Annotated in this window: 45 protein-coding genes, 1 pseudogene and 1 riboswitch; of the genes and pseudogenes, 25 read left to right on the plus strand and 21 right to left on the minus strand. The window is 74.3% G+C overall.

Annotated features, from left to right (window positions below; all coding sequences use genetic code 11):
- Nucleotides 1-135 precede the first annotated feature (135 nt).
- Nucleotides 136-1083 (minus strand): XdhC family protein, encoded by a 948-nt coding sequence (locus ACIQUQ_RS27315; protein WP_403980842.1) that lies wholly within the window; start codon nt 1081-1083, stop codon nt 136-138.
- 291 nt (nt 1084-1374) lie between these two features.
- Between ACIQUQ_RS27315 and ACIQUQ_RS27320 the strand changes: the two genes are divergently transcribed.
- Complete coding sequence (locus ACIQUQ_RS27320; RefSeq protein WP_403980845.1) at nt 1375-2274, plus strand: potassium channel family protein; 900 nt, start codon at nt 1375-1377, stop codon at nt 2272-2274.
- A 65-nt stretch (nt 2275-2339) separates the two neighbouring features.
- Nucleotides 2340-2594, plus strand: coding sequence for a hypothetical protein (locus tag ACIQUQ_RS27325; protein WP_403980847.1), 255 nt, complete (start codon nt 2340-2342; stop codon nt 2592-2594).
- Nucleotides 2595-2616: 22 nt separating this feature from the next.
- On the opposite strand, the gene ACIQUQ_RS27330 is transcribed toward ACIQUQ_RS27325, so the two are convergent.
- On the minus strand, nt 2617-3279 hold the full coding sequence (locus ACIQUQ_RS27330; RefSeq protein WP_403981103.1) for an NADPH-dependent FMN reductase: 663 nt from the start codon (nt 3277-3279) through the stop codon (nt 2617-2619).
- 458 nt (nt 3280-3737) lie between these two features.
- Nucleotides 3738-3934, plus strand: a riboswitch (cyclic di-AMP (ydaO/yuaA leader).
- Nucleotides 3935-3938: 4 nt separating this feature from the next.
- Between ACIQUQ_RS27330 and ACIQUQ_RS27335 the strand changes: the two genes are divergently transcribed.
- The gene (locus tag ACIQUQ_RS27335) at nt 3939-4718 is read left to right on the plus strand and encodes a transglycosylase SLT domain-containing protein (protein ID WP_403980850.1); all 780 of its coding nucleotides are present in this window, start codon (nt 3939-3941) and stop codon (nt 4716-4718) included.
- 270 nt (nt 4719-4988) lie between these two features.
- A complete protein-coding gene (locus tag ACIQUQ_RS27340; RefSeq protein ID WP_403980852.1) occupies nt 4989-6209 on the plus strand; it encodes a cytochrome P450 in 1221 nt (406 codons plus the stop codon).
- 54 nt (nt 6210-6263) lie between these two features.
- Here ACIQUQ_RS27340 and ACIQUQ_RS27345 read toward each other — a convergent pair whose 3' ends face one another.
- Together ACIQUQ_RS27345 and ACIQUQ_RS27350 are read right to left on the minus strand one after the other, a co-directional pair.
- Nucleotides 6264-6509, minus strand: coding sequence for a hypothetical protein (locus ACIQUQ_RS27345; RefSeq protein WP_403980854.1), 246 nt, complete (start codon nt 6507-6509; stop codon nt 6264-6266).
- Nucleotides 6510-6608: 99 nt separating this feature from the next.
- The gene (locus tag ACIQUQ_RS27350; protein WP_403980856.1) at nt 6609-8198 is read right to left on the minus strand and encodes an FAD-binding oxidoreductase; all 1590 of its coding nucleotides are present in this window, start codon (nt 8196-8198) and stop codon (nt 6609-6611) included.
- Between the two features lie 363 nt (nt 8199-8561).
- Between ACIQUQ_RS27350 and ACIQUQ_RS27355 the strand changes: the two genes are divergently transcribed.
- Nucleotides 8562-9959 (plus strand): APC family permease, encoded by a 1398-nt coding sequence (locus tag ACIQUQ_RS27355; RefSeq protein ID WP_403980858.1) that lies wholly within the window; start codon nt 8562-8564, stop codon nt 9957-9959.
- A 128-nt stretch (nt 9960-10087) separates the two neighbouring features.
- Nucleotides 10088-10705, plus strand: a complete 618-nt coding sequence (locus ACIQUQ_RS27360; RefSeq protein WP_403980860.1) for a class I SAM-dependent methyltransferase — start codon at nt 10088-10090, stop codon at nt 10703-10705.
- Between the two features lie 42 nt (nt 10706-10747).
- Here the strand turns inward: ACIQUQ_RS27360 and ACIQUQ_RS27365 are convergent, their stop codons facing one another.
- Both ACIQUQ_RS27365 and ACIQUQ_RS27370 read right to left on the minus strand, forming a co-directional pair.
- Nucleotides 10748-11635 carry a squalene/phytoene synthase family protein gene (locus ACIQUQ_RS27365; protein ID WP_403980862.1) on the minus strand — a complete coding sequence of 296 codons (888 nt, stop codon included), beginning with the start codon at nt 11633-11635 and terminating at the stop codon, nt 10748-10750.
- A gap of 172 nt (nt 11636-11807) precedes the next feature.
- Entirely contained in the window at nt 11808-13994 is a 2187-nt protein-coding gene (locus tag ACIQUQ_RS27370) for a M4 family metallopeptidase (RefSeq protein ID WP_403980864.1), read from the minus strand.
- A gap of 133 nt (nt 13995-14127) precedes the next feature.
- Between ACIQUQ_RS27370 and ACIQUQ_RS27375 the strand changes: the two genes are divergently transcribed.
- Nucleotides 14128-15105: a LysR family transcriptional regulator gene (locus ACIQUQ_RS27375; RefSeq protein ID WP_403980867.1), complete on the plus strand. Its 978-nt coding sequence runs from the start codon at nt 14128-14130 to the stop codon at nt 15103-15105.
- 51 nt (nt 15106-15156) lie between these two features.
- Here ACIQUQ_RS27375 and ACIQUQ_RS27380 read toward each other — a convergent pair whose 3' ends face one another.
- Entirely contained in the window at nt 15157-15459 is a 303-nt protein-coding gene (locus ACIQUQ_RS27380; RefSeq protein ID WP_403980870.1) for a hypothetical protein, read from the minus strand.
- 435 nt (nt 15460-15894) lie between these two features.
- The gene (locus ACIQUQ_RS27385; protein ID WP_403980873.1) at nt 15895-16569 is read right to left on the minus strand and encodes an HAD family hydrolase; all 675 of its coding nucleotides are present in this window, start codon (nt 16567-16569) and stop codon (nt 15895-15897) included.
- Nucleotides 16570-16636: 67 nt separating this feature from the next.
- Between ACIQUQ_RS27385 and ACIQUQ_RS27390 the strand changes: the two genes are divergently transcribed.
- The gene (locus tag ACIQUQ_RS27390) at nt 16637-17896 is read left to right on the plus strand and encodes an MFS transporter (RefSeq protein ID WP_403980875.1); all 1260 of its coding nucleotides are present in this window, start codon (nt 16637-16639) and stop codon (nt 17894-17896) included.
- Nucleotides 17897-17914: 18 nt separating this feature from the next.
- Here the strand turns inward: ACIQUQ_RS27390 and ACIQUQ_RS27395 are convergent, their stop codons facing one another.
- The 3 genes from ACIQUQ_RS27395 to ACIQUQ_RS27405 form a co-directional block, all read right to left on the minus strand.
- Entirely contained in the window at nt 17915-18445 is a 531-nt protein-coding gene (locus tag ACIQUQ_RS27395; protein WP_403981105.1) for a DinB family protein, read from the minus strand.
- Between the two features lie 219 nt (nt 18446-18664).
- Nucleotides 18665-19495, minus strand: a complete 831-nt coding sequence (locus tag ACIQUQ_RS27400; RefSeq protein ID WP_403980878.1) for a hypothetical protein — start codon at nt 19493-19495, stop codon at nt 18665-18667.
- A gap of 104 nt (nt 19496-19599) precedes the next feature.
- A complete protein-coding gene (locus ACIQUQ_RS27405) occupies nt 19600-23643 on the minus strand; it encodes an NB-ARC domain-containing protein (RefSeq protein WP_403980880.1) in 4044 nt (1347 codons plus the stop codon).
- Between the two features lie 572 nt (nt 23644-24215).
- Here ACIQUQ_RS27405 and ACIQUQ_RS27410 point away from each other — a divergent pair.
- Together ACIQUQ_RS27410 and ACIQUQ_RS27415 are read left to right on the plus strand one after the other, a co-directional pair.
- On the plus strand, nt 24216-25775 hold the full coding sequence (locus ACIQUQ_RS27410; RefSeq protein ID WP_403980882.1) for an alpha/beta hydrolase: 1560 nt from the start codon (nt 24216-24218) through the stop codon (nt 25773-25775).
- An 83-nt stretch (nt 25776-25858) separates the two neighbouring features.
- The gene (locus tag ACIQUQ_RS27415; protein WP_403980884.1) at nt 25859-26407 is read left to right on the plus strand and encodes an HXXEE domain-containing protein; all 549 of its coding nucleotides are present in this window, start codon (nt 25859-25861) and stop codon (nt 26405-26407) included.
- 55 nt (nt 26408-26462) lie between these two features.
- Here the strand turns inward: ACIQUQ_RS27415 and ACIQUQ_RS27420 are convergent, their stop codons facing one another.
- Nucleotides 26463-27059: a cupin domain-containing protein gene (locus ACIQUQ_RS27420; RefSeq protein ID WP_403980887.1), complete on the minus strand. Its 597-nt coding sequence runs from the start codon at nt 27057-27059 to the stop codon at nt 26463-26465.
- Between the two features lie 89 nt (nt 27060-27148).
- Here ACIQUQ_RS27420 and ACIQUQ_RS27425 point away from each other — a divergent pair, with 89 nt between their 5' ends.
- Entirely contained in the window at nt 27149-27667 is a 519-nt protein-coding gene (locus tag ACIQUQ_RS27425) for a MarR family winged helix-turn-helix transcriptional regulator (RefSeq protein WP_403980889.1), read from the plus strand.
- 215 nt (nt 27668-27882) lie between these two features.
- Nucleotides 27883-31173, plus strand: a complete 3291-nt coding sequence (locus ACIQUQ_RS27430; RefSeq protein ID WP_403980892.1) for a TIM-barrel domain-containing protein — start codon at nt 27883-27885, stop codon at nt 31171-31173.
- 83 nt (nt 31174-31256) lie between these two features.
- On the opposite strand, the gene ACIQUQ_RS27435 is transcribed toward ACIQUQ_RS27430, so the two are convergent.
- From ACIQUQ_RS27435 to ACIQUQ_RS27450, 4 genes are all read right to left on the minus strand, one after another.
- Nucleotides 31257-31451, minus strand: coding sequence for a ferredoxin (locus tag ACIQUQ_RS27435; RefSeq protein WP_399955429.1), 195 nt, complete (start codon nt 31449-31451; stop codon nt 31257-31259).
- Between the two features lie 6 nt (nt 31452-31457).
- The gene (locus tag ACIQUQ_RS27440) at nt 31458-32675 is read right to left on the minus strand and encodes a cytochrome P450 (protein WP_403980896.1); all 1218 of its coding nucleotides are present in this window, start codon (nt 32673-32675) and stop codon (nt 31458-31460) included.
- Between the two features lie 151 nt (nt 32676-32826).
- Nucleotides 32827-35130, minus strand: coding sequence for an ABC transporter permease (locus ACIQUQ_RS27445; RefSeq protein WP_403980897.1), 2304 nt, complete (start codon nt 35128-35130; stop codon nt 32827-32829).
- Nucleotides 35127-35888: an ABC transporter ATP-binding protein gene (locus ACIQUQ_RS27450; RefSeq protein ID WP_403980898.1), complete on the minus strand. Its 762-nt coding sequence runs from the start codon at nt 35886-35888 to the stop codon at nt 35127-35129. Before ACIQUQ_RS27450 ends, ACIQUQ_RS27445 begins: the two co-directional genes overlap by 4 nt.
- Before the next feature lie 134 nt (nt 35889-36022).
- Between ACIQUQ_RS27450 and ACIQUQ_RS27455 the strand changes: the two genes are divergently transcribed.
- The 10 genes and pseudogenes from ACIQUQ_RS27455 (at nt 36023) to ACIQUQ_RS27500 (ending at nt 47213) form a co-directional block, all read left to right on the plus strand.
- Nucleotides 36023-36943: a sensor histidine kinase gene (locus tag ACIQUQ_RS27455; RefSeq protein WP_403980900.1), complete on the plus strand. Its 921-nt coding sequence runs from the start codon at nt 36023-36025 to the stop codon at nt 36941-36943.
- Between the two features lie 116 nt (nt 36944-37059).
- Complete coding sequence (locus ACIQUQ_RS27460) at nt 37060-37713, plus strand: response regulator (RefSeq protein ID WP_403981108.1); 654 nt, start codon at nt 37060-37062, stop codon at nt 37711-37713.
- Between the two features lie 248 nt (nt 37714-37961).
- Nucleotides 37962-40112, plus strand: a complete 2151-nt coding sequence (gene helR, locus ACIQUQ_RS27465) for an RNA polymerase recycling motor ATPase HelR (RefSeq protein WP_403980903.1) — start codon at nt 37962-37964, stop codon at nt 40110-40112.
- A 133-nt stretch (nt 40113-40245) separates the two neighbouring features.
- Nucleotides 40246-40878 (plus strand): hypothetical protein, encoded by a 633-nt coding sequence (locus tag ACIQUQ_RS27470; RefSeq protein WP_403980905.1) that lies wholly within the window; start codon nt 40246-40248, stop codon nt 40876-40878.
- 113 nt (nt 40879-40991) lie between these two features.
- Complete coding sequence (locus ACIQUQ_RS27475) at nt 40992-41243, plus strand: ferredoxin (protein ID WP_403981110.1); 252 nt, start codon at nt 40992-40994, stop codon at nt 41241-41243.
- On the plus strand, nt 41233-42624 hold the full coding sequence (locus ACIQUQ_RS27480) for an NAD(P)/FAD-dependent oxidoreductase (RefSeq protein ID WP_403980907.1): 1392 nt from the start codon (nt 41233-41235) through the stop codon (nt 42622-42624). The genes ACIQUQ_RS27475 and ACIQUQ_RS27480 overlap by 11 nt, the downstream gene beginning before the upstream one ends.
- Nucleotides 42625-42648: 24 nt before the next feature.
- Nucleotides 42649-43884, plus strand: a complete 1236-nt coding sequence (locus tag ACIQUQ_RS27485; RefSeq protein ID WP_403980909.1) for a cytochrome P450 — start codon at nt 42649-42651, stop codon at nt 43882-43884.
- A gap of 441 nt (nt 43885-44325) precedes the next feature.
- Nucleotides 44326-44904, plus strand: a complete 579-nt coding sequence (locus ACIQUQ_RS27490) for an RNA polymerase sigma factor (RefSeq protein ID WP_403980911.1) — start codon at nt 44326-44328, stop codon at nt 44902-44904.
- Nucleotides 44905-45776: 872 nt separating this feature from the next.
- Nucleotides 45777-46559: pseudogene (locus ACIQUQ_RS27495) on the plus strand (IclR family transcriptional regulator C-terminal domain-containing protein); the annotation flags it as partial.
- Nucleotides 46560-46679: 120 nt separating this feature from the next.
- A complete protein-coding gene (locus tag ACIQUQ_RS27500; RefSeq protein ID WP_403980913.1) occupies nt 46680-47213 on the plus strand; it encodes a hypothetical protein in 534 nt (177 codons plus the stop codon).
- A gap of 14 nt (nt 47214-47227) precedes the next feature.
- Here ACIQUQ_RS27500 and ACIQUQ_RS27505 read toward each other — a convergent pair whose 3' ends face one another.
- A complete protein-coding gene (locus tag ACIQUQ_RS27505; RefSeq protein WP_403980915.1) occupies nt 47228-48175 on the minus strand; it encodes a nucleoside hydrolase in 948 nt (315 codons plus the stop codon).
- 131 nt (nt 48176-48306) lie between these two features.
- Complete coding sequence (locus tag ACIQUQ_RS27510; protein WP_403980917.1) at nt 48307-49719, minus strand: MFS transporter; 1413 nt, start codon at nt 49717-49719, stop codon at nt 48307-48309.
- A 105-nt stretch (nt 49720-49824) separates the two neighbouring features.
- Here ACIQUQ_RS27510 and ACIQUQ_RS27515 point away from each other — a divergent pair, with 105 nt between their 5' ends.
- A complete protein-coding gene (locus ACIQUQ_RS27515) occupies nt 49825-50760 on the plus strand; it encodes a LysR family transcriptional regulator (protein WP_403980919.1) in 936 nt (311 codons plus the stop codon).
- 118 nt (nt 50761-50878) lie between these two features.
- Here the strand turns inward: ACIQUQ_RS27515 and ACIQUQ_RS27520 are convergent, their stop codons facing one another.
- Nucleotides 50879-51871: an ion transporter gene (locus ACIQUQ_RS27520; protein ID WP_403980921.1), complete on the minus strand. Its 993-nt coding sequence runs from the start codon at nt 51869-51871 to the stop codon at nt 50879-50881.
- Nucleotides 51872-52085: 214 nt separating this feature from the next.
- Nucleotides 52086-53132, minus strand: coding sequence for a M4 family metallopeptidase (locus tag ACIQUQ_RS27525; protein ID WP_403980924.1), 1047 nt, complete (start codon nt 53130-53132; stop codon nt 52086-52088).
- 189 nt (nt 53133-53321) lie between these two features.
- Here ACIQUQ_RS27525 and ACIQUQ_RS27530 point away from each other — a divergent pair, with 189 nt between their 5' ends.
- Entirely contained in the window at nt 53322-54401 is a 1080-nt protein-coding gene (locus ACIQUQ_RS27530; protein ID WP_403980926.1) for a dihydrodipicolinate reductase, read from the plus strand.
- The gene (locus ACIQUQ_RS27535) at nt 54398-54877 is read left to right on the plus strand and encodes a carboxymuconolactone decarboxylase family protein (protein ID WP_403980928.1); all 480 of its coding nucleotides are present in this window, start codon (nt 54398-54400) and stop codon (nt 54875-54877) included. The genes ACIQUQ_RS27530 and ACIQUQ_RS27535 overlap by 4 nt, the downstream gene beginning before the upstream one ends.
- A 95-nt stretch (nt 54878-54972) precedes the next feature.
- Here ACIQUQ_RS27535 and ACIQUQ_RS27540 read toward each other — a convergent pair whose 3' ends face one another.
- Nucleotides 54973-56625, minus strand: coding sequence for a GMC oxidoreductase (locus ACIQUQ_RS27540; protein WP_403980930.1), 1653 nt, complete (start codon nt 56623-56625; stop codon nt 54973-54975).
- Nucleotides 56626-57125 lie beyond the last annotated feature (500 nt).

Consider the following 57125-nt stretch of genomic DNA (forward strand, 5'->3'; position numbering starts at 1 on the left):
GCCCGCCGGGGGTCCTCCACCTCTTGAAAACCCGGCGCGTGGTGGTATACTCGTAACTTGTCCCCCAGGGGCGGCCCGCGGGGGGGGGCCCGGGGGGGGGGGGGCGGGCCCCCGGCCGCCCCCCACCCACGGGGCCTACCGCGCCGACGGCGCCGTCAGGGTGCTGAGGATCTCCGCGCAGATCGCCAGGGCCGTCTCGGCGGGCGTACGGGCGCCCAGGTCGAGGCCGATCGGGCCGTGGACGCGGGAGAGTTCGGCTTCGCCGGTGCCGCCGGCCAGCAGCTCCTCGCGGCGCCGGGCCTGCGTACGGCGGGAGCCGAGGGCCCCCACGTACGGGATGCCGGTCCGCAGCGCGTGCGCGAGCGTCGGCACGTCGAAGGACGGGTCGTGGCTCAGCATCGCCAGGCAGGCGGAGCCGCGCCGGTCCGTCAGCAGCTTCTCCGCCTCGGGGCCGCTCTCCGTGGTGGTCCACTCCCAGCCCAGCAGCCCGGCCTGACGGCCGATCAGCTCCGCGAGCTCGCCGCCACCGCCGATCACCAGGTACGGATCGGCCGGGAAGACCTCGATCAGTACCAGGCCCTCGTCGTCGTACCGGGCCTCGTGCCCGGCGCGGTGCCGGGCCAGCAGCTCCCGCGCGTCCCGACCGGCCTCCGTGCCGTCCTCGTCGCCCGCGCGCACGACGGTGCTCGCCACCCGCGTGCCGTCCTCCGCCAGCCGGGTCACCAGCGCCGCGCTCTCGCCCAGCGCCAGGGACTCCCACCACTCGTCCGGCACCGACGCCAGCGGCTGGACCAGGATCTCCGCCTGGCCGCCGCAGGTCAGCCCCGCACCCGTGGCCTCGGAGCCGTGCACCGACACCCGGCACACCCGGGCCCCGCCCTGCTCGATCGCGGCGGCCTCCGCGACGAGCTGCTCGTCGAACACCCCGCGGTACAGGCTCCCCGCACACGCTCCGCGCGGATCGACGAGCAGTGCACCCGCGGGGTCCCGGGGCCCGAAGCCCTGCTCGGCCACCGGCCGGGCCAGGAACGCCCCCCGGCCCTCGGCCACCCACTGCCGCGCCGTCTCCACCAGCTCGCGCATCACACGCCGCCCTTCTCGACTCCGCCCGGTCTTCCCAGGTCAGCCCCCAACGTATGCCCGCTCCGGGCCGCCGGACCCCGTCCGCGCCGAGTTTCGGGCGGTCCACCAACCCACCCGCTTGGACGATCACCCCAACCCCGCCGGGGCCCGTCCTCGTGAATGCCGCCGTGCCCCGCGCGGCGCCGCCGCCGCGCGGGCCCCCGTACGACGACGATGCCCGGAGGCGGGGCGCCGCGGAGCCCGGAACACCGGGGCCGGGCGGCCGGCGCGGGCTACGGAAGGACACACCGGATGGACTGGGTCGTCACGGCCGTGGGCGCGGTGCTCGTGGCGGCCATCCTGCGCGACGTCTTCCACACCCTCTGGCACCCCACCCGGCACGGCGGGCTCAGCAGGCTGGTGATGACCGCGTTCTGGCGGTTCAACCGGACCCTCAACCTCCGCCGCAGGACGGCCGCGGGACTGGCCGGCCCGCTCGGCATGGTCACCGTCGTCGCGCTCTGGGCCGCGGTCGTCGGGGTGGGCTGGGCGCTGATCTACTGGCCGCACATGCCGGACGCGTTCTCGTACAGCTCCGGCCTCGAACCGGCCGAGCACGCCGGACCGCTGGACGCGCTGTACGTCTCCCTGGTCACCGTCGCCACCCTCGGCCTGGGCGACATCGCTCCCATCGACGGCTGGCTGCGGGTCCTGGCGCCCGTCGAGGCCTTGGTCGGCTTCGCGCTGCTCACCGCGACCGTCTCCTGGGTGCTCGGCATCTACCCGGCCCTGGCCAGGCGGCGCGCGCTGGCGCTGCGCCTGTCGCACCTGGCGCGCACCCGGCCCACGGGCGAGGGGTTCGACTCCCCGTCCGGCGCGGCGCTGCTGGACGGCCTCGCCGCCGGGTTCTGTGTGACCAGCGTGGACTTCCTCCAGTACGCGGAGTCGTACTACTTCTCCGACGGCGCCCCGCACACCACGCTGGCCCGCCAGGTCCCGTACGCCGCCCGGCTGGCCGCGGCCGCCGGACGCGCCCGGGACCCGGACGTGCGGATGGCCGGCGGAGCGCTGAGGGCGGCCCTGGACGACCTCGCGGCCGTGCTGGACGAGCAGTTCCTCAGGACCGGGCGGCCGCCCGACCGGGTCTTCGAGGCCTTCGCCGAGGACCACGGCCGCCGCGGGGGCCGGCAGGCCGCTCCGGAGACGCTGTAGGCAACGGTTCCATACCGGTGGGCGGGGGCGCCGTTTCCCCTTCGGCCAGGCCCGGTTGAGAGGACGTGAAGACGACATCGACGCCCGGGCCGCTCGCCGCGCTCCAGGGTGCCTACTGGCTCGACTCCCCGTCCGCGCACGAGGGCGAGGACTGCGGGCGGTGCGCCGCACTGCGCACGGACGCCCCGGCGCCCGTGCCGCCCGCCGCCGAACCGCCCTGTCCGCGCGCCCCGTTGGTGCTGCGCGCGGCGATGACGGTGCTGGCCGCCGCCTCGATCGTCACCGCGTTGCTGCTGACCGGCCTCGACGTGGTGCCCTGAGGGGGCGGCGGGGCCGCGCCGGTCAGTCCTCGGAGCGTTCGGTGACGGGGGCGTCGGTGCGGTCGCCGAGGAACTCGTACCAGCGGCGCTGGAGGCACACGTACCGGGTGTCCGCCTCCACGAGCCGGAGGAAGGCGCCGACGGCGTCGGCCAGCCGGCCCTGGAGGCCGCCGTCGGCGAGGTCGCCGCTGCCGGTGAAGCCCTCGTGCGCCTTGGCCAGGCTGAACATGTCCGGGTAGACGCGGCAGCCCAGGTGCTCCAGGGGGACGCGCAGGGCCCAGAGGCCGCGGTTGCCGCCGACCATGGAGGGCGAGGCGGAGACGAGCAGCGCGTGCTTGTCCTTGAAGGGCTGCGGCCGGACCCGGGACACCCAGTCGACGGCGTTCTTGAGCACCCCGGGCACGGAGGCGTTGTACTCGGGGGAGGAGATCACGAAGCCGTCGCAGGAGGCGATCCGCTCCCGCAGGGCCAGCGCGCCCTCCGGCAGCCCCGTCTCGGCTTCGGCGTCGCCGTCGTAGACCGGCATCGGGAAGTCGGCCATCCGGGCCAGGTCGACGGCCGCGCCCGCCTCGGCGGCCAGCCGGGCCACCAGGGCGGCCAGCCGCGTGTTCAGCGACCCGGCGCGCAGCGACGCGCCGAAGACCAGCAGACGCACCGGCTGGCGCACCTCGTCGGGGACCGGCATGCGGGCCGCTTCGGGGACCGCCGCGGGTCCGGGGTCAACAGTCATGGTCCGCTGCCTCCAGTGCGGGGGGGTGTGACCACGAGCCCAGCACAGCGGGGGAGCGGCGGACGGGTGCCGGGGCCGTGCCGTGGGCGAACTCACCCGGGCGGCCGCGGCCCCCCTCGAACCACCCTCACCAGAACGGACTAAAACGGACATAGATGAGCGCTTCCGGCGCATCCCGTTTTTCCGTGCCGCGCCGGTATTTCGCACTCCTTGTGATGCCCGGTGATATGTGTCACGCGCGGCTTTCGTGCGACGGGTCGCGAGGGCCCCGAAAGCGTTGCCGCGACTGGAGGGTTGGGGTGTGCCGAAAAATCGATCTTGTCCTTTTCCGGCCCGAATTCCCCCGTTCGCTTTCCTTTAGCGAATTCGGGACTTGTTCCGTCCCGCGGCTCTCGCCTACGGTCACGCTCATTCCGGGTGGAACGCCGAATCCTGCCGCCGCCCGGACCGCACCGTCCCCATTCAATTCACGTACGGCAGGAGCGGGGGAACCAGGTAAGCCGCCGTTCCGCGATCTTTCGCGGAACGGCTAGGGGTGAAGTCACCGCGTGTGGCCGGACAACTCCAGTCCGAACCCGACAGCTCACCTCGCAGGCGACGGAGAGGAATGCGCCATGCCCGGAAAAGGCAAGCACCGCCGCCCCAAGAACACCCGTCTGACCCGCGGCTTCGTCGCCGTCGGCACGGGTGGTGCCGCCCTGGCCCTGCCCGTGCTGGGCGCCACCACGGCCAGTGCCGCGGCGCCCGCCGCGGCCGGGACCGTCGCCCCGCAGGCCGTCGCCGCCGCCCCGGCCGCGGCGCAGAAGGCCCCCGTGACCTATTCCGTCAAGGCCGGCGATTCCCTCGTGAAGATCGCCGAAAAGCATTCCCTCGCCGGCGGCTGGAAGAAGCTCTACCAGGACAACAAGACGATCATCGGTGACGACCCGTCACTCATTCGTCCGGGCCTGAAGCTTTCCGTCGGGGCGGCCGCCAAGAAGGCCGCGCCGGCCAGGAAGGCCGCGCCCGCGCGGGCCGACCGTTCCACCCGCACCACCACCCTCAAGGCCGCTGCCCCCAAGGCGAAGAGCTACGCCGACAACCTCGACGGGTGGATCCGCGAATCCCTGGACGTCATGGCCAAGCACGGGATCCCCGGTACCTACAACGGCATCTACCGCAACGTCATGCGGGAGTCCTCGGGCAACCCGCTGGCCATCAACAACTGGGACTCCAACGCCGCCGCGGGCATCCCCTCCAAGGGCCTCCTCCAGGTGATCGACCCGACGTTCCGCGCCTACCACGTGCCCGGCACCTCGACGGACTCGTACGACCCGGTCGCGAACATCACCGCCGCGTGCAACTACGCCGCCGCGCGCTACGGCTCCATCGACAACGTCTTCGGCGCCTACTGATCCCTCGCGGGTGTGCGACACCGGGACCGGCGGCCACGGCCGCCGGTCCCGGCCGCGTTCGCGGGTGCGATTCCGTGCGTGCGATTCCGCGGGCGCCTCCGGCCGTGCGCCCTGCCGGCTCCGCGTGTACCTGACAGACGGCGGCCGGGAGCGTTGAGCGCGGGCCCCGGGCTGCCGAAGCTGGCCGGAAGTGGCCCCCGGCCCCGGCGTCGCACCCCCGCTCCGCCGTGGCCCGGGGCGTGATGTCGCGCCGACCGGATGAGGAACCACGTGATCGACCTCGATGGACAAGTCGCCCTGACCACGGAGCTCTTCGGTGACCCCGAGGCCCTGTTCGGCACGCTCGGCGGGCGGGGCCCGGTCCACCGCGTCGCCCTGCCGGACGGCATGCCCGCCTGGCTGGTGACCGGCCACCGGGAGGTGCGGGAAGCCCTCTCGGACCCCCGCCTCGTCCGCGGCGCGCACGCCGCCGCGCCCGAACTCAGGCAGTACCTCGGCATGTACAGCGACGAGTTCGTGCTCACCAAGCACATGATGCTGAGCGACCCGCCGGACCACACCCGCATGCGCAAGGTGGTCGCCAAGGCCTTCACCCCGCGCCGGGTCGAATTGCTGCGCCCCCGCGTCCAGGAGATCACCGACGGGCTGCTCGACGCCGTCCTGCCGGCCGGCCGGGCCGACCTCGTGGAGGACCTGGCACTCCCCCTGCCGATCGCGGTGATCTGCGAGATGCTCGGCGTCCCGTTCGGCGACCGCGACGAGTTCGGCCGCTACGCCGAGGTCATCACCGGCATGAACGCCTCCTCGGGGCCCGGTGAACTCGCCGCCGCCGGACAGTGGTTCAACACGTACCTCAGCGAGCTGATCGCCAGCCGCCGCACCGAGCCCGGCGACGACATGATCTCCGGCATGCTCGAGGCCCAGCGGCACGGCGACACGCTCTCCGACCTGGAGATGCGCTCCAACGTGTTCATCCTGCTGGTCGGCGGCTTCGAGACCTCCGTGAACCTCATCGCCAACGGCGTCCTCGCCCTGCTCCGCCACCCCGAGGCCCTGGAGCGGCTCCGCGCGGACGAGGGCCTGCTGCCCGGCGCCGTCGAGGAGCTGATGCGCTTCGACAGCCCGGTCTCCACGGTCACCTACCGCTTCGCGGCCGAACCGCTCACCATCGGCGGGGCCGAGATCCGGCCCGGCGACCACGTCGCGGTCTCCATCGCCGCCGCCAACCACGACCCGGCCAGGTTCACCGACCCCGGCCGGTTGGACATCACCCGCCGGACCAACGGCCACCTCGCCTTCAGCCACGGCATCCACTTCTGCCTCGGCGCCCCGCTGGCCCGGCTGGAAGGCGAGATCGCGCTCCGCGAGGTGCTGCGCCGGCTGCCCGGCCTCGGCCTCGCGGAACCGGCCGAATCCCTCACCTGGAAGCAGAACTTCATCGTGCACCGCCTGGACCGGCTCCCGGTCACCTTCACCCCCGGGCCCGCGTAGGCCCGGGCCCGCACCGCCGCGGGCCACGGGGCCGCTCCCGGAGCCGCGCCCCGCTCAGAACCCCGGGAGCGGCTCCGGGTCCGGCTCCGCGGGGGCGTCGGTGCCCGGCAGCGGCAACTGGTGCAGCAGCCGGTCCGGTTCCACCGCGCGCAGCGAGGCGCTGCAGCTCACCAGCGCGCCCGTGGCGTCGCGCTGCATCCCGGGGTGGTCGTGACGGGCGGCCTTCCACTGCCCGACGCCGACCGGCATCGCGGCGACGTTCCGCCCGCAGGCGGGGCACTGGACACGCGGCATCTTCATCCCCTCAGGATGGCCCATCCCGCCGACAACACGGGCGGCCGCCCTCCCGGCCCGTCCCCGGCCCGTCCCCGCCCCTCCGGCCGGGGACGGGCCGGTACGTCAGACCGCGTGCGGGAACCGGAACATCCGGTCCGGGTCGTAGCGCCGCCTGACCTCCTCCAGGCGGGGCAGCGCCGGCCCGTAGTAGGCCGCGCGCCAGTCCGGCAGCCACGGGTCGGCGTAGTTCTGGTACGCCCGCCCGCTCGCCCAGGGCCGCAGCCGCGACCACAGGTCCCGCAGCCACCCCTCGTGCCGGGCCGCCTCGGCGGGCGTGGCGGTGCCGGGCCACAGGGCCAGGTACTGGGCCAGCAGCTCCTCGCCCCGGTGCACGAAGGCGGTGTCGCCGACGGCCACCCGGTTCAGCGCCCCGCCGCACACCCCGTCCAACTGGACGACGCCCCGCCCGCCGGGCGGCACCGCCGCCGGGTAGCCGGCGACCGCGTCGAGCAGCACGTCCACCGCGGCCTCCGACAGCCCGCCCGCGCGCCAGAAGTCCGAGCGCGCCGCGTACGTCTCGCGTTCCAGGCTCCCGCGCGGGTCCTGCCCCGGCAGCCCGCCGGGCAGGTGGCACTGCGGCACCGTGCGCTCCCCGCACCCCGCCATGACCCGCATCGTCTCCCCGTACCCCCGGACCACGAGGTGGCGGTCCAGCGGCTCGGCCCCGGCGAGCGCCTCCAGCCGGTCCAGCAGGCGCTCCGTCCCGCCCGCGCCGTCCAGGCACACCACGCGCACGGCCGGCCCCGGCGTACTCCCGTCAGGCCCGGCTCCGTACAGCTCCACCTGGCTCCAGTACGGGTCCGGCAGCTCCGCCAGCCACCGCCGCCAGCCCAGGACCAGCGCCTTCGCGTCCCGCCACGCCCAGTTCAGCTCCGCGAAGGCGCAGTCGGCGACGGCGTGGGTGCGGAAGCGGAACTCGGTGACCACGCCGAAGTTCCCGCCGCCCCCGCCGCGCAGGGCCCAGAACAGGTCCGGCTCGTGACCGGCGTCCACGTCCCGCACCACCCCGTCGGGGGTCACGATCCGCGCCCCGGTGAGCCGGTCGCAGGTCGCCCCGTACGCCCGGCCGGACACGCCCAGCCCGCCGCCGAGGGTGAGTCCGGCGATCCCGACGGACGGGCACAGCCCGGTGGGGAGCCCCGCCCCGACCGCCCCCAGGCCCGCGTGTACGTCGGCCAGCCGGGCCCCGGCGCCGATCCGCGCACTGCCGGCCCCCGGTGTGACCTGCGCCAGCGCCCCCACGTCGACCACCAGGCCGGGTCCGGTCGACCAGCCGGGGTAGCTGTGCCCGCCGCTCCGGGGCACCACGGGCAGGCCCTGGTGGCGCACGAACTCCAGGCACGCCGCCACATCGGCCTCGTGCGCCGGGTACGCCACGGCGGCCGGGGCGGTCCCGTCGTGGCGCGGCTGGTACAGGCGCTTCGCGGCGGGGAAGTCCGGGTCCCCGGGCAGGACCAGCCGCCCGTCGAGCCCCCGGGCAAGCGCGGCGAGGCCGGCGTCCCGGCGCGCGGCGCCCCCGGCACTCCGGCGGCCGCCGGGCCCGTGGGGCGGGCCGTCGGGCTTCCGGCGCCCGGCGGCGGCCTCCGCCCGGCCCGGCACGGCGAAGGAGGCGAACAGGGACGCGGCCAGCAGCCGCCGCCGGTGAAGGGTCATACCGCCCACTACGCCGCGTACCGCCCCCCGCGCCCGCCGCGGCGCGCCGCCGCCCCGCGGATCTCCGCCCGGGCGGCCCCGGAAGCCCGGGGGCCTACCGCCGGTAAAGGCCGGGGAAATTCCTGACTACCCTCCTGCGCTTCCCGCACCCGGAGTTTTCGTTGCCTTGACACGTCCTTGACGCGGATCCATGCGCCCGCCCCCGGCTCGCACGACGGAATCCGCAGCCTTCCCGCCATTGACCGGCGCCCACCCGGAGGCTTCCATTCCTCCCCGGGAGCACCGGCACCCCCCATCACCAGCCGCCCCGGAGGCGATACCGCTCCCGCCCCAGAGACACCGCAAGCCGATCGGAACCGCCTGATGACCGACACCCTCAGCGCCCCGCACGCGCTGGCCCCCGCCACCGGCCCCACCCCGCAGAAGCTCAAGCGTTCCATCGGCGTCGTGGGCGGCACGCTGCTCACGCTCTCGTGCGTGACGCCCGCCTCGACCCTCTTCGTCGTCGTCCCGGACCTGTTCTCCGGCCTGGGCACCTTCACCGCCCTCACCATCGCCATCGGCTCGCTGCTCTGTATCGGCGTGGCCTTCTGCTACTCCGAGCTGGGCACGCTCATCCCCAGCGCGGGCGGCGAGTACGCCATGGTGTCGACCCTCGCCGGCCGCCTCGCGGGCTGGCTGGTCTTCGTGCTCTCCCTGCTCGTGGTGATGATCGTGCCACCCGTGATCGCCATGGGCACCGCCGACTACCTCGCCCCGGTCGTGCACGTCCCGGCCCCGCTCGCCGGCGCCGGCGTCATGCTGCTCGCCACCCTCGCGGGCCTCCTCGACCTGCGCGCCAACGCCTGGATCACCGGCGTCTTCCTGGTGCTGGAGGTGGTGGCCGCCGCCGTGGTCGCCGTACTCGGCTTCGCGCACTCCGAGCGCGGCATGGACGCCCTCGCCCACGGCCAGGTGGCCACCGGGGGCGGCGGCCACTCCGCCGTCACCGCGGGCCTCGTGATCTCCGGCCTGGCCATCGCCCTCTTCATCACCCAGGGCTTCTCCACCGCCGTCTACCTCTCCGAGGAACTGGAGAACCCCCGCCGCAACGTGGCACGCACCGTGCTCGCCACCCTCGCCATCTCCACCGCCGTGATCCTGGTCCCGGTCGTCGCGATCACCGTCGGCGCCCCCGACCTGGAGACCCTGACCAGCGGCGACATCAGCGGCATGGTGACCGCCTGGTCCAACTCCGCGGTCGGCACCTTCGTCAGCCTGTGCGTGGCCCTGGCCATCGTCAACGCGGGCATCGTGATGGTCATCCAGAACTCCCGCGTGCTCTTCGCCTCCGCCCGTGACAAGGCCTGGCCCGACCCCGTCAACAACGCCCTCTCCCGCCTCGGCCGGTTCGGCTCCCCGTGGGTCGCCACCCTCGTCGTCGGCGTCCCCGGCGCGGCCCTCTGCTTCGTCAACCTCGACACCCTCTACGGCGTGACCGGCGTCTCCGTCACCGGCATGTACCTCCTCGTCGCGGTCGCCGCCCTGTTCAGCCGCCGCGGCGCGCACGGCGGGACCCGCGCCTGGCGGATGCCGCTCTGGCCCGCCGTGCCCGTGGTGCTCATCGCCGTGCTCGGCTACGTCCTGGTCCAGCAGGACACCGAGTACCTGCTCTGGACGGGCGGCATCACCGCCGCGGCCACCCTCTACTGGGCGCTCTACCTCCGCCCGCGCCAGGACTCGCGCTGGCTGGTCAGCCTCCCGGAGGACGCCGGTCACTGACCGGGGAGGGAGCGTCCGCACGACGGGGCCGGGGGCGGCAGGGACGACGCCCCCGGCCCCCGCGCGTGCCCCATTCCCCGGTGCCATGCTGGGAGGAGGCAGAGGCCCGGGGGGACCGGGAGGCCGCGATGGGCTGGTACGGCGACCACGTGGTGCCGCGGATCATCGACGTCGCCTGCGGCGCGAAGACCGCACCACCGCTGCGCCGCCGGGTCTGCGCGGGCCTGGCCGGCGAAGTGGTGGAGATCGGCTTCGGCACGGGCCACAACGTCCCCTTCTACCCGCCCGAGGTCACCTCGGTCGACGCCGTGGAGCCCTCCGACACCGGCTGGCGTCTGGCCGCCGACCGGATCAGGGCCTCGTCCGTGCCGGTCCGCCGGGGCGGCCGCGACGCGCAGGTGCTGCCGTACGAGGACGACCGCTTCGACGCCGCCCTGTCCACCTGGACCCTGTGCACCGTCCCGGACCCCGGGGCGGCACTGGCCGAACTGCGCCGGGTGCTGCGGCCGGGCGCGAGCCTCCACTTCGTCGAGCACGGCCTGGCCCCCGACGAGGACGTGCGCCGCTGGCAGCGCCGCCTCGAACCGGTCAACAAGCGGCTCCTGGGCGGCTGCCACCTCACCCGCCGGACCGTGCCGCTCCTCACCGCCGCCGGCTTCACCATCCGCGAGGTGGACTTCTTCTACGAGGAGGCCGCCCCGAGGTTCCTGGCCGCGGACGCCCTGGGTGTCGCGCTGTCCCCCTGACGGCGTCGTCCCCGCGCGGGCCCGCCCCGGCCCCGGCCGGGTTCAGGACGTACGCCGCGCCCGCAGCAGGATGCGCAGCGGGGCCACCACCCCGTACCCCACGTCGCGGCGCAGCGCGCCCGGCCCCGCCTGCTCCACGGCCGTGAGCTGGTGGGCCATCAGTTCCCGCATCGCGCGCCCCACGCGGCGCAGCCCCGGTACCGCCAGGTCCACGACGTCCGCCGAGGCGGCCAGCGCGGTCCTGGCCCGCGCGCACTCGTCCGCCAGCAGCGCCCGTACGGCGGGACCGTCCGCGCCCCGGGCCAGCGCGGCCCGGTCCAGGCCGTGCGCCGCGACCCGGTCCGCCGGCAGGCAGAGCCGGCCCTCCTTCAGGTCGCCGGCCAGGTCGGCCAGGAAGTCCACCCGCTGGGCGGCGTCCACGAACCGGCGCCAGGCGGCTGCCTGTTCCGCGTCCGGTCCGCCCAGGTACTGCACGCCGGTGAACACGACGATCCCCGGGAAGCCGTAGTCGTCCAGGTACGCCTGGAAGTCCGCTTCGCCGGCGAATCCGGTGAACCCCGCCTCGGCGCTCGCGGCCCCCGCGAGGAACCGTTCCACCCACTCCGCCGGCAGTCCCCGTTCGGCGACCGCGTGTGCGTAGGCCCGCAGTACCGGGTCCGCCGAGCGGCCCGAGTCCAGTACCTCGCGCGTGCGCCCGGTCAGGTCCTTGAGGGCCTCGGCGGAACCGCTCTCGGCGGTGTCGTCGACCAGGTTCATGAAGGCCAGCCCGGCCGTCAGGTACGGCACCAGCGCGGGCTCCGCGAGCAGCCGCAGGGCCAGGTACGGGGCCTGCTCGCGCCGCACCACCCGGCGCGCGGCGGCGGTGTAGTCGGCCCGCACCGCCGGGCCGGCGAGCCCGGCGTCGTCCATGGTGCCGCGCCAGCTGCGCACGATCCTCGTCCTCTCCGACGGCGTATTGGGCCCCTCACCGTAATCGACGCCCCGCCCGTCCGACCGGGCGGCCCCGCCCGTGCGGCAGGGCGACCGTGCCGCGCACGGCGGGGCGCCCCCGGCCGGATCCCGGCCGGGAGCGCCCCTCCCCCTTGCAAGCGCCGTCCGGTCGTTACGGCGCGCTCAGACCCAGCGTGTACGAGCCGGAACCGCTGTACGCGTGGACCACGTACCGGTAGTAGCCCGCCGTGCCGGTGTAGGTGATGTCCTCGTCGGCGCCCTCACTGCCGGAGACCGCCACGTCGGCCCAGCCCGACCCGTTCCACTTCTGGAGGTAGAGGTCGAAGTCCGTGCCGGCCGGCCCGCGCAGGCAGCCCACGTGGCTGCCCGAGGTGGCCGAGTAGTAGTAGGAGCCGTTGGGCTGGGCCTGGGCCTGGCCCGGGCTCAGCGTGCCCTGGTAGGTGTACTCGGTGTCCTCGCAGCCCCCCGGCTGCGGGGTGCTGCCGACGGTCAGGGTGTAGGTCACGGTGTGCTCGGTGGAGCCGGTGCCCTTGACCGTGACCGGGTACGTGCCGTTGGCGGTCCCTGCGGCGACCGCCACCGTCATGGTGGAGGAGTTGCCCGAGGTCACGGACGACGGGCTGAAGGACACGGTCACGCCGGACGGCGCGCCGCTCGCGGAGAGCTGCACGGTCTGCGCGCTGCCCCCGGTCGTGGTGGTGGAGACCGTGGAGGTCGCCGAGGCACCGGGCTGGACCGAGCCGCTCGCCGGGTTCAGGGCCAGCGAGAAGTCCGGGTTCTGGGTGCCGCCGCAGTCCGTCTCACCCGACTGGGCCGGCACCCGGATCGCGTCCCAGGCGGCCTTGACCGCCAGGCACTCGGTGCTGCCGTAGGTGTTCTTGGCGCTGGCGAGGGTCGCCTTGCGGGCGGCCAGGTGGTTCCAGGACGAGGTCTTGCTCAGCAGGGCGCCCATGAAGATCTTGCCGGCCTTCTGGATGCCGATGCCCGTCACGGAGGAGGGGCCGCCGGAACATATGGGGCTGGCGGGCTTGCCGCCGCCCGGGTTGGAGCCCTCGGCCAGCAGGTAGAACCAGTGGTTCTGCGGGCCGGCCGCCGCGTGCACCTCGGTGTTCGAGGTCAGCTGGTTGTAGCAGTTGGGGTCGTTGTTGTGCAGCGACGGGTTGTACATGTACCGGATCGGCTTGTTGTCGCCGAGGAAGTTGAGCTTCTCGCCGACCGTGTAGTCCGGAGTGTCGTTCGGGTTGTTGGCGAAGTGCTCGGTCAGCGCGCCGAAGATGTCGCCGGTGGACTCGTTGAGGCCGCCGTTCTCGTTGCTGTTGCCGGCGCTGCCCGGGGTCTTGTCGAAGATCTCGTGGCCGTACTCGTGGGCGACCACGTCGATGCCGGTGAGCTGGTTGGTGCCGTTCTGGTTGCGGCCGTACGTGGTCTTGCTGCCGTCGTAGTAGGCGTTGACCTCGGTCAGGCCGGCGCGGGCCGGGACCATGCCGCCCTGGCCGTTGATGCCGTTGTAGCCGAACCACTGCTTGAGCATGTCGGACTCGCGCTGGGCCGCGTACATGATGTCGACGCAGGCGGTCACCAGGTCGTTCGCGCCGCCGTTGCCCCAGGGGGAGGAGCCGGTGTACGCGCTGCCGTTCTGACCGCCGCACCGGAAGCCCGAGCGGTTGGGGTCGGTCATCGAGGAGGCGGCGGTGTCGATGGTGACGTTGCCGTTGTGGTACCCGCGGCCGTCGGCGTGCGAGACCTTCTCGGTGGCGCGGGCGACGGCGCCGGTGCGCGCGTCGACGTACGTGTCGAGCACGCTCGGGGCGTTCTTCGCGGTCCGGCCGGAGACCCGGGTGTGCCAGGTCAGCAGCGCCTTGCCGTCCTTGAGGAGGACGGTCAGCTCGGGCTTGGTGGCCGATTCGGCCCGGGCCAGCTGCTTGCGGGCGGTGGCGGTGGCCGCCGCGGCGGACACGGTGGCCCTGGTGCCCGTCCTGATGACGGGCGCCGGGGCGGCGGCGACGTTCCGTACCTTGCCGGTGCTGTCGGTGAGGACCACGGCGTCGCCGCCGACCACCGGCAGGCCGCGGTAGGTCCGCTGGTACCCGGCGAAGTACAGGCCGTTGGCCCAGGGGGTCACGGAGGTGCGGACGAGTTCCTCGTCGGCACCGTGGCGCAGGGCGTCCAGGCCGCTGTCCGCGGCGCGGTCGGCGGCGGCGAGGGCGAGCGACTTGCCGTGCTGGGGAGGCACGGGCTGCTGCCTGGGCGTGGCTGACGCCGTGCCGGTGAGGGCGCCCGCGAGGCTCGCGGAAAGCGCCATCGCGGCGACGGCCGCCGTCAGTCTGGTGCGGTGCAACGTCCACTCCGTTCGTGGGGGGAGTCTGCGGTCGCCGCCGAGTATGGGCGTGGACATGACCGGATAGGGACATCCCGCACGGCATAACACCGGAGTTATGGTGTGCCGCCCGCGTGCTGCGTACGCTGCTGAAATGCAGCTGGAATTGAGGCATCTTCAGGCCGTCTGCCGGATAGCGGAAGCGGGCAGTCTGGGTGCGGCCGCCCGGCTCGGGGTCTCCCAGCCCGCGCTCTCGGCCCAGTTGCGCCGGATCGAGCGGGTGGCCGGCGGCGACCTGTTCGTGCGCGGCCGGCACGGCGTGGAACCCACCGCACTGGGCCAGTTCGTCCTGGACAAGGCCCGCCGGGTGCTCAACGAGATGGACGAACTCGCCGCGGGTGCCCGTGCCGCCGCCCCCGGCACCCCGCTGCGCCTGGGGTGCATCCTGCTCGTCCTGCTCGACGGGCTGCTGGAGGAGATCGACCTGGCCCTGGCGGGCCAGGAGATCACCGTCGACCTGGAGGACTCGGTGACCGCCCTCGCCCGGCTGCTGGGCGCCGGGCGGTACGACGCGATCCTGTACGGCGAGGTCAACGACCACGAAGTGCCGCTGCCGGAGGGCGTACTGGCCAGGACGCTGGTCTCCCGCGAGCCGTTCTGCGTACGGATGTCCGCCGGACACCGCCTCGCCGCCCGGGACAGCGTCGAACTCGCCGACCTGGCGGGGGAGTCGTGGATGACGCTGGTCGAGGACGACGACGGCGGACCGGAGGCGCTGGTCGCCGCGTGCGCGAAGGCTGGCTTCACGCCGTCGCTGCGGTACCGGATCACCGACCGCAAGATGCACTACGACCTGATCGCGGCGGGCCGGGCGGTCTCCCTGAGCCAGCCGTCCGCCCCCACGGCCGAGGGCACGGTGATGCTCCCGCTCGTCGGGGCTCCGGTCACCGGCCGCATCCGGCTGGCCTGGAACCGCTCGGCCGTCTCCGCGGCCCAGGCCGACCTGCTCTACCGCGCGGCGGCCCGCGCGTACCTCGCCAACGTCGACAACAACGCCTTCCACCGCGCCTGGTGGGACGCCCACCCCGAGGCCCACCCCCCGCTGGACCGCGACGAGCCCGTCGCGCCCTAGTGCTCCGGTGCGGACGTCGTCGTGCCGCGTCGCGTCCGGCTCGCGCGGTGGCTACCGGGCGGTGTCCTGCCCGATCGCGCGGAGGACATCGGCGAGCCAGACCAGGTGGTGGCCCACGACCCGGTCCGGATCGGCGAGCAGGTCCTCAAGGTGCTGCCACGACTCGGAGAGCAGGCCGATCGTGATCGTTCCCGGTTCGTCGAGGACGTCGTAGGCTTCGTCGCCCGGGACGGACCAGAAGTAGTCGTGTTGGAGTGCAACCGTGCTGCCGGCTGACGCTTCGATGTGCTGCAGTGCCAGGTCGAAGGCCTGCCGAAGCCGGTCGAGCGGGATCTGCAGGGGCTCGCTGTCCATGCGTTCACTTCGTGAGTCGGGGCCGTCGGGCTGGAGCAGGGTGTTCGGCACCGCCCTGCACCCGGCCGGAGCGGGAGCCGTCGGGGGTCGTGCGGACCCTTGAACACCGTGTGCCGGCCGGGGCACAGCGTAGACCCTGCCGGCACTTCCTGGAGGGGCTGCTGGTCCTCGTGGGCGGCGGGGTCCTGACGGCGCTGCTGCCCCACACCCGCCTTGCGAGCTTGCGCCACGGGGCCCCGGATGCCACCGGGGCGGTGCCGCCGGCGCCTGGGCGCGCGCCGGAGGTGCCGGCCCGGGCGGGGCCCGTACCGTCCGTGGCGCAGGCCGGCGTGCCGCCCGTACCGGTGCATGCCGGGCCGACGCCAGACGCCAGGCGCCCGGCCCCGGGCTCGGCGGGGTGTGCGGGCCGGGCTCGGCGGGGCGGGCGCCCCGGGCTCAGCGGGGCGTGCCGCCGGCGATGAACGCGGCGATGGCGGGCGCGGCCTCACCCAGCGTGCGGTAGTGCCGGTGGGCGCCGCCCTCCGGCGGCTCGGGGGTGTTGACAGCCCACACCGTCATCCCGGCCCGCAGGCCCGCCGTGATGCCGGACGGCGCGTCCTCGACCACCAGACAGTGCGCGGGCTCGGTGCCCAGAAGTGACGCCGCCCGCAGGTAGGGCACGGGGGAGGGCTTGCCCTCCTCGACCGCGGCGGCGTCCACCACCAGCCCGGGGGCGGGCAGCCCGGTACGCGCGAACCGCCCGCGCACCCGGTGCTCGTAGTTGGAGGTCACCAGCGCCCACGACCCGGCGGGCAGGGCACGCAGCAGGCCGGCGGCACCCTCGTACGCCCCGTACTCCCCGGTGCGCACGTCCTCGTCCTCCAGGGCGTGCAGCTCGGCCAGGCACGCCCCCGGGTCCAGGTCCGGCGCGACCTCCGCGAAGGTCTCCAGGGGCCGCGTCCGCAGCGCGGTCCGGTACACGGCGTCGGGGTCCAGGCCGTGGCCGGCGGCCCAGGTGTGCCAGACCCGCCGCTGGTTGTCCAGGGCGTCGACGAGCGTGCCGTCCACGTCGAAGAGGACGTACCGGGCGGGGGCGGCGGGCGGAGCGAGGGGGTGGTCTTCGTCGGACATGACGATGATCATGCCATCGGCCGGTGCGGCCGCGGCAGGCTCCGTGGCCCTTGTTAGCCTGCCGTCCATGATCAAGGGCAGCGCGGCGGGCTGGACGGGCCGGATCGGCCGGATGGCGGGGGACAGCGGGCCGGAGCGCGTGCTGGTCGCGGCCAGCTTCGTCAACCGGGTCGGTAACGGCCTCTTCAACGCGGCGTCGGCCCTCTACTTCACCCTGGTCGTGGGCCTGCCCGCGGTGCAGGTCGGCGCCGCACTGACCATCGCCGGCCTGATCGGTCTGGGCGCGGGGATACCCGGCGGGCACCTCGCCGACCGGCGCGGCGCGCGGATGGTCATGATGTCCGCCCTCGCGGTCCAGGCGGTGGCGATGGCGGCCCTCGTCCTTGTCGAGAGCTGGGTCGCGTTCACGGTGATCGCGACGGTCGACCAGATCGCCGCGGCGGTCGGCGGTGCGGCCTGGGGCGCCCTGGTGGTCCGGGTCGGGGGCGACCGTCCGGCCGCGTTCCGCGCGAAACTCCGCACCTTCGTCAACCTGGGCGTGATCCTCGGCACCGTGGGAGCCGGGCTCGCCCTGGCGGCGGACACCCGCGGCGCCTACGTCGCGCTGGTCCTGGGCAACGCGGCGAGCTTCGCCCTGTGTGCGGCGCTGCTGCTCCTGCTGCCCCGCCATCCGGTGCGGGCGGCGCCGCCGCAGCAGCAGCGCTGGATCGCCTTCAGGGACCGTCCGTTCCTCACGTTCACGGCCCTGTACGGGGCCATGGGACTCCAGTACCCGGTGGTCTCCCTGCTGTTGCCGATCTGGATCTCCGAGCACACCGAGGCGCCGCGCTGGACCGTGGCCGCGCTGTTCGCCGTCAACTCCGCCTTCTGCGTGCTGATGCAGACCCGGATCGGCTCGCGCATCGAAAGCCCGCACGACGGCGGCCGGGCGTTCCGCACCGCGGGGCTGCTCTTCCTCGTCAGCTGCCCGATGATGGCGCTGGCTGCGCACACCCCGGTCTGGGCGGCCGCGGGACTGGTCCTTGTGGCGGTCTTCGTCCACAGCCTGGGCGAGGTCTGGGAGTCCTCGGCGGGCTTCGCCCTGGGCTTCGGGCTGGCCCCCGACCACGCCCAGGGTCAGTACCAGGGCGTCCTCGGCCTCGGCTTCGGCGCGGGCCAGGCCCTGGCTCCCGCGATCCTCACCACGGTGGTCCTGGGCCTCGGCACGGCGGGCTGGCTGCTGCTGGCGGCGTTCTTCGCGGCGCTGGGGGCTGCCGGCCCGGCCCTGGCGCGCTGGGGCGTACGGAGCCGGCCGCAGCCGCGCGTCGCCGCGGAGGTGACGGGCTGACCCGTTCCAGGTCCGCCGCTACTGCCCCACCCGTCCGTCGATCAGTTCCCGCAGGAAGTCGGCGTGGCCGTTGTGCCGGGCGTACTCCTCGATCATGTGCACCAGCACCTCCCGCAGGCTGACCGGCTCGTCGCCGCCCCTGGCCGGCAGTGCCAGGTCCGGGGCCTCCTCGACGAGCCGCTCCGCGAAGGCGACCTCGGCCCGCCAGGTCTCCCAGGCCTCCGCCACGGCCGCGGGGTCGGCGGTCACGCCCTCGAACTCCGAGCCCAGCTCGCCGGTCGGCCGGAAGTGCCGCCCGGCGACCTCCTCGCCGGCCATCACCTGCCGGAACCAGTACTGCTCCACCCCGGCCAGGTGCCGCACCAGCCCCAGCAGCGACAGGTTCGAGGGCGGCACCGAACGCCGGGCGAGCCCCTCCGCGTCCAGGCCCGCGCACTTCAGCTCCAGGGTCAGCCGCTGGTCGCGCAGGTACGTGACCAGCACCTGCCGCTCGGTGGCCCCGGGGCCGGCGCCGTCGGTACGCGGGTCGTCCTCGGGCCGGACGAACATGTTGGACCAGGCGAAGCCCCCTTCCCCGGACGGAGGTACGGGGTCTGCGGGGCGTGCCGAAGCTTGGGACATGCCCGGGAGCCTCACCCCGCGCGGGGCTCCGGCGCAACCGGATTTCGGGGGACGGGTGCCCGCCGGCTGCGGGCCTGGGACTGCGGACTGCGGACTGCGGACTGTGCGGGCGCCGGACGGGTGCCCGCACAGTCCGCCGCGGGAGGTTCAGTCGGCGCAGACCGCCAGGGCGGTGACCTGCTGGGTCTCGGCCGTCAGGTTCCTGCTGTGGACGCGCCAGCCGTTGCCCTCGAACGACGAGTGGATGAGCACGGTGGAGGTGCTGTTCCCGCCGCCGCCCTTCACCCGGGAGCCGGCCTGGCACTGGACGACGGAGGTTCCGGTGCCTCCCCACTTCGTGACGTTGCCGGCCCGCCCGACGACCACGTGGTGGGGCGCGGCGGAACAGACGGTGAAGGGCTCGACATACTGCGTGGCCCCGGTGTGGTTGTAGTACCACGCCTCCCAGGTGTTGAGGTTGGGCATCGAGGTCTTCAGCATCACCCCCGGCCCCGAGCCGCGGCCGCCGCCGCCCGTGGGCACCTCGCCCGCGGGGCACGGCTGCCGGATGATCTTCGTGTCGAGCTTGGCCAGGTCGACGCGGGCGCCGAAGACCTGGTGGTGCGGGGCCGACGAGCAGACGACCGTCGCCGCGATCTCCCCGGTGTCCAGGGCCGATTCGTTCCGCCCGGTGATGACCCAGTTCCGCCCCTCCGCGTAGGAGCTGGTGACGGTGAACTGGAACCGGTCGGGGTAGCCGACCAGGCCGCCGCTGGCCGGCACTTGGCCGGCCGGACAGGAGACCGTCGCCCTGCGCAGCTCACTGGGGTACTCGATCGGGATCGGCACGCGTGCGCCGGTGACGTACGTGAGCGTCTCCGCGACCGCCGCGGGGGCGACGCGCGCCGGAGCCGGAGCGGGCTGCGGCGTCGCGGCGGCCGTCCCGCCGACGGCGAGCAGTGCGACGGCGGCCAGAAGGAGCGGACGGGGGAGTCTCATGGCGACCTCTGTCTGTGTGTGGGGGGAGAGATCCCTGGATATCCCGTGGCTCCCGGCCCCCGGGGCGCCGACCCTCGTCCGTCCGTCGCAGAATCGCTCCGCCCTCACCCGACAGGCCCACACGGGCCCGCGCCGACCACCGCCCCGGCATCCGGCGGCTCGAAGGCGTAGACGTGCGGGCCCCATTGGCCGACCGCGACGACGGTCCGGCTGTCCGGTGTCCAGTCGCAGCCGGGGAGCGGCCCCTCCGTGCGCAGCAGGGCCACCGCCCGGCCGGACACCGCGTCCCAGATCCGCAGCGCGCCGTCGTCGGCGGTGCTCGCGAGCCAGGCCCCGTCGGGGGACGCGGCCAGCGAAAGCACCGTCCCGGTGTGGCCGCACAGCAGAACGCCCGCACCGTCGCGCCACAGCCGTACGTCAGGCCCGTCGCCGCACGCGAGCCACGACCCGTCGGGCGCGAGGGCCAGCGGCCCCGGCCGGTGGTCGAAGCCGCGGTACTCCGCGCACCGGCCGGTCTCCCGGTCCCGCACCCGCACCACGCCGTCGGCGTCGGCCGTGGCGTACCGGCCGCCGTCCCGCGCGAAGGCGGCGGCGAACGCCGGCGCAGGGCGCCGGGGTTCGTGGGTGCGCACGACGGCACTGCGGTCGCGGGAGCCACCCGTGACGCCGTCGGGCGGCCCGGGCCGGTAGTCACGCAGGCCGGTGCCGGTCCGGAGGTCGAAGAGCCGTACGGTGCCCCGGTCGTCCGCCGCCGCGAGCCAGTGGCCGTCTCCCGACAGGGCACAGGCCGACACGGGGCGCGGCTGTTCCAGGAGGGATCCCGCCACCGACACGATGCCGTACGAGTCCAGCGAGACCGGGGCCCCGCCGGGTGTGACCGCCAGCCAGCGCTCGCTGCTGTCGTGCCTGGGGTGGTACTCGGAGCCGCCTCTGACCAGGTGCCAGATGCGCACCGTGCCGCGGTGCCGGTCGGCTGTGAGGAAGCGCGCCCCGTCGGCCTCCACGGCCACGAGCGCCAGCGGCTCCGACCGCCCGGCGCCGGGGTGCCGGCCGGCGGCGGCCCGCCCCGTTCCCTGCTGCCGGGGCGCGCCCGGGCCCTCGACCCGTCGCTCCGGGTATGGCACCCGGCCGTCGGTCCGTCGCTCCGGGTGCGCCGCCCGGCCGTCGGTCTGTCGCTCCGGGTGCGCCGCCCGGCCGTCGGTCCGACGCTCCGGGTGTGCCGCCGGCCCCTCGGCCCGCGGCGCACCGGCCCCGCCGGTGACCGGCGCGTCCCAGATCCGCACCGCCCCGTCGCTGCCCGCGCTGGCGAGCCACTCGCCGTCCGGCGCCACGGCCAGGGCGTCCACCTGCCCGGCGTGGGCGCGCAGTTCGGTGCGGACGCCTCCGTTCCGCGTACGGCCGGCTGCTGCTGCGCCGTCCCGCGTGCCGTCCGCCGCTCCCACGCCGTCGTGCCGCGTCCAGAAGCGGACCGTGCCGTCCTGGCCACCGGAGGCCAGCCAGCGGCCGTGCGGCCCGGCGGCCAGGGCGAGGACGGGCCCCTCGTGGCCACCCGGGTGCCGCTCACGCCCGGCGTGGTCGCAGCCGTCGAGCGCCGTGCTTCCGCTCTCCGCTCCCACGAGCAGCATCGGCGGCGCGCCGGCCGCCGGGCCGGATGCCGCCGGGACCCGCGCCACCCGTTCCGTCCGCTCGCCGCCGGGCACGACCGCCACCCTGGTCCAGGTGGTGGTGCCGCCCCCGGACCGAGGCCCCACCTCGCTCAGCGTCCCGCCGTCCCACCGCCGTGTCCTGCCCCCCAGGTGCGTGGTGGCCAGCAGGCTCCCGTCGGGGGCGGCGGCGAACCCGGCCACGTCCTCCTCCGCCTCCAGACGGCCCGTGTTCCTGCAGGTGGCCGGGTCCCACAGCGTCACCACCCGCTGGGCGGCGTCGAGCACGGCCAGCCACACGACGCCGTTGCTCCGCGGCACCGCCGCGAGGGTCCGTACCGGACCGCCGCCCGGCACCGGCCGCACGCCCCGCACCAGTGGCCCGCCCCGCTCCACGTACCAGAGCAGCACCGCCCCGTGCGCGTCGCCGGCCGCCAGCCAGGTGCCGTCCGGGGCCACCGCGAGCGCGGTGAGCGGGTGCTCGTGGTCGCGCCGGTCCAGCTCGCGGCCGCTGCGCGCGTCCCAGCGGCGTACGGTGCCGTCGAGGCCCACCGACGCCAGCCACTCCCCGTCGGGGGACGCGGCCAGGCCCGTCACACCGCCGTCGTGGCCCAGCAGCGTGCGCCGCAGGGCGGGTTCGGGGAGGTCCGGCGGGTCCCACCGGTTGCCGAGCCGCGGCCGGGGCACCAGGGGTTCGCGGGCCGCGACCTGCGGACCCCAGTGCGGGAGCGGCGCGAGCCGGCTGTGCAGCACCTGGACCAGCGCCCCGGCCGGCTCCGTCGGTGTCAGCAGGTGGGCGACCCGGGTGATGTCACGGGCCAGCGCGGCGGCGGACGCGGTGGGGATCCGGTCCAGGTCGGCCCAGGGCGCGGTGGGCCCCCGGCGGAGGAGCCGGGACTCGACCCACCGCAGGTCCCCGGCGAGCGCCTCCGCGCCGGCGGTCCGGCCGGCCCCCAGCAGGTGCTCGACCAGGTGGTCGTGCAGGTAGCCGTCGGGCAGGTCCCAGGGGGCGGGGCGCGGCCGGTCCCGAGCGGGGCCGGCCGGTTCCCGGGCGGGCGCGGTCCCTGCCGCCTCACGGGAGACCGCGGCTCCGGGCGCGCCGGCGAGCACGCCGTCCGCGTCCGACCCCGCCAGACCGTCCCGAGCCGTGTCGACCAGCAGCCCGTGCAGCGCGCGGAGTTCGGACGCCCCCAGCTCGCTCCGCAGGTAGTCCCGCAGCACGTCGTGGAGGGAGATCCGGCCCCCGCGCTCCGGGTTGAGGGCCACCAGCGACAGGGCGTCCAGCTGCGCGCACAGCGCCCGTACGGCCTCCTCGTCCAGCCCGCCGGTGGCTGCCCAGAGCCGGGCGACCAGTGGCACGGGTACGGCCTCGTCCTCGGCGAACACGGCCAGCTCGGCCAGTCGCCGGGCGCCGCCCGCGGACAGCAGGGTCGTAGCGGCCTCCACGGTGGCCCGTACCGCCTGGGCCCGGCGGGCCGGGTCGTCGAGGTCGAGCGGCGTGTCGCGCGGGGCGGGGGGACCGTCCACCGCGGCCGGCCCACGGTCGCGCAGGGCCCGCAGCACGGCCCGGGCCACATCGGCCGGTTCGCCCCCGGTCGCGATCCGGCGGGCGACCAGCCGGTTGGTCAGCCGCAGCAGCAGCGCCCAGCGGCCGGTGGCGTGCAGCAGGCCCGTCACGGTGTCCGGGGGCAGCGGCGGCAGTCCGTGGGTCAGCACCGCACGGGCCTGCGCGGGGGACATCTCGTCCACCCGCACGCGCTGCGTACCCGGCGGCAGCACGGCCGGCACGCGGGTGGTGACCAGACGGACGCACGGGGCGCCGCCGAGCAGGAACGGTTCGAGCTGCTCCGGCTCCCACACGTCGTCCAGGACCAGCAGGGTGCGCGGCCGCTGGTCGAGCAGCCGGCCCAGGTGGGCGCCGGCCAGCGCCGGGTCGTCGAAGGCGGTCGTGTCGCCGGTGATGAAGCGGGTGACCTCGGCGACCTTCGCCGCCACGGCCGCCCGCCCGCGCACGTCCCGGCCGATGGTCACCGTGTAGACCCGGCCCCGGAAGTGCCGGCGCACCCGGCCGCTGGCGCGGACCACGGTGGCCAGGGTGGTCTTGCCGAAGCCGCCCGCGCCGTCGAGGGAGGTGGTGATGCCGACCGTGCGGCGGCCGGCCCGCCCCCGGCCGCGCGCGCCCCGGCGGGGCGGGCGGCAGACCGCCGCGACCGCCCGGGCGCCCTCCCTGCGGTCCACCACCCATTCGGGTACGGACGGGGGCGCGGGCGGGGGCGGGTCGCCGGCGGGTGCCGCGCCGCCGTCCCCGCGTACGGCCGTCACGACCGCGACGACGACGGCGAGCAGGGCCAGCGCGCCCACCGAGGTCCAGGAGTGCCGGCGCAGCAGGTCCAGGGGGCCGGGCCAACGGTCCGCGGACGTCGCGGCGTTGGCGGCCAGGGAGGCGAGCACGGCCAGCACCGCGCCCAGGACCGCCAGCGTCGTGGTCTTTCCGGCGCCCCGCATCGCACACCCCCGGGCCGTGTCCTGGTGCCTTGCGGTGGATCACGATAGCGGCGCCGGGAGCGGGGTGCGGGCGTGCCGCCTCGGCTGCACAGACGTGCGACGCGCCCCAGTACGTGGGCGAGTTCGGCGGGGTCGGCGAGCTCGGCGGGGTCGCGCCGCCCCATGCGGGGCGCGGCGAGGGACCGTATGTGGAACTCGCTCATGTCGCTCATGCGGCCGACGGCATGCCCGGTGGGCCCCGAAGCCTCCCAATGCGGCCTGCGTGGAGTGGTGTTGCTCGTCACGCGCGCAGGGGCGGCGCCGGCACACGAAAAGACCCCGTCCCCGGATGACGGGGGGCGGGGCCTTTCCGCACTTCGCTGACCAGCCGGATCAACGAGGCGGGGGCGGTGGGGTCACGGGTGGGTGCGCGGTTCCTGTCCACACGTCAGGATTCGGCTGGATCGGGGCGGTTGGCCGAAACCTCGCTCCACCGTGAGGAGTACACGGCCCGACCCCTCGGGATGATTCGCGCTGCCCGGTTCATGACACAGGGTGGTCTCGTCCACACATCTCCGAAAGGAACGGCTTTCGTGCGCATGCGACGATTCGCACCGCTGCTCGCCGCGGGCCTCTTCGCCACGACGATCCCCGCGCTCGCCCCCGCGCAGGCCTCGGCCGCCACCACGCCCGAGTACCTCCGGCAGAAGCCCGCCTGGCACCGCTGCGACTCCTCACAGCCCGCCGCCTTCCAGTGCGCGACCGTCAAGGTGCCGCTCGACTACCGGCACCCCGAGGGCCGCAAGATCGACCTGGCCATCTCGCGGCTGAAGACCTCCACCCCCGCCAAGCGCCACGGCGTGCTGCTGCTCAACCCCGGCGGCCCCGGCGGCCCGGGCCTCGACCTGCCGCTGATGATGCGGGCCGAGCTGCCGAAGAAGGTCGCCGAGAAGTACGACCTCATCGGCTTCGACCCCCGCGGCGTCGGCCTCAGCACCCCGGTCACCTGCGGCCTGACCGACGCCGAGCAGAACTGGCTGCGCCCGTACAAGCGCGAGACCTTCGCCGCCGACGTCGCCCGGTCCAAGTCGGTGGCGGCCAAGTGCCGTGCCAGGGCGGGCGACCTGCTGCCCCACATCACCACCCGCAACACCGCCCGCGACATGGACACGATCCGCGTGCTGCTGGGCGAGAAGAAGATCAGTTACGTCGGCTACTCGTACGGCACCTACTTGGGCGCCGTGTACAGCCAGATGTTCCCGTCCCGCACCGACCGCTTCGTCCTGGACAGCGGCGTGGACCCGGCGCGCGCCTGGCGCGGCATGATCCAGGTCTGGGCCTCGGGCGCGGAGCCGGCGTTCACCCGCTGGACCAAGTGGACGGCGCAGCGCAGCAGCCAGTACAAGCTGGGCGGCACGCCGGCCGCCGTCCGCAAGACCTTCTACGGGCTGGTCGCACGCGCCGACCGCACCCCGATCGAGATCGACGGCACGAAGCTGACGGGCGACGACATCCGCTCGGCCCGCGCGGTGTTCTTCAGCGTCAGGGAGGCGGCCGAGTTCGTCTCCGCCCTGAAGCAGGCCGCCGACGGCTCCCGGCAGGTCCGGCTGCCCGCGGGCGTCCTCCCGGAGCAGCAGTCCGCGGCCGACCGCCCCGCCGCGGGCGTGCCGGACGACAACGGCACCGCGGCCTTCTGGAGCGTGCTGTGCGGCGACACGGCCGCCTGGCCGCGCGACCCGGAGCAGTACCGCCGGGACGCCGTCCGCGACAAGGCGCGCTACCCGCTGTACGGCGACTTCGCCTCCAACATCATGCCGTGCGCCTTCTGGAAGAAGCCCGTGGAGGCCGCCACGCCCATGACGGTCAAGGCCCCGGTCCTCACCGTGCAGAACGAGTGGGACTCGCAGACCCCGCTGGCCAGCGGCAAGGGCCTGCACCGCGCCCTCAGGGGATCCCGCATGATCCTCGCCGAGGGGGGCGTCGGACACGGCGTCTACCTCGTCGACCGCGCCTCCTGCGCCAACGCCCCGGTCACCTCCTACCTGGTGACCGGCAAGCTCCCGGCGCGCGACCTCACCTGCCGCACGGCCGGTGACGGCGGCGCCCGCGTGGACGCGCCGCTGCCGAAGCCGCAGCCGTTCCCCGCGTTCTAGACGGTCGCGGTCCACAGCGTTCATCCCGGCCGGGCACGCCCACGCGTGCCCGGCCGCTCCAACCCACGGGCGGTCGTACGGACATGAACACCGACGAGACCCCGGGCACGGTCGGCCCGGCCGTCACCTTCGGCCTGCTGGCGGCCTGGGCCGTGCACGACCTGGAGGAACTGCTCACCGTGCCGGGCTGGTCCCGCGACCGGCTGCCCGAGCTGGAGCGGCGCTTCCCGCGCGTGCCGGAGCGGGTCTGGCGGCAGCCGGCGCCCGCCGACGGCCGGGAGTTCGCGGCCGCGGTCGCCGGCATGGCCCTGGTGGTCACGGCCGCCGCCGCGGCGGGGCACCGGACCGGCGGCCGGTCCGCCTTCTACCAGGGAGCGGTCAACGGCTTCGGCCTGCACGGGCTGGTGCACCTGGCCCAGGCCGCGGTCGTCCGCGGTTACACCCCGGGCGTGGTGACCTCCCCGCTGCTGGTGGTGCCGTTCGGCCTCTGGGCCCGCGGCCGCCTCCGCGAGGCCGGCGTACTGCGCCCCACGCGTCCCCGCGACGCGGTGCAGGGCCTGGCCCTCGCCGCCGCGGCCACCACCGCGAGCCACACGGTGGCCCGGCTCCTGCTCCGGCGCCGGGGCCGCTGAGCCGGGACGCCGCCGCGCTGGCCCGCGTACGACGCCCCGCGCGCCCGGTGCCGGTTCAGCCGGCCGGGGTGTCCCGGGCCGGGGCGTCCCCGGCCGCGGCCCCGGCGTCGCCCGGGGCCGCCTTCCCGGACCCGTCCCGCACCTCGCACCCGGCCTCCTTCCGGGCCGCCGCGCGGGCGGCCTGCCAGGCGGTGGAGTCGAGGAAGTGGTTGTCGAAGCGGTCCTGCGCGGCCAGTACGTCCTCGACCGACGCCTCGCCGCGGCCCACCCGCTCCAGCAGCCGGAAGTACTCGAAGCGCTCCACGCCCGGCGCGATGACGATCAGCAGGTCCACCGGTGAGCCGGGTGCCGCGGCGAACGCGTGCGGCAGGTGGGGCGGCACCACCACCAGGTCGCCCGGGCCGGCCGTCACCACCCGCTCGCCCGTCAGCACCTGGGCCCGCCCCGAGATGACGAAGAACAGCTCGGAGGAGCCCCCGTGGTAGTGCGGGGTCGCTCCGTCGGCACCTCGTTCCAGGGTCACCCGCATGGTGCTCAGCGCGCCCTCGGTGGCGTCCGCGTCGGCCAGCAGGCGGCCCTGCCCGCCGAGCATCCGCACCACCTCCGCCTCGGCGTCGCGTACGACTACGGCATCAGGTCCGGGCAGCGTCATCGCCGTCCCCTTTCCCTCTTCGGATCCAGGGTGATTCGTCCTCTGATAGTAAGTCATCTAACTATCAGCTTCCGAATAGACTGGCTCACATGACGCAAAAGGACCAGGTCGACACGATGGTCGGCCAGTGGGAGCGCGAATGCCCGGGGCTCGGGCTCGACCTGGAGGCCATGGGGATCGCGGCCCGGCTCGGCCGCTTCGTGCTGCTCGCGGAACGGCGGGTCGAGGCGACCTTCGCCGCGCACGGCCTGCGCAGGGGCGAGTTCGACGTGCTGGCGACCCTGCGCCGGTCCGGTGCCCCGTACGAGCTGATCCCGTCCGCCCTCGCCGACGCCCTGCTGATGACCCGGGCCGGCATCACCAGCCGCATCGACCGGCTGGAATCGGCCGGTCTGGTCCGGCGCCGCATCGACCCCGAGGACCGCCGGAGCGTCAGGGTGGCCCTGACCGAGGCCGGGCGGGAGCTGACGGAGGCCGTCGTCGCGGCCCACTCCGCCAACGAGGGCGCGCTGCTGGCGCCCCTGGCCGGCGAGGAGCGTGTGGTGCTCGACCTCCTGCTGCGCAAGCTGCTGGCCGGAGTGGAGGAAGGGTCCGCCGTCGAGTCCTGAGCTGCCACCAGTGGCTTCGGGCCCGCTCGGCGTGCTTGAAGTTGCGCGTTTCAAAGGCGCTTCGAACAACTTCTTACACAGTGCGGCCCTCGCGCGCTATGTTGCCAGGCGCATGCCAATCGCACAGCCGTGGTGCGGAAGGGCTCGCTCCGCCGTGCCCACGACCGCCGCGCCGCGCCTTCCCCCGGCCCCGGACCGCATGAGGAGCTGCCCCCATGGGACTCGGTCAACGCCTGGCACGAAGGGGCCGTCCGCGCCCCGGCACCCCCACCCCGCGCACCCGCTTCACCCTCCGGACCCGCTCCACCAGGACCCCGTCCGCCACCAGGACCCCGTCCGCCACCAGGACCCCGTCCACCCCCCGCCCCGGCCGCCTGCGCCGCGTCCTCGGCACCGCGCTCGCCGCGGCCCTCGCCGCGACGGCCCTGGTCACCGTGGGCCCCGCGGCCCCGGCGGCCGCCGCCTCGGCGGGAAACGCCACCGGCATCACCCAGTCCGGCAACACCTTCACCGTGACCACCTCCAGTGCCGCCAAGGCCCGCGTGGTCGTCGCCCGCGCCGACATCTTCCGCATCTGGCTCTCGCCCGACGGCGCCTTCACCAACGACCCCGCGGGCACCGACCTCGCGGTCACCACCGACTTCGGTTCCGTGGTCACCAGCTCCGCGGACGCCGGCGGCTACTACCGCATCAACACCCCGTCCCTCACCATCCGCGTCAACAAGTCGCCGCTCCGCTTCTCCGTCTACCGCGCCGACAACACCACCCCCGTCTGGCAGGAGACCCAGGCCACCACCTGGTCCGGCGGCAAGACCACCCAGTACCTCGCCCAGGGCCCGGACGAGCAGTTCTACGGAACCGGCCTGCGCCTGGGTGAATGGGCGCTGCGCGGCAAGACCGTCCCGGTGGCCGTCGACAACCGCTGGCGCGAGAACAACAACGCCAGCCCCGCGCCCTTCTACATGTCCACCAACGGCTACGGCGTGATGCGCAACACCTGGGCACCCGGCTCGTACGCCTTCACCGCGCCCGGTGCCTTCACCCACGACGAGACCCGGTTCGACGCCTGGTACTTCACCGGCGACTCCCTCAAGGGCGTCCTCGACGCCTACACCGACGTCAGCGGCAAGCCCTTCATGGCGCCGGTCTGGGGCTTCGAACTCGGCAACGCCGACTGCTTCAACGCCTCCAACCCCGACTACCAGGGCGACCACAACCGGCTCCGCCACCAGACCACCCCCGACGTGGTCGGCTACGCCGCCGACGCCCGCGCCGCGGACATGCCGTCCGGCTGGTTCCTGCCCAACGACGGCTACGGCTGCGGCTACACCCAGCCGCTCAAGTCCACCGTCGACGCCCTCAAGGCCAAGGGCTTCCAGACCGGCCTGTGGACCTCCACCGGACTCTCCGGCATCGCCGACGAGGTCGGCACCGCCGGCACCCGGGGCGTCAAGACCGACGTCGCGTGGATCGGCAGCGGCTACAAGTACGCCTTCGACGGCGTGAAGCAGGCCGTGGACGGCATCGAGAAGAACTCCGACGCCCGCCGCTTCGTCTGGACCGTCGACGGCTGGGCCGGCACCCAGCGCAACGCCGTCGTCTGGACCGGCGACACGTACGGCACCTGGGACGACATGCGCTGGCACGTCCCCGCCATCACCGGCGCCGGCCTCTCCGCGCTCAACTACGCGGCCGGCGACGTCGACGGCATCTTCGGCGGCAGCCCCAAGACGTACGTCCGCGACCTCCAGTGGAAGGCCTTCACCCCCGCCTTCATGACCATGTCCGGCTGGGGTGCCGTCAACCCGTCCGCCGGCTACCAGGACAAGCAGCCCTGGCGGTTCGCCGAGCCCTACCTGTCCATCAACCGTACGTACCTCCAGCTGAAGATGCGGCTGACGCCGTACCTCTACACGATGAGCCGCACCGCCCACGAGACCGGCGTCCCCAGCACCCGCGCCATGGTCCTGGAGTACCCCGACGACCCGGTCGCCCGCGGGAACCTGACCAGCGGCCAGTTCCTGGCCGGCGACTCCTTCCTCGTCGCGCCCGTGGTCTCCGACACCACCACCCGCGACGGCATCTACCTCCCGGCGGGCGCCTGGACCGACTACTGGACCGGCAGGACGTACGCCGGCCCCGGCTGGCTCAACGGCTACAGCGCGCCGCTCGACCGGCTCCCGCTCTTCGTCAAGGGCGGCGCCATCGTCCCGATGTGGCCGAAGATGAACCACGCCGGTGAGAAGCCCGTCTCCACCCTCACCTACGACATCCACCCCCGCGGCGCCTCCACCTTCACCCTCTACGAGGACGACGGCCTGACCCGCGCCCACCTCACCGGCGCGTACGCCCGCCAGAAGGTGGACGTCACCGCGCCCGCCGCCGGCACCGGAGACGTCACCGTCGCGGTCGGTGCCGCCAACGGCTCGTACGCCGGCAAGCCCGCCTCCCGCGGCTACGAGCTGAGCCTGCACGTCGCGGCCGCCCCCTCGGCCGTCACCGCAGACGGGTCCGCGCTCCCGGCGCTGACCTCGAAGAGCGCCTACGATGCCGCGGCCACCGGCTGGTACTTCGACCCCGCCGACCGCTCCGGGATCCTGTGGGTGAAGACCGGCGGCAAGGCCGGCGCCTTCACGGTCACCGCCACCGGCACCCGGATCCCCGCCGCGGACGCGGTCCCCGGCTCGCAGCCGATCCCGAACTCCGGCTGGTCCGTGGCCCACGCCGACAGCCAGGAGACCGCCGCCGAGAACGGCGCGGCCGCCAACGCCATCGACGGGAACGCCGGCACCCTCTGGCACACCGCCTGGTCCTCCGGCAAGGCCGCCGCCCTGCCGCACGAGATCCAGATCGACCTGGGCGCCCGCTACGCCGTCGACGGCCTCGGCTACCTGCCCCGGCAGGACGGCGGGGTGAACGGCCGGATCGGCCAGTACGAGGTCTACGTCTCCGACACGACCTCCGCCTGGGGCACCCCCGTGGCCACCGGCACCTTCGCCGACACCGCGGCCCTGAAGAACGTACCCCTGGCGGCCAAGACGGGCCGGTACCTCAGGCTCAGGGCCCTCACCGAGGCCGGCGGCCGCGGCCCCTGGACCAGCGCCGCCGAGATCACCGCCACCGGCCGCGCCGTCCCCCTCCCGGTCGACGCCACCCTGGTCAACGCCGCCTCCGGCACCTGCGTCGACCTGCCGTACAGCGCGACCACCCCCGGCACGGAACCCACCCTGTACGGCTGCCACGGCGGCCAGAACCAGCGCTGGACCCTGCACCAGGACGGCCGGCTCACCGGTCTGAACGGCGTCTGCCTCGACGGGGCCGCCGCCGCCCGGATCACCATCCAGACCTGCGACGGCAGCGCCGGCCAGAGCTGGGGGCTCGGCCCGCAGGGCAGCATCCGCAACGCCGGCCAGTGCCTGGCCGCCTCCGGCTCGGCCAACGGCAGCAAACTCACCCGCTCGGTCTGTGACAACAGCGCCGCCCAGCGGTGGTCCAGCGGCTCCTGACCCGCGGGACCCCGTACCCCCCACCCGCCGCGCCGCCCCGGACCCCACCCGGGACGGCGCGGCGCCGTCTTCCCGCCGGCCGGTCAGGCCTCCCGTACGGCGATGGCCCCCACCGGGCAGGCGCGGGCGGCCTCCCGGACCAGGGGACTCCCGGCACCGTCCTCACGGCCCGGCAGCAGGGCGCTGACCCCCTCGTCGTCCTGCGTGAACACCCCGGGCGCCGTCAGCGCGCACTGGCCTGCGCCGATGCACCGCCCCGAGTCGATCGAAATGTGCATGGGACCTCACCAGGTCACGGGGAGTTCGAGCATCCCCTGGATCGTGTCGCCGGGCTTGAAGGCGATCTCCTCGGGCGCCACCGCCGGCCGCAGCCCCGGCAGCCGGGCGAAGAGCGTGCCGAGCGCGATCTCCATCTCGGCCCTGGCCAGGTTCTGGCCCAGGCACTGGTGGATGCCGAAGCCGAAGGCCACATGGTGGCGGGCCGGCCGGTGCCAGTCCAGGACATCGGGGTCCGGGTACACGGCCGCGTCGCGGTTGATCACCGACGTGGCGAAGACCACCCCGTCGTCCGGCCGGATCACCACCCCGCCGATCCCGACCGGCTCCGTCGCCACCCGCAGCATCCCGTCCGCGATGGACAGGAACCGCATCAGCTCCTCCACCGCCCCCGACAACAGCGAGGGATCGGACCGCAGTTCGGCCAGCTGCTCCGGGTGCCGCAGCAGCGTGTACGTACCCAGGGAGATCATGTTGGCGGTGGTCTCGTGCCCGGCGATCAGCAGGATCGCCGCGATGGAGACCAGCTCCTCCACGTCCGTCCGCCCGGTCTCCAGCCGCTCCGCGATCAGCTCGTCCAGCAGCCCCTCGCCGGGCGTCACGCGCTTGCGTCCGATCAGCTCCCGCAGGTACGCGTTGATCCGGTCCCGCGCGTCCTCGACGTCCGCGGGACCGGGCCCGCGCAGCAGCCGCCGCGACTGGGCCTCGAAGAACTCGTGGTCCTCGTACGGCACTCCGAGCAGCGCACAGATCACCATCGACGGCACCGGCAGCGCGAACGCCCCCACCAGCTCCGCCTCGCGTGCGCCGCCCGCCGTCATCGCGTCGATCAGCCGGTCCACGGTCTCCTGGATCCGCGGCCGGAGCTCCGCGGTGCGCTTCAGGGTGAAGCTGGGGATCAGCATCCGCCGCTGGGCCTGGTGCTCCGGGTCGTCCATGCCCAGCAGGGCCGCCCGCTGCGTGCGCGCCACGCCCGCGAAGCGCGCCGAGGGGACGGGGAAGGCCGCGTTCTGCCGGTCGGAGGACAGCCGTCCGTCCGACAGCAGGGCGCGGGCCTCGGCGTGCCCGGTGACCACCCACACCGAGCGCCCGTCGTACAGGCTCACCCGCGACAGCGGCGGTCCTTCGGTCAACGGCCGGTATCCGGCGGGCGGGTGGAAGGGGCAGGTGCGGTCCTGGGGGAAGGCAACGGTCTCGGTCGTCTCGGTGGTCGTCTCGGTCGTCATCGCGCAACCTCACAAACACGGGTCCGTCTGGCCTGGCCGGTTCGCGGAGGATCAGCCCCACGGCCCGGCCCCGCCCATTACATGCCTCAGGCACCTATCCGGCCCACGCCATATTCGGCCAAACCACACAGTTCCCCCGGAAGGCGTACGGCTACTCGTTGTGCAGCACCGAGGCGATGGACAGCCGGGCCGCCGACCGGGCCGGCACCAGCGCCCCCAGCACCGCGATCCCCACGCCCGCGCACACCAGGCCCGCCAGCTGCGGCGCGTGCCAGACGTCCTTCATCCACCCGGGGAAGTCCACGATCCCCACGTTGTCCACCAGCAGCCGGTGCGCCGCCATCCCCAGCGGGATCCCCAGGACCCCGCCCACCAGCCCCGGCCCCGCCACCGAGGTGACCGTCATCAGCACCACCTGACGCGGGGTCATGCCGACGGACTTCAGCATCCCGAGGTCCCGGCGCCGCTCCCGCGTGGTCAGCAGCACCGTGTTGAACACCCCGAGCGCCGCCACCGCGCCCAGCAGCACCGAGAACACCGAGGAGAAGCCGACCACCGTCGCCGTCGCCGTGTTCCCGGCGCCCGACGGCTCCGCCGCCAGCCCGGGGTCGGCCGCACGGACGGCCCTCGCGTAGGCCGCCGCGTCCGCCCCCGGCGCCAGCCGCGCCCGGTACTCGGTCGCCCGGGTCCCCGGCGCCAGCGCCTCCAGCGTCCGCCAGTCCGCGGCCAGGGACTTCGCGTTGCCCTCGATGACCCGGCCGACCACGGTGACCGGCACCGTCCGCCCGCGCACCTGGAGCGCGGTCCGGTCCCCGACCGACAGCCCCCGCTGCGTGAGGAAGGCCGGGCCCGCCGCGACCTCACCGGCCCGCGCCGGCCAGCGTCCCTCGACGACCGCGTCGGCCAGCACCCCGGTGTCCCCGCGGTAGAAGTCGGCGAAGTACGTCCCGGGCTGCCCCGCCAGGCGCACCTGGGTGAACGCCCGCGCCAGCACCTGCTCCGCCCCGAGCGCCCGGAGCCGCGCCTCCGTCTCGCGGTCGCCGAGCACCTGCGCCGGACGCCCGGAGGCCGAGGGGTCCGCGTCGACGTGCACGCCGGGCCCGCCCGCGCCCCCGCCCAGGTTCGCGAACGCCAGCATCGTGCCGGTCAGGCCCGTGGTCACGGTCACCGTCGTCACGCCCAGCGTGATCGCGGCCAGCGTCAGCAGGGACCGGCCGGGCCGGGCGAAGGGCAGCCCCAGCCCCAGGCTCACCGCGCGCGGGAGCCGTGTACCGCCGAGGAACCGCTGCACGCGCAGCCCGCGCCCGGTGGCCGGCGCGCTGCCCGCCGTGATCGCCCGCGCCGCGGGCAGCCGGTGTGCGCGCAGCGCCGGGACGAGCGCGGCGGCCAGCACCAGCAGCGGCATCCCGGCCAGACAGGCGACCGCGGGCCAGGGGCCCACGTCCATCGGGGCCAGGCCGGTGTCGATCCCGGAGAAGGCGATCCGTACGAAGGGCCGGGCGAGCGCCCCGCCGGCCAGGGTGCCGAGCAGGCAGCCGAGCGCCGCCGGCACCGCCACCATCAGCAGGTAGACGGCGACCACCTGGTTCGGCGTGAACCCCACCGCCTTCAGCACCCCGATGTGCCGGTGCCCCGAGACCACCGCGCCGCTGACCACGTTGCCCACGATCAGCACCGAGACCAGCAGGCCCAGCACGCCGAAGAGCGAGACGAAGGGCAGGTACGCGTCCGCCAGGGAGGAGAAGGCCTCGGCGAGGGCCTGGTACGACTGCCGCGCCGTGACGGCATCCGCCGGCAGCCCGCGCGTCGCCGCGGCCAGCGAACGGTCCACCGCCGCACGCGACCCCGCGTCCTCGAACCGGTACAGCATCTGCGCCGAGTCCGGGCGCAGCGCGGCCAGCTGACCCGGGGTCACCCACGCCCCGGCCGACCGGCTCATGCTGGTCGCGAAGCCCACCACCCGCAGCGGCGGAACCCCCGGCACGGTCAGCCGGCTGCCCAGCAGCGACCGGTCCGGGGTGCCGGCGACACCCCAGTTGACGACGATCTCCCCGGGCCCCCGGACCCACCGGCCGGTCAGCACGCGCACCCGGTCCACCGGACCGCCCGGGTCCGCCCGGCCCACCACCGTCAGCGCGCCCGACGCCAGGTACATCCACGGTTCCGGCAGGTCCACGGTGGCCTGCCCGAAGGGTCCCGCCGCCGCTTCGACGCCCGGCCGGCGGGCGGTCGCCGCCAGCCGGTCCGCCGGGGCCCTGGCGGCGTCGAAGGCGACCACCGCGTGCGCCCCGCGCTGTTCGGCGAACGCCTTCTCGAAGGGTGCCGACGCCGCCCCGACCAGCGCCAGGGCCAGCAGCACGGTGGTCGTGGCGCACAGCACGACCAGCGCGATCACCACCGTCTGGATCCGGCGCCGGCCCACGGCCGCCCGCGCGGCCCGCCACACGGCGCTCACGCGCCCGCTCCCCGGAGCCGGGCCGGGCCCGCGGCGGAGGCGTCCGGTGCCTCCGGTCCGTCCAGGGTGCTCTGCCGAGCCACCCGGCCGTCCGCCATCTCCACCAGCCGGCTCGCGCAGCGGGTCGCCAGCTTCGGGTCGTGGGTGACGATCAGCAGCGTCTGCCCGATCTGGTTCAGGTCGATCAGCAGGTCCATCACCTGCTCGCCCGACCGGCTGTCGAGGGCGCCCGTCGGCTCGTCGGCCAGCAGCAGGGCCGGACGGTTCATCAGCGCGCGTGCCACCGCCACCCGTTGCCGCTCACCGCCGCTGAGCGCGGCCGGGTAGCTGTCGCGCCGGTCGGCGACGCCCAGCTCGTCGAGCAGCTCCAGCGCCCTGCGGCGGGCCTGCCGGGCGGGGGTGCCGGTCAGCTGGGCCGCCAGCGCCACGTTGTCCAGGGCCGGCAGGTCGTCGATGAGGTTGAAGAACTGGAAGACCATCCCGATGTGGTGACGGCGGTACAGCGCGAGGCCGGTCTCGCCGAGCGCCCCGAGGTCCTGCCCGCGCACCTCCACGCGCCCCGCCGTCGGGCGGTCGAGGCCCGCCACCATGTTCAGCAGGGTGGATTTGCCGCAGCCCGAGGGGCCCATCACGGCGACGGCCTCCCCGGCCCTGATCTCCAGGTCCAGCCCGTCGAGTGCCTTCGCGTCGCCGTACTCCTTGTGCACGCCGTCCAGCCGGACGACGACGCCGGGCGACCTGTCTTGATCGATTGTCATGCCCCGAACCTACGAGTGGGGCCGCGGGCGCCGCGTCGGTCCGTCGGTGTACCCGGCGGCCGCCGTCATCCCGGGGATGTACGGTGCTGCACCGGAGGGATGACGATCTTGACGCGGGCCGGGAGGGGGAGCGGATGGGGAACTGGCCGGCCGGGGCGCTCGTGGCGCTGGCGGCGGTGTGCGGCGTGGCCCTGGTCCTCGCGCTGGCGCTCGTACGGGCCCGGCGCCGGTACCGGGAGGCGCTGGGGGAGCGGGGCTGGCTGCTCGAACGCGAGCGGGAGGGCGCGGCCAGGGCGGCCGTCGACGCCGAGCGGGCCCGGATCGCCGCCGAACTGCACGACGTCGTCAGCCACAACGTCAGCCTGATGGTGGTCCAGGCCGGCGCCGCCCGCGAGGTGCTGACCGCCCTGCCGGACGAGGCGGCCGCCGCGATGGGCGCCGTCGAGGCGGCGGGCCGCAGCGCGATGACCGAACTCCGGCACCTCCTGGGCCTGTTGGCGCCGGCCCAGGACGGCAAGGACCGCCCCTACGGGGACGACCTCGCGCCGCAGCCGGGCCTGGCCGGGCTGGGCGTGCTGGTCGACCGGATCTCCTTCGCCGGACTGCCGGTGGAGGTCAGGATCTCGGGGGAGCCCCGGCCGCTGCCGGGCGGCGTCGACGTGACGGCGTACCGCATCATCCAGGAGGCGCTGACCAACGCGCTCAAGCACGGGGACGGGGGGAAGGCGGAGGTGACGGTGCGTTACGCGGACCGCTCGCTGCGGGTGGAGGTCCTGAACACGGGCCCGAGCGTGCTGAACCCGGCCACGGCCGGGCGCGGTGCGGGTGCGGAGGCCGGTACGGGTACGGGACCGACTACGGAGTCCGGAACCGGTACGGAAGCCGCCCCGGGCACTCCGCACCGCCCCCCGCGCCCCAGGACGGCCGACGGCGCCGGCCGCGGCCTGCTGGGCCTGCGCGAGCGGGTGGCCGTGTACGGCGGCGACCTCGACGCCCGGCGCCGCCTCGGCGGCGGCTACCGGGTCCGCGCCCGCATCCCCCTGGACCGCCCGTGACGACGCCGGCCGCACCCGGGCCCGCACCCGTACCCGGCCCCGCACCCGACTCCGTATCCGGGGCCGAACCCGGGCCCGCCCCCGTACCCGCGGCCGAGCCCGCCCCGCGCGTCGTCATCGCCGACGACCAGGAGCTGGTCCGCACCGGCTTCCGGCTGATCCTGACCTCCCGCGGCATCGATGTGGTCGGCGAGGCCGCGGACGGTGCAGAGGCGGTGGACCTGGTGGCCCGCCTGCGGCCCGACGTGGTGCTGCTGGACATCCGGATGCCGGTCATGGACGGCCTGGAGGCCGCCCGGCGGATCCTCGCCACGACGCCCGGCTGCCGGGTCGTCATGCTGACCACCTTCGACCTCGACCAGTACGTCTACGCCGCCCTGTCGGCCGGGGCGAGCGGCTTCCTGCTCAAGGACGTCACCTCCGAGCACCTCGCCGCCGCAGTGCGGCTCGTCGGCACCGGCGACGCCCTGCTCGCCCCCTCGATCACCCGCCGCCTGGTGGAGCGCTTCGCCGCGCCCGCACCGGCGCCCGCCCCGGCCCCCGCCGTCCACCGCGAGCTGGCCGCCCTCACCCCGCGCGAGAGGGAGGTCCTCACCCTCGTCGGCCGGGGCCTGTCCAACGCGGAACTGGCCGCCCGGCTGACCCTGAGCGAGGCCACGGTGAAGACCCACGTGGCCCGCATCTTCGCCAAGCTGGCGCTGCGGGACCGGGCGCAGGCGGTCGTCGTCGCGTACGAGACGGGACTGGTGGCCCCGGGCGACGACGCCTGACGCGGAGCGGTCACGGGGAACGGCCATGGGAACTGCCACGGGGAACGCCCACGGGGAACGACAAAGGCGAGGAAGGGGTACACCCACTCCTCGCCACTCTCAACTTATAACGCACCGGGGGGCTTGCGGCAAGGCCCCGGGGATGGGTCAGAATCGCCGACCTACCCCCCGAGCCTGCCGAATGTGGAGATTCACGACGTGCGTGTGTTGTTCCGGCTCATGTCCCTGGACCGGCGGTGAGGCCGGCCATGACCTCTTCCCTCACCACGAGCGCGTTCGACCTGCCCGACCGGCTCGCCCACAAGGCGGACCCGGCACTGACCGACGCCGACGAGCGGCACTTCGCGGCCGTCTCCGAGAGCCTGGCACAGACCATCGCCGAGCTGTCCGAGCGCCTGGAGGCCGAACGCCGCGCACCCGGCGGCGCCGGCCGCGCCGCGATGGACCGGGACGCGGAGATCCACCGCCTGACCGGACGGCTGCGCACCCTGCGCCGCTTCGGCCGCGACCTCTGCCTGGGCCGGATCGTCCCCGCCGACGACCACGAGCCCGTGTACATCGGGCGCCTCGGCCTGACCGACAGCACGGGGCGCAGGCTGCTCCTCGACTGGCGCTCACCCGCGGCCGAACCCTTCTTCGCCGCCACCCACGGCGGCCCGATGGGACTGGCGAGCCGCCGCCGGTACCGCTGGACCGGCGGCCGGATCAGCGACTACTGGGACGAGGTGTTCACCGCCGAGGGCCTCGAGGGGCACGCCGTGCTCGACGACCAGTCGGCCTTCATCGCGAGCCTCGGCGGCAGCCGGTCCGCCCGGATGCGGGACGTGCTCGCCACCATCCAGGCCGACCAGGACGCCGTCATCCGCGCCGGCTCCGCCGGCACCCTGGTGGTCGACGGCGGGCCCGGCACCGGCAAGACCGTCGTCGCCCTGCACCGCGCCGCCCACCTCCTCTACTCCGACCCGCGCCTCGGACACCGGCGCGGCGGCGTGCTGTTCGTCGGCCCGCACCAGCCCTACCTCGCCTACGTCGCCGACGTGCTGCCCAGCCTCGGCGAGGAGGGCGTACGCACCTGCACCCTGCGCGACCTCGTCCCCGAGGGCGCCCGGGCGAGGGCCGAGACCGACCCCGAGGTGGCCCGGCTGAAGTCGTCCGCGGACCTGGTGGGAGCCGTGGAGGCCGCCGTACGCCTCTACGAGGAGCCGCCCGCCGCGGGCATGACCGTGTCCACCCCCTGGTCCGACCTCCGGCTGACCGCCGACGACTGGGCGACGGCCTTCGACGCCGTGGAACCGGGCACCCCGCACAACGAGGCGCGCGACCAGATCCTGGAGGAACTCGTCACGATCCTCACGGAGAAGGACGACAGCGGGGCCGCCCCCCACCTGCTCCGCAGGGCGCTGCTCCAGGACCGGGAGCTGACCGGCACCCTGCACCGCGCCTGGCCGCTGCTCGACCCCGGCGAGCTGGTGGGGGACCTGTGGTCGGTCCCCGCGTACCTGCGCCGCTGCGCCCCCTGGCTCGGCCCCGACGAGGTCCGCCGCCTCCAGCGCCCGGAAGCAGGGGCCTGGACGGTCTCCGACCTGCCGTTCCTGGACGCCGCGCGCCACCGGCTCGGCGACCCGGAGGCGTCGCTGCGGGCCCGCCGGCAGGAGGCCGCCGCGGCGGCGGAACGCGAGCGCATGGCCCACGTGATCGACAGCGTGCTGGCGGCCGACGACGACGGGGAGGGCGCGGTGACGATGCTGCGCGGCCGGGACCTCCAGGACACCCTGGTCGACGGGCAGGCCCCGCCCGGCGCCGAACCCGAGCCGTTCACCGGCCCGTTCGCCCACGTCGTCGTGGACGAGGCCCAGGAGCTGACGGACGCCGAGTGGCAGATGCTGCTGCTCCGCTGCCCCTCCAGGAGCTTCACGGTCGTCGGCGACCGCGCCCAGGCCAGGCACGGCTTCGCAGGGACCTGGCGGGACCGGCTCGAACGGGCCGGGCTCGACCGGATCACCGTGTCCTCCCTGAGCATCAACTACCGCACGCCGGAGGAGGTGATGGCGGAGGCCGAGCCGGCCATCCGCGCCGCGCTCCCGGACGCCAACGTGCCGGTCTCGGTGCGCAGCAGCGGCATCCCGGTCGGCCACGGCCGGGCGGCGGACCTCCCTACGGTGCTGGAGGCCTGGCTCGCCGAGAACGCCGACGGGACCGCCTGCGTCATCGGCGCCCCCGCGTTCCCGGAGTCCGACCGGGTGCGGTCGCTGACCCCGTCGCTGGCCAAGGGGCTCGAGTTCGACCTGGTGGTCCTGGTCGACCCCGACGCGTTCGGCGGGGGCGTCGAGGGGGCCGTCGACCGCTACGTCGCGATGACCCGCGCGACCCGGCAGCTCGTCGTCCTGACCAACCCCTGAGGCCGCGGTGGTGCCGTGCCTGACCCGTACGGCGCACCCGGGCTGTCCTCCCGGGTGATACCGGTGGCGTGGGCCCGTGGCCGCCCACGCCGTCCTCGGTACGAAGGTGAGCCGGCGAACGGCAGGAGAGAGCATGGAGCGGAAGCACGAACGCCTGGCGACGGCCCGGGCCGCGGGCATCGCGGGGGTGGTGTTCGCGGTCCTGACGGCCACGGCGATCGCCCTCGTGCGCACCGCCCTGCCGGACGGCGCCGACGACACGGTCGTGGACGCCGGACAGCGGAACGCGCTGCGCACGGCGCTGGAGCTGCTCCCCTTCGCCGGGATCGCGTTCCTCTGGTTCATGGGCGCCCTGCGGGAACAGGCGGACGGCACCGAGGACAGGTTCGTCTCGACCGTGTTCCTCGGCAGCGGGCTGATCTTCGTCGCCACCCTGTTCGGGGCCGCGGCGGCGGCCGGCAGCGTGCTCGACGAGGACCCGCAGGGCTCTCCCTTCGGCAAGGAGTTCGCGTACGCCCTGCTCACCACGTACGCCATGCGGATGGCGGCGGTGTTCGTCCTCACGACCTCCACCATCGGCCGCCGTCGCGGCTCCCTCCCGCGCCCGCTCGTCGTCATCGGCTACCTCGCGGGTCTGACGCTGCTGGTCGTGGCCGCGAACGTGCCCTGGTGCGAACTGGTCTTTCCCGCCTGGGTGCTGCTCCTCAGCCTCAACATCCTCCTGGGCCGGCGGCCGGCCGGTGCGCCGCCCGGGGCGAGGGCCTGAGCCTGCCGGGGCCCTTCACCCGTACGGTCCGCCCCTCGTCGCGGCCGTCCGGCCCCCCGCCCAGAGTGGTCCGCAGGGGGTCAGCCGGGCCATCGGAGAGGAACCTTCCCGTGGTGAGGATTGCCGTCGACCTGAACCGGTGCCAGGGGTACGCGCAGTGCGCGTTCCTCGCACCGGACGTCTTCGTCATGCACGGCGACGAAGCACTGCTGTACGACCCGGACGCCGACGAGGCACAGCGAGCGAAGGTGGCGCAGGCCGCCGCGGCCTGCCCCGTCCAGGCCATCCTCGTCGACGCGGTGGACACGGGGGGCGCTGTGGCCACCGCGGACGCGTCGGCCGAGGTGGTGTCCGGTGCCCGTTGACGGATCCCTGGACCAGCTCAAACGCGAGGGACGCATCGTCGTCGTCGGCGCCTCGCTGGCCGGCCTGCGGGCCGCCGAAACCCTGCGCGCCAAGGGCTTCGCGGGGTCACTGACCATGATCGGCGACGAGCCCTGCGAGCCGTACGACCGACCGCCGCTGTCCAAGGGCGTGCTGCTGGGCAAGGCGGCCGCCGAGCGCACGGCACTGCCCCGGCTCAGGTCCATCGACGCGACCTGGCGGCTCGGCGTCCCGGCCGGCGGCCTGGACATGGCCGCGCGGCGCGTGCGGCTGGCCGACGGCGACGAGGTGCCGTACGACCGCCTGCTCATCGCCACCGGGGTCCGGGCACGCCCCTGGCCGCGGGAGGAGGAGGCCGAACTCGACGGCGTCTTCGTGCTGCGGACCCGCGACCACGGGGCCGCGCTCGCCCGCCGGCTCGCCGAGGGACCCCGGCGGGTGCTCGTCATCGGCGCCGGGTTCACCGGCTCGGAGATCGCCTCCGCCTGCCGCGAGCGCGGCCTCCCCGTCACCGTCGCGGAGCGCGGCGCGGCGCCGCTGGTCGGCGCGCTGGGCGGGGTGGTCGGCGCGGTCGCCGCGGAGCTCCACCGCGAACACGGCGTCGACCTGCGGACCGGTGTGATGGTGACGGCCCTGGAGGGCGACTCCTCGGGCCGGGTGCGCGCCGCGCACCTGTCCGACGGCTCGACCCTGGAGACCGACGTGGTGGTCGTCTCGCTGGGCGCGATCCGCAACACCGAATGGCTCGCCGGATCCGGACTCGGGGCCGGCCCCCGGGGAATCGCCTGCGACGCCGGCTGCCGCGCGTTCGACATCCGCGGGATCGTCACCGACGACATCTACGCGGCGGGCGACGTGGCCCGCTGCCCGCACCCGCTGTTCGGCTACCAGTTCCTGTCCCTGGAGCACTGGGGCAACGCCGTCGCCCAGGCCGAGATCGCGGCGCACAACATGGTCAGCGGGAGCACCGACCGGGTGCCGCACATGGAGGTGCCGGCCTTCTGGTCCTCCCAGTTCGGCGTCAACGTCAAGTCGGTCGGCGTGCCGTCGATGGCGACGGAGATCCTCATCGCGCAGGGCTCGCTCGAAAGCCGCCGGTTCGTCGGCGTGTACGGGTACCAGGGGCGCGTCATCGGCGCCGTCGCCTTCGACCAGGCCCGCTGGCTGCCGTTCTACCAGGAGCTGATCGAGTCCACCGCGCCGTTCCCGCCCGCGTTCGCCACGGTCGACCGGCACACGGACGGACAGCGGCCGCTCGACGCGGACTTCCCCGACCCGTCCGTACCCACGCACGGCCCCACCGTGACGCTCAGCGGATACTCACCGGCCGACCGCCGGATGACGTTCACCCCCGCGCACTGACCCGCTCGGCCACGAGGACCTGCCATGACGCAATCCCTGCTGCACCGGATCCTGGACTACGACAACCGGGCCAACCCGTACCCGATCTACGAAGAGCTGCGGAAGAACCCGGTCCACCACGAGGCCGACGGGCCGTTCGTGATCAGTACGTACTACGAGATCCGGGGCCTCCTGCACGATCCCCGGATCAGCTCCGACGCCCGCAACCTGGCCTCCAACGCCGCCGACCCGCTGGCCGAGCCCGCCTCGGAGGAGAGCGCCCTGCCGCCGGGCTTCCTGCGGCTGGACCCGCCGGAGCACGACCGGATGCGGCGCATGACGAACCGGCCCTTCGGCCCGCCGCACTCCCCGCGCCGCGTGGACGGGATGCGCCCCGAGCTGAAGGACATCGTCGACGGCCTGATCGACGGCATCGGCGACCCGGCCCGGATCGACCTCGTGGAACAGTTCTCGTACCCCTTCCCGGTCACGGTGATCTGCCGGCTGCTCGGAGTGCCGCGCGAGGACGAGGCGCGCTTCCACGTGTGGGCCGACACCCTCGCGGCCAGCCTGGACCCCGACCCGGACGCCGATCCCGCCGACCGGGGCAAGGGAGCCCACGACGCCCGGATGCAGCTGGGCATGTACCTGGCCGGGCTGATCGAGGAACGCCGCAAGAACCCCGGGGACGACATGCTGTCCCAGCTGGCCACGGCCAAGGGCGGCGACGGCTCCATGACCACGATGGAACTGCTGAGCACCGCTGCCCTGCTGCTGATCGCCGGGCACGAGACCACGGTCAACCTCATCACCAACGGCATGCTGACCCTGCTGCGCAACCCCGGCGTCCTGGAGCGGCTGCGCGCCGAACCGCGGCTGGCCGTGCCCATCGTCGAGGAACTGCTGCGCTTCGAACCGCCGGTCCAGCTGCTGCCGCAGCGCACCACCCTCGCCGACATCGAGGTCCGCGGCGTCACCATCCCCAAGGGCGCCTCCCTCTGGCTGGTCCTGGCCTCCGGCAACCGCGACCCCCGCCGCTTCGACGACCCGGACCGCTTCGACCCGGACCGCCCCGACATCCAGCACCTCGGTCTGGGCAGCGGCATCCACAGCTGCTTCGGCGCCCCGCTGGCCCGCCTGGAAGCCCAGCTGGCCCTCTCGGAACTGGCCCGCCGCCTGGTCAACCCCCGACTGCTGGACGACCCGCCCCCGTACCGCCAGAACGCCGTGCTCCGCGGCCCGCGCCACCTCAACATCACCTGCGACGACATCCGGCCCTGAGCCGGCCCGCCGTCTCCACCCCGCCTCCGACGCGGGCGGACGTCACAGGCCCCTCACGCACGCCCCCGGCCCCGATCGGCGCCGGGGGCGCAGTCGTCACGCCGGCGTGACGGGACCATGCGGAGCGGGGGCGTACGCGGGCGGAAGGGGGCGCGTACGCGAGCCGGTGCGCCAGCTTCCGAAGAATTGTGAAAGACGCCCCGCACCAACGGCCCCGTTTCCGGTTGGCTAGTACGTGAGAGCAGTACCACTCTCCGGCTGCCGGACCTGGGGGCAGGCACGCCCGGTCACCGCACGCACCACTGGAAGGGACCGCGTCACCGTGGATCTCGTCGGGAACGCAGCGCTCGTGCCGATAACCGTAACCCCGGCCCGTGCGTTCGTTAGTCAGGTAGCCGCCGCGTCGGCCGGCGGTGACAGTGGTCAGCCGTGGGGGTGCGCATGAGCGAAGGCGAGTTCGACCCATCCGGGGACCAGACGGTCTCCAATGAGCTGGCGGGAGTCCTGCCCGTGGAGTACACGGCATTCCACTCGCAGCACCACCGCGCCTACCTGCGTTACGCCCACCTCCAGCTCGGCTCCCGCCAGGACGCCGTCGAGGTGGTGGACGACGCGTTCACCTTCCTGCTCAAGGTGTGGCCGCAGGCGCTCAAGGAGTCCAGCCTGCACGGCTTCGCCTGGTCGGTGCTGCGCGAACACGTCGAGCGCCGCCTCGCCGTACTGGACAGAACACCGGCCATGGTCGAGACAGCCTGGTTCGCGGCCCTCCGCCGCTCCAAGCGTCAACGCCTCGAACTCCAGGAAGCCAGACTCGCCTTGTACGCCGCGATCGCAGAACTCCCCGACCGCGACTACGACATCGCCCTCCTCGCCTTCCTCGGGGGCTACCACGAGGACAAGGTCGCCCAGATGATGGGCATCAGCTCGGCGGCGGTCCGCTCCAAGATCCGCGGAGCCCGCCGCACCCTGTCCCGGAAACTCGGGCTCGACTGGGCCGCCGGAGAGGAGAAGGACCAGTGAGCGACACGACACGGGATCTGACGACCGTGCTGTGGGAGGTGACGGTGGCACTCCACGACTCCGAGGTCCTCGCCGAGGAGTACGCCGGCTACGACGAGGACGCCGCCCGGCGCCGGATCGCCCGCCGGGTCGTCGCCGACCGCACCCGGGCCGCCGCGTCCTCTCTCCGCAACGCCGCCTCCCGGCGACTGCCGGGCCGGCGGCGGCCCGCCCCGCCCGACACCCTCGTCCTCGACGCCGCCTGTCACGTCCGGGCCGCCCGCGGACTCGACGCACTGGCCTGGCACCTGGTCGAGAGCGAGGAGTTCACCGCCCGCGCCCTCGACGCCGGGTCCTGGCCGCACGGCCAGGACTCCGCGCTGCTCTTCGGCTGTCTGCTGCACCTGGCCGGCCGCCTCGAAGGCGCCCAGTTCTGGTTCCAGTACGCCGCCGGGGCCGGCTCCCGCACCGCCGCGCACTGCCTCTACCTGCTCCACCTCTCCCGCGCCGAGGTCAGCACGGCCCGGCACTGGATGAGCCAGACCCGTACGCTCCCGCCGGAGACCGGGCTCCCGGTGCTGCCCGCGCTCCCCGACGGCCTGGAGGACGCGCTGGGCGCCTCCGTCATCTGGACCTCCCCGCCGATCACCACGCAGGACCTCACCTTCCTGCCGCACGAACCCGGCCTCGCCCCCTCCGAGCAGCCCCTGCGCGACCGGCACCGGCTGCCCGCCGGGCTGCGCCGCGCCATCGCTGCGCTCGTCCCGGAGGAGGACCCGGACCTGGGCGAAGTGCTGCTGCCCAGCCCGCAGTTGGCCGTCGCGCTCGCCCGGTGCGCCCGGCTGAACCCGGCCCGGCTGACCGAGGACGCCGCCGAGTGGGCGCCCGGGATACTGCGGGCACCGGGCCTCACCCACGCCGCCCAGCAGGTGCCGGACCCGGGGCCGGCGCCGGCCGCGCTGACCTCCGTACACCGGGCGCTCCGCGTCCTGGAGGTCATCAACCGCTACTCCGGCGGCGTCAACCTCGCCCAGATCGCCCGCCAGACGCAGCTCCCGCAGCTGTCCCTGGCCCAGGTGCTGACCCAGCTGGTCCGCGCGAACCTGGCGGTGCCGCTGGGCCACGACGCGTACGCCGCGGGCTCCGCCCTCCGGCTGACCGGCGCGGCCGGCGCGGGCGGCATGGGGCAGCTCCAGGAGACCCTGGCCTGGGTGCGCGACGCGGTGGGCGCGGCGGTGTACGTCAGCCGCTACACCGACGGCGAGGTCGCCATCACCCAGTACGCCGACGGGCCGGCCGCGCCGGTCGTGGAGGAATGGGTGGACTTCCGCGCCGCCGCGCACGCCTCGGCGGTCGGCAAGGCCCTGCTGACCCAGCTCGACTACGACGGCCGGATGGACCACCTGGCGCGCCACCGCATCGCCCGGCTGACCTCGCACACCATCACCAGCGAGACGGTGCTCTTCCACCAGCTCGACACCCGGCAGCCGAACGACCCGCTGCTCGACCTCCAGGAGTACGCCCTGGGCACCCAGTGCGCGGCCGTCCCCATCACGGCGGGCCCGAACGCGGAATGCGTGGCCCTCTCCCTCCCGGGCACGGACCCGCAGCGCCTCCAACAGGCGGCCCGCACCCTCCAGAGCGAGGCGGCCGCGGTCCTCCTGGCGCTGCTGGTGGCCGGCACCACCCCCACGGCCGTCATCGCTGAACCCGCACCCGCACCCACCCCCACCCCGGCCCCGAGCAGAGGAGGCGTCCTCCTCACCCCGACCGCCTAGGGTGCACACTTCTGCATCGTGGAGATCATTGAGGGCGAGCTGGGGCGTCTTCGGGCCGGACCGGGGGCCGAGGACAGCGGGCTGCTGCCGTTTCTCGTCCGGGTCCGATTCGCGGCCGAGGATCCGGCCCGGGTCATTGCCCGTGCGCGTGCGGTGCTGACCGGCGTGGTCGAGCGCGTGGGGGACTGGCCTCCGGACGAACGATGGCCGCAGCTGCTGCCGGCCTGGTTCGTCCGGCGGTGCGCGCCCGAGCCGGGGCCTGAGGAAGCCCTCGATGCCGAGGCATGGCTGCGGCAGTGGCGGGCGATGACGCCGGAGCAGAGGGCGGCTGCCGGCGACGGCCCCTGGACGCTGCTGGACTGGCTGTACTGCTTCGACCCGACCGAGGAAGGAGCCGGTGACGACCGCAGCTGGTGGTGGTGGGACACCGGCACCGACGGACGGGACGGAGGCTGGGTGGAAGTGGCCACCGACGGCTGGCCGTTCGGCAGCGGGTCGCTGTCCTGGCTGATCGAGGCCAGTGGCGGCACGGATCTCACGTACGGAGCGTGAACCCCACGCGGTGCCTAAGGGTTCGCGCGGGCGCCCAGGGTGGCGACCGCGTTGATCAGGCGGTCCCAGAAGAGGTCCCGGTCCAGGGTGAGGGCCACTCGGGCGTTCGGCGGGTGGCCCAGGTAGCCGTGGAGGTCCACCACCGTCGCACCGCGGGTGTACTCGCCGCGGAGCTCCACCGTGACGCCCGCCTCGACGCAGTGCACGATCGCGGGGTCGAGCACCCGGGCCACCGCCACCGGGTCGTGCAGCGGCGGGGCGGTGAAGCCGTACAGCCTGCGGTACGTGCCGGCGAAGAAGGTCATCAGCTCGACGCAGGTGCGGCCGAGTTCCGTGCCCAGGCCCTCCAGCCGGGCCAGTACGTCCGGCGTCGCCAGGGCCTGGTGGGTGACGTTCAGCCCGCACATGGTCACCGGCACGCCGCTGCGGAACACGATGTCCGCGGCCTCCGGGTCCACGTGGACGTTGAACTCGGCGGCCGGGGTCCGGTTGCCCCGCTCCGTGGAGCCGCCCATCAGCACGATCTCCCGGATCCGGCCCCGGACTTCGGGGTGGCGGGTCAGCAGCAGCGCGATGTTGGTCAGCGGTGCCGTCGGCACCAGGGTGACCGGCTCGGGGTGCTCGGTGAGCAGCCGGCGCATCAGCTCCACCGCGTGCTCCGGGACCGCGTCCACGGTGGGTTCGGGGAACCGGGGCCCGTCCAGGCCGGACTCCCCGTGCACGTCACCGGCGGTGCGCAGGGGCGCGACGAGCGGCCGGTCGCAGCCCGCCGCGACGGGCACGTCCGTGATTCCGGCGACCGTGCACACCCGGCGGGCGTTGAGGGTGGTCTTCTCCAGCGTCTGGTTGCCCGCCACCGTGGTGATGGCGAGCAGGTCGACCGCCGGGTCCCCGGCCGCCAGCATGATCGCCAGCGCGTCGTCGTGCCCGGGATCGCAGTCGATGATGATCGGTACGCCCACGCCTGCTCGCTCCTCGTCCGCCCGGTCGGGTGCCGCCTCGTCCGTCGTGCCAGTCTGCCGTCCGGGGCGGCCGGCCGGGGCGGGACGGCCGCGTTGGCCGGAAAACCCCGCCCGCCCGGCACGCGTACGGGCTACCGCTGCCGCGCCGCTGCGGCCCCGCCGGGCGCCCGTACCGTGCGCGCCGCGTCGCCCGCCGTCGGGTGGAGGCGTACCGCGCCCAGGACCGCGGGCAGGCACAGCGCGCCCAGCAGGAGGAAGGCGATCTGGTACGCGGCACCCGGCGCCGATGCCAGGACCTGGCCGATCCGCAGCGCGATCACGGCCACCGCCACGCCCAGGCCCGCGGAGAGCTGCTGGGCGGTGGCCGAAAGGGTGTTGGCGTCCCGCAGCCGTTCCTGCCCCACCTCGCTGAACGCCATCGTGGAGTAGCCGGTGAGCCCCACCGAGCGGGCCGCACCGCCGGCCAGGACCAGGGCGGCGGTCACCGCGACGGGCGTGGCCGCGGTGAGGAAGGCACAGCCGGCCACGGTCACCGCCAGCGCCCCCGTGGAGACGATCAGCAGCCGCCGGAAGCCGAACCGGTTCAGCAGGAACGTCGTCGCCGGCTTCACCGCGATGTTGCCGACGAAGACGAACAGCACGACCGCCCCCGAGGCGACCGCGCTCCAGCCGAAGACCTCCTGGAACAGCAGCGGGAGCAGGAAGGGGACGGCCGTGATGACCATCCAGACCAGCGAACCGCCCGTCACGGACTGCCGGAACGAGGCCACTTCGAGGGTGCGCAGGTTCACCAGCGGGTGCGGGGCCCGCAGCAGGTGGCGCCCCGCCGCCGCGAGCGCGGCGAACGCCACCGCGGTCACCGCTGCGGTGACCGGCCACCCGCTCCCGTCCTCGGCCACCAGGTGGCCGGCCCAGGTCAGGGCCGCCAGGCCGGTGCAGCAGAGCAGTACGCCGGCGAGGTCGAGCGGGGGCGGCGACCCCTGCGGGCCGGAGCCGACGATCCGCCAGGCGGCGGCGAAGGCCACCAGCCCCATGGGGACGTTGATCAGGAACATCCAGTGCCAGCTGGCGTACGTGGTGAGCAGCCCGCCCGCCAGGGGCGCGGCGACCGGCGCGACCAGCCCCGGCCACACCACGTAGGCCATGGCCTTCGGCAGGTCGGACTTCTCCGTCCTGGCCAGGACGAGCAGCCGCCCGACCGGGACCATCATCGCGCCGCCCGCCCCCTGGAGGACGCGCAGGGCGACCAGCGTGCTGAGGTCGGGGGCGGCCGCGCAGGCGGCGGAGGCCAGGGTGAACAGGGCGATCGCCGAGAGCAGCACGCGGCGGGCGCCGAAGCGGACGGCCAGCCAGCCGCTGAGCGGTATCAGCACGGCGAGGGTGACGAGGTAGGCGGTGACCACCAGGCCCACGGCGGCCGGGGTGGTGCCCAGGGCGGCCGCCATGCGCGGGGCCGCGGTCGCGACGATCGTGCCGTCGAGCATCTCCATGAAGAAGCAGCCCGCGACGAGGAGCGCGGTGGCGCGCTGTCGGGAATCCATCATGCAGACCAGGCTCCGGCCGCCCACTGCTGCACACAAGGTCCGATTGGTTCATCAAGAAGTGCACCCGATGCAGCAATTGGGCGTGGGGAGTGGCAGAGTGGGACCGTGCGACCGCTGCCCGACATGAACCTGCTGCCCGCCCTCGACGCCCTGCTCCGCGCGGGCAGCGTCGCCGGGGCCGCCGCCGAGATGTGCGTCTCGCCCTCCGCGATGAGCCGCACCCTGGCCCGGCTGCGCCGGGTGGCCGGCGACGAGCTCCTCGTACCGTCGGGGCGCGGCCTGGCCCTCACGCCGCGCGCCCGGGAGCTCCAGCCGCAGGTCCAGGCCGCCCTCGCGGGGGCGCTCGCCGCGCTGCGCCCGCCGGAGCCGGCCGAACTGAGCGCCGTCGAGCGGGACTTCGTCCTCCGCACCAACGACGCGACCGCCGCCTTCCTCGGGCCCGAACTCACCGCCCGCGCCGCCCGCGAGGCGCCCGGCATCCGGCTGCGCCTGCTGCCGGAGGGCGACGAGGACCCCGCCGACCTGCGCGGCCGGATCGACCTCGACCTCGGCCAGCTGCCCGAACTGCCGCACGACGTACGCGCCGAGACCCTGGCCCACTACGGCTACCGGGCGGTGACCCGGGCCGACGGGCCCTACGCGGGGGAGCGGCTCACCCCCGAGCGGTTCGCCGCCCTGCCGCAGATCACCGTCACCCGGCGGGGCCGCACCTGGAGCGTGGTCGACGAGCGGCTCGCCGTACTGGGGCTCACCCGGGAGGTGCCGGCCACGGCGCCCACGTACGGCGCGGCCTGCTTCTTCGTCCTGCGCTCCGACGCGCTGGCGCTGGTGCCGGGACCCTTCGCGGCGGAGGCGGCCCGGGTGATGCCGCTCGCCGTGCTCGACATCCCGCTGGACCTGCCGACGGTGGCCTTCGGCCAGGCCTGGCACGTCCGCTGGGACGCCGACCCCGCCCACCGCTGGCTGCGCTCCACCGTCGCCGGGATCGTGCGGGAGCCCGGCGACGGGAGCGGTACGACGACGGGGGCGGCCCGCCCCTGACGCCGGGCCGGGTGCCGCGCACTGCGGCACCGCGGTGCGCCGGCACCCCGGGACCGCGGCACCGCGGCGAACCGGCACCCCGGCGAACCGGCACCCCGCCGCGACGGGCCCGGGTACGTCAGCCCAGGCGCCCGGAGGCCTCCAGCGGGCGCTCACCTGCGCCGGCCGGCAGGGCCAGGCTCGCCTCCAGGTCGTCCAGCGCCCGGCGGGCCCGGGCGATCCGCTCCCGCACCTCGTCGGCGGAGGCCGGCAACGGCGCGTCCGGCCCCGCCCCCGCTGCCGGCACCGCACCCGGCACCGCGCCGATCCCCGCCGCCCCGCGCTCCTCCTTGGCCCGAGAGCGGATCCGCTCCTCCTGCCGGGCCTTCTCCTCCTTCTCCAGCTCCCTGGCCTCGTCCATCGAGTTGATCACCACTCCGATCAGCATGTTGACCAGCACGAACGAGGCGAAGAGCACGAACGAGGCGTAATAGACCAGGGAGAGCCGGGAGATCGCCAGCCCCGCGTGCACCGCGTCCCCGAGCCCCTCCATCATGGTCAGCAGGAACAGCGTGAGCGCCGCGCGCCCGAGGGACCCGTAGTGCTCCGGGTCGGACCGGGCGAAGCACACCCAGCCGACCATCGCGTACACGTAGACCACCAGCGCCCCGACGAACAGGAAGCTGACCGTGCCCGGCAGGCTCCGGCCCACCGCGACCAGCATCACCCGCAGCTGGGGCAGGAAACGCGCCGTCCGCAGCACCCGCGCCAGCCGCAGCAGCCGCAGCGCGGTGGCGTTCTCCTGTGCCGCCGGCACGAAGGCGGAGACCACCACGACCAGGTCGAAGACGTTCCAGGGATCCCTGAAGAAAGCTTTGGGCCGGTCCGCGTGGGCACCGATGCGCAGCATCATCTCCACCGCGAACACGGCCATGCACCCGTGCTCGGCGAGCCCCAGCACCTCCCGGTGGGCGAGGGCGAAGCCGCGGTACGTCTCCACGCCCAGCAGCGCGGCGTTGGCGAGGATCACCGTGAAGACGACGAACCCGAAGGCCTGATCGTCGGTCACCTTGCGGCACCGGGCCGCGAACCGTGCGCGGCCGGGCCCGCGCGTCGTCACCGGAGGGGTCATCGTGCACCTCGTACTGGTCACCGCTCCGCGCACGCCGGAAGCCCGGGGGCGCGGACCCGTGGGGGTCCGCACCACCCGGGCCGAGGGCGTGCGCCTGTCCAGTCCCTCTAACCGCGCACGCCCCCGGATCTCACCGCGCGCCGCCGCAAGATCCCCCGATCGGGGTGCTGCCCGAAAGGCCGCCCCAGGGGGCGCCCCTCGGGACCGGCGGGCCTCAGACCCCCGGGATGGCCCGCGCCCGGAACGCCGCGCGGACCGCGTCCGCCGCACCCGCCCCGTACATCTGCCGGGCCGTCGCGACGGTCTTCAGCGCCGCGTCCGCGAAGCTGGTGTCCGGCGCGAAGCCGAACTGCGCGTTGACGATGATCCGGTCGGCCGTCCGGGCGCCGAGCGCACCGCGGATGTCGAAGAGCGCGCGCGACCAGATCTCGCCGTCCGCGTGGACCTCGCCCTCCCGGTCCGCGTACGTCTTCTCCGAGTCGGTGCGGCGCAGGCAGTGCGGGGCCGCGCTGTACGAGGCCGAGTCCCAGTCCGCGATGCACGCCAGGTCCGCCTTGAGCGGCCAGCCGTACTTCGCGTCGGCGTACGCGCCGACCGACAGGGCCAGGTAGTCGCCGAAGGCCTCGCCGATCGCGCCCGCCTCGGGCGAGGTGCCGAAGCCCGGGACCTGCGCCTCGTGCACCGCGTGACCGTACTCGTGGATGATCACCTCGGCGTCCTCGGCGTCGTCCACGCCGCCCTTGCCGAAACGGATCTCGTCCTTCTTGTCCGTGAAGAACGAGTTGTCCGCGCCCCACTGGTTGATGCGGACCGGCTGCCGGCGGGCGTTCGCGCCGGGCAGCTCGGTGCCGAAGCCGAGGCTCTGCAGGTACTCCTGGGACTCGTTGACCCAGAAGTACGCCATGACCTGCTCGAACTGGTCGTCCTTGCGGGTGTACGTCGCGGCGTCCGCGAGCCTGGCCGAGGCGCCGGTGTCGGAGCGGACGTAGGCCCACTTGCCCGAGAGGCCCCCGGTGCCGTCGAGGTTGCGCAGCGCGGCCAGCGCGTACGCGGACGCGGGCACGGCGGCGTCGGAGTCCTTGCCGTCGGTCAGCGTCTGGTCACCCGAGGACTGGACCGGGTTGACCATGAACAGCCGGGCCTGCGGGGCGCCGCCGGCGGCGGCACCGGACACCTGGGCCGACACGGGGCCGGCGGCGGTGAGCAGGGCCGCGGTGGCGGTGGCCGCGGCGACCAGGCCGCGGGGTATGCGGCGAGCCATAAACATCCTCCTGATGGGGGTGCGAACTACGCGTGCGGCCGTGATCCTCGCCTACGGCCACCCTCCTTGACCAGGCCTGGCGCACCGGAATCCGGACCGCGTGCCCGGTATGGGGGCACTCGCCCCGGCAGCCGAAAATCATCGGTCACGGCACTGGGCTCCTCCGGGGCCCGTCGCTACCCTCCGCGCATGATTCCCACGGTTGTCTGGGGCACGGGCAACGTCGGCCGCGCGGCCATCCGCGCCGTCGACGCCCACCCCGCACTGGAACTCACGGCCGTCCTCGTCCACGACCCCGGCAAGACCGGCCGCGACGCGGGCCGGCTGGCCGGACTCGACCGCGACCTCGGCGTCGCGGCCACCGACGACATCGACGCGGTGCTGGCCGCCGGACCCCGGGCCGTGGTGTACGCGGCCTCCGGCGACCTGCGCCCCGACGAGGCCCTCGCCGACATCGCCCGGGCCCTGCGCGGCGGTGCCGTCGTCGTCACCCCGGCGCTCTATCCCCTCTACGACCACCGCAGTGCGCCGCCGGAGTTCCGCGACCCGGTGCTGGAGGCCGTCAAGGAGGGCGGCGGCGCGCTGTTCGTCTCCGGGGTGGACCCGGGCTGGGGCAACGACGTGCTGCCGCTGCTGATCAGCGGGCTCGGCACCACCCTCGACGCCGTCCGCTGCCAGGAGATCTTCGACTACTCCACGTACGACCAGCCGGACTCGGTGCGCTACCTGGTCGGCATGGGCCAGCCGATGGACTACGAGCCTCCGATGCTGCTGCCGTCGGTGCCCACCATGGTGTGGGGCGGCCAGATACGCCTGATGGCCCGGGCCCTCGGCGTCGAACTGGACGAGATCCGCGAGACGCTGGACCGCCGCGCGCTGGAGACCACGGTCACCACGCGCACCATGGGCGCGTTCGAGGCCGGCACCCAGGGCGCCGTCCGCTTCGAGGTGCAGGGCATCGTCGGGGGCGAGCCCCGGATCGTCATCGAGCACGTCACCCGCATCCACCCCTCGTGCGCCCCCGACTGGCCGACGCCGCCCGACGGCTGCGGGGCGCACCGCGTGATCATCGAGGGCCGTCCCCGGATCGAGGTCACCGTCGAGGCCGCGGACGAGGGCGAGAACCGCTCCGCGGGCGGGAACGCCACCGCGGTGGGGCGGCTGGTCAACGCCATCGACTGGCTCGTCGAGGCCGGACCGGGCCTGTACGACGCGCTGGACGTCCCCCTCCGGCCCGCGGCCGGCCGACTCGGAAGGAAGCAGCCGTGATCATCGACGTGCCGGAAGGCAAGCACCCGATCGAGTACGTGTGGGGGGACATGGTCCCCGAGATCGGCATGGCAGCCTCCAACTTCTCCCTCTCCGTCTACGCCCACACCACCCTGGGGCTGCGCGAGTTCGAGGCCGCACGGCTGCGGATCGCCCAGATCAACGGGTGCGGCTTCTGCCTGGACTGGCGGACCGACCGCGACGGGGAGAAGGTCGAGGCGGAGTTCGCCGACGCGGTGGGGGAGTGGCGCACCACGGGGGCCTTCGACGACCGCACCCGGATGGCGGCCGAGTACGCGGAGCGGTACGCGCTCGACCACCACGGCCTCGACGAGGAGTTCTGGGAGCGGATGACGGCGCTCTACAGCCAGGCCGAGATCGTGGAGCTGACCATGAGCATCGGCTCGTGGCTGGCCTTCGGGCGGCTCAACCGGGTCCTGGGGCTCGACACCGTGTGCGTACTGCCCACGCACTGAGCGGCCACGGCCACGGGCCGTACCAGGGCCACGCCCACGGGGCCCGGTTCCGGCACACTGCCGGAACCGGGCCCCGTGGCGGACTGCCGGGCCGGTCAGAGGTCGTCGGCGATGATCCGCTCGATGTTCCGTTCCGCGAGCGCCGTGATGGTGACGAACGGGTTGACGCTGGTGTTGCCGGGGATCAGCGCGCCGTCGATCACGTACAGGCCCGGGTGGCCGTGCAGCCGGCCGTAGTTGTCGGTGGCCTTGCCCAGGACGGCACCGCCGAGCGGGTGGTAGGTCAGGTGGTCGCCCCAGATCTTGTTGGTGCCGAAGAGGTCGGTCCGGTAGATCGTCCCCTCCTTCGAGTTGATCTTGTCGAAGATGGTCTTCGCCGCGTTGATCGACGGCTGCTTCCAGGCCGTCTGCCAGCTCAGGTCCACCCGCCCGGTCGCCGCGTTCCAGCTGAACTCGGCACGGTTCGGGTTCTTGGTGATGGACAGGTAGAAGGAGGCGTACGTCTCGATGCCCGTGGGCAGCGGCGCCACCTCGGCGAAGGCGCCGCCCGCCGCCCAGTTGTCGATGCCGCCCGTGGGCATGGACGCCTGCAGCTTGCCGGTGGCGTCCCACATGTGGTTGGCGCGGCCGCACATCACGTTGCCGTTGTCGCCCCAGCCCTTGCCGATCTCGCCGTTGAGACCGGGCAGCGCCCCGGTGGCCTTCAGCCGGACGAGGAGCTTGCTGGTGCCCACGCTGCCGGCCGCGAAGAACACCCGGTCGGCGGTGACGGACTTGGTGGCGGTGGTGTCGCCGCTGGTGTTGATCTGGTCGATGGCCACCGTGTAGCCGCCGCCGGCCGCGGGGCTGACCGAGGTCACCTTGTGGAGCGGGGAGATGGTGACCCGGCCGGTGGCGCGGGCCTGGGCGAGGTAGGTCTTCTGCAGCGACTTCTTGCCGTGGTTGTTGCCGTAGAGGACCTCGCCCGCGAGGGCGGACTTGGGGACGGCTCCGGCAGCCTCCTGCTTCATGTAGTCGAAGTCGTAGACGTTGGGCACGAAGACGAAGGGGAAGCCCGAGCGCTGGGCGTGCTTGCGGCCCACCCGGGCGTACTGGTAGCAGGCGGCGCCGTCGAACCAGGCCGGGTCGATGTGGTTGACCCCGAGGCCGGAGTTGGCCCGCGGGTAGTAGACGTCGTACATCTCCGCGGCGTCGACCGTGGGGAGGATGGCGCCGAAGTTCTCGCGCCTGGGCGTGACGGCCATGCCGCCGTTCACCAGCGATCCGCCGCCGACGCCGCGCCCCTGGTAGACGGTGATGCCCGCGAACTCCTCGGCGTCCAGGATGCCCGTGTACCGCGGCACGTCCTTGTCGAGCGGGAAGCCCAGGAAGTTGCTCAGCGGCTGCTTGGTGCGGGTGCGCAGCCAGTAGGAACGCTGGTCGGGCGAGGTCGTGTTGGCGAAGACGTTGCCGTCGGAGCCCGGGGTGTCCCAGGACATGCCCATCTCGATCATGTGGACGTCGACCCCGGCCTGGGCCAGGCGCAGCGCGGCGACCGAGCCGCCGTAACCCGTCCCGATGATCAGTACGGGGACATGGGCCCCGGGGTCGATGACGGTGGCGCCGACGGCGGTGGGGATCGCCGCGGTGCTCGCCGCGGAGGCACGGCCCGACAGGGCCGCGACTCCAAAAATAGAACTTGTTCCAGCGATGAATCCACGGCGGGAGAGGCCGCTGGAACCATTGGCGCGCATGGGGGAATCGCTCATGTGGGGTTCCTCACTCTCTGGCGGAGTGGGAACAGGTTCTACTGCTGGGCATGAATTAAGTCACTACATACCCGTTGGTAACTTTTGTCCGTACCTGACATGGATCAGTGGCAGCATCCGGCCGTCCCGGCCGGCGCCCGGCGGCGCTCGGGGGTGTCCCGTGGCGGTCCGTGATCACCGCTGCGTAGTCACGGAAATTCACGAGGTGAGCGAAAGGTGAATCTTTTACTGAATTCCCGTCAACAGACCTTCACCGACTATCTCGATCAGATAACGACATTCTTAAAAAGGCCTGGACCAATCAAGTGCGACGCGCGTAACTACCCTTGTTTTAAACGAAATTGATGGTTCATCAAATCTGGCCCGCAGGTAACGGATTGGATTCGCGACGGGCTTTCCCGTTTGTCCGAATTCACTGCGGAGAACCTCTGGCAGGCTTCCCGGCACCCAGTTCCCTGACCCCGGATTGAGGTGCTCATGTCTACGCATCGGAAACTGAA

The sequence above is a fragment of the Streptomyces sp. NPDC101118 genome, from assembly GCF_044759445.1.
Taxonomy (GTDB): domain Bacteria; phylum Actinomycetota; class Actinomycetes; order Streptomycetales; family Streptomycetaceae; genus Streptomyces.

Bases quoted from the DNA above. Each gene is read 5' to 3' on its own strand.
- ACIQUQ_RS27375 (WP_403980867.1), top strand. From the start codon at position 14,128: ATGCAGCTGGAATTGAGGCATCTTCAGGCCGTCTGCCGGATAGCGGAA.
- ACIQUQ_RS27415 (WP_403980884.1), top strand. From the start codon at position 25,859: ATGAACACCGACGAGACCCCGGGCACGGTCGGCCCGGCCGTCACCTTC.
- ACIQUQ_RS27320 (WP_403980845.1), top strand. From the start codon at position 1,375: ATGGACTGGGTCGTCACGGCCGTGGGCGCGGTGCTCGTGGCGGCCATC.
- ACIQUQ_RS27345 (WP_403980854.1), bottom strand. From the start codon at position 6,509: ATGAAGATGCCGCGTGTCCAGTGCCCCGCCTGCGGGCGGAACGTCGCC.
- ACIQUQ_RS27425 (WP_403980889.1), top strand. From the start codon at position 27,149: ATGACGCAAAAGGACCAGGTCGACACGATGGTCGGCCAGTGGGAGCGC.
- ACIQUQ_RS27395 (WP_403981105.1), bottom strand. From the start codon at position 18,445: ATGTTCGTCCGGCCCGAGGACGACCCGCGTACCGACGGCGCCGGCCCC.
- ACIQUQ_RS27510 (WP_403980917.1), bottom strand. From the start codon at position 49,719: ATGATGGATTCCCGACAGCGCGCCACCGCGCTCCTCGTCGCGGGCTGC.
- ACIQUQ_RS27485 (WP_403980909.1), top strand. From the start codon at position 42,649: ATGACGCAATCCCTGCTGCACCGGATCCTGGACTACGACAACCGGGCC.
- ACIQUQ_RS27420 (WP_403980887.1), bottom strand. From the start codon at position 27,059: ATGACGCTGCCCGGACCTGATGCCGTAGTCGTACGCGACGCCGAGGCG.
- ACIQUQ_RS27450 (WP_403980898.1), bottom strand. From the start codon at position 35,888: ATGACAATCGATCAAGACAGGTCGCCCGGCGTCGTCGTCCGGCTGGAC.
- ACIQUQ_RS27440 (WP_403980896.1), bottom strand. From the start codon at position 32,675: ATGACGACCGAGACGACCACCGAGACGACCGAGACCGTTGCCTTCCCC.
- ACIQUQ_RS27330 (WP_403981103.1), bottom strand. From the start codon at position 3,279: ATGCCGGTCCCCGACGAGGTGCGCCAGCCGGTGCGTCTGCTGGTCTTC.
- ACIQUQ_RS27390 (WP_403980875.1), top strand. From the start codon at position 16,637: ATGATCAAGGGCAGCGCGGCGGGCTGGACGGGCCGGATCGGCCGGATG.
- ACIQUQ_RS27380 (WP_403980870.1), bottom strand. From the start codon at position 15,459: ATGGACAGCGAGCCCCTGCAGATCCCGCTCGACCGGCTTCGGCAGGCC.
- ACIQUQ_RS27405 (WP_403980880.1), bottom strand. From the start codon at position 23,643: ATGCGGGGCGCCGGAAAGACCACGACGCTGGCGGTCCTGGGCGCGGTG.
- ACIQUQ_RS27385 (WP_403980873.1), bottom strand. From the start codon at position 16,569: ATGTCCGACGAAGACCACCCCCTCGCTCCGCCCGCCGCCCCCGCCCGG.
- ACIQUQ_RS27355 (WP_403980858.1), top strand. From the start codon at position 8,562: ATGACCGACACCCTCAGCGCCCCGCACGCGCTGGCCCCCGCCACCGGC.
- ACIQUQ_RS27525 (WP_403980924.1), bottom strand. From the start codon at position 53,132: ATGGCTCGCCGCATACCCCGCGGCCTGGTCGCCGCGGCCACCGCCACC.
- ACIQUQ_RS27430 (WP_403980892.1), top strand. From the start codon at position 27,883: ATGGGACTCGGTCAACGCCTGGCACGAAGGGGCCGTCCGCGCCCCGGC.
- ACIQUQ_RS27520 (WP_403980921.1), bottom strand. From the start codon at position 51,871: ATGACCCCTCCGGTGACGACGCGCGGGCCCGGCCGCGCACGGTTCGCG.
- ACIQUQ_RS27530 (WP_403980926.1), top strand. From the start codon at position 53,322: ATGATTCCCACGGTTGTCTGGGGCACGGGCAACGTCGGCCGCGCGGCC.
- ACIQUQ_RS27490 (WP_403980911.1), top strand. From the start codon at position 44,326: ATGAGCGAAGGCGAGTTCGACCCATCCGGGGACCAGACGGTCTCCAAT.
- ACIQUQ_RS27540 (WP_403980930.1), bottom strand. From the start codon at position 56,625: ATGAGCGATTCCCCCATGCGCGCCAATGGTTCCAGCGGCCTCTCCCGC.
- helR (WP_403980903.1), top strand. From the start codon at position 37,962: ATGACCTCTTCCCTCACCACGAGCGCGTTCGACCTGCCCGACCGGCTC.
- ACIQUQ_RS27315 (WP_403980842.1), bottom strand. From the start codon at position 1,083: ATGCGCGAGCTGGTGGAGACGGCGCGGCAGTGGGTGGCCGAGGGCCGG.
- ACIQUQ_RS27470 (WP_403980905.1), top strand. From the start codon at position 40,246: ATGGAGCGGAAGCACGAACGCCTGGCGACGGCCCGGGCCGCGGGCATC.
- ACIQUQ_RS27400 (WP_403980878.1), bottom strand. From the start codon at position 19,495: ATGAGACTCCCCCGTCCGCTCCTTCTGGCCGCCGTCGCACTGCTCGCC.
- ACIQUQ_RS27455 (WP_403980900.1), top strand. From the start codon at position 36,023: ATGGGGAACTGGCCGGCCGGGGCGCTCGTGGCGCTGGCGGCGGTGTGC.
- ACIQUQ_RS27360 (WP_403980860.1), top strand. From the start codon at position 10,088: ATGGGCTGGTACGGCGACCACGTGGTGCCGCGGATCATCGACGTCGCC.
- ACIQUQ_RS27435 (WP_399955429.1), bottom strand. From the start codon at position 31,451: ATGCACATTTCGATCGACTCGGGGCGGTGCATCGGCGCAGGCCAGTGC.
- ACIQUQ_RS27350 (WP_403980856.1), bottom strand. From the start codon at position 8,198: ATGACCCTTCACCGGCGGCGGCTGCTGGCCGCGTCCCTGTTCGCCTCC.
- ACIQUQ_RS27335 (WP_403980850.1), top strand. From the start codon at position 3,939: ATGCCCGGAAAAGGCAAGCACCGCCGCCCCAAGAACACCCGTCTGACC.